We start from the raw sequence: 57,671 nt of genomic DNA on the forward strand, positions 1-57,671 counted from the left end.
ACATTTTCCAGATACCATATGAGGTTTACAGCTTCATCATACGGAGTTGGTTTTTTGTGTTTGAAAAAAGGTGTTTTCCCCAATTGTGCCATCAAACCGGTTATTGTCTGAAGATCATTTTCTTTAATAGCTGTGGCTAAATCGGTTATAATGCCTAAAACCGATCCCGGGTAAAATTGAGTAGGATGTGCTGTTAATACAATACGAACTTTAAATTCTTCCAAGTATTTTTTTAGGTCGTCTAATTTGTTATTAGAAATTGCAGATTCTTTTAAAGCTCTTAACGTCCCTATACCGTCCATATTATTTATCAGGGAAAAAGCGACGTCTTCAATAGCATCAAATAATACAATTTGTCTTTCTATATATTGAATAAATCGAAATAATAAATTAATTTGACTTTTTTTATCGCGTCTTGCCTGATATTTCTTAAAAAATGTATTGACGATTGTTGTCGGGTCATCACCATTTTGAAACCCTTTTTCACATGTTTCATGAAACAATGGCAATAAGGCTCCGGTTTTGGTAATGCTACTAAATGGTAATGTCATAAATATACTGTTGTACATTTTATATTTAGTTTCTACATTTTCTTGAAATCGTACTAATTTTGGTAATGTTGACATTAATTGTGTTTTATGTCTGAAAATTATAAAAAGGTTTTTATATTATTGAACTTATTCATTCATGATAAGAGTTACACAGAAGGTAAATCTCCATTATTCTTAGTAGGTAAATAGGATTTTCCCATCAAATAGATATCCACATTCCTTGCGGCTTCCCTTCCTTCGGAAATAGCCCAAACTATTAATGATTGCCCTCTTCGCATATCCCCTGCAGTAAAAATACAAGGAATATTTGTTTGATATTTTGTTGCCTGATAGTTAGTTCTATTATCCAAATGAACACCCAATTGATCACTTAAAGTAGTTTCCGGTCCGGTAAATCCTAATGCTAAAAGCGCTATTTCACATGGCCAAATCTTCTCTGAATTCGGAACCTCCACAAATTGAGATTTTTTATCGGGACCGGTTTCCCATGCTACATTAACTGTTTTTAATGCAATTATTTCTCCTTCATCATTACTAATGAATTCTTTTGTATTGATCAACCAATTTCTATCACAGCCTTCTTCGTGAGAGGTGCTTGTTTTTAATTGCAATGGCCAAAACGGCCAGGGAGTTTGTTGACTTCTCGATATGGGTGGTTTGGGCATAATTTCAAAGTTAGTAACTGATTTTGCTCCTTGCCTGTTGGAAGTTCCGACACAATCAGACCCCGTATCTCCACCGCCGATTACAATTACGTTTTTATCTTTTGTAGAGATGAATTCACCTTTTATGGATTTATTAGACAATAGCTTGGTTTGTTGGGTTAAAAAGTCCATAGCTTGGACAACTCCTTTGGAATTGATACCTTTAATAGGTAACGACCTTGGTTTTGTTGCACCTCCACATAAAACAATGGCATCAAAATAATTTAGGTTTTTAATATCATAATTTTCGCCTACATGAACATTGATTTTAAAAATAATGCCTTCTTCTTTTAAGATTTTTATCCTTCTATCTATAATTTCTTTTTCCAGTTTAAAATTAGGGATACCATATCGCAATAACCCTCCAATCTCATCATCTCTCTCAAAAACAGTAACAATATGTCCGGCTCTGTTTAGCTGTTGTGCAGCGGCTAATCCGGCAGGTCCCGAACCAATAACGGCTACTGTTTTACCGGTTCTGATTTTAGGAGGTTGGGCAACAATCCATTTATTTTTAAAAGCTGTTTCAACAATATTTTTTTCTATATTTTCTATAGATACCGGATCGTCAATGATTCCTAACACACATGCTTTTTCACATGGGGCGGGGCATAATCTACCTGTAAATTCCGGAAAATTATTGGTAGCATGTAATATTTCCGAGGCTTTTTTCCATTCGCCTTTATGAACCATATTATTGAAATCCGGAATTAAATTTCCTAACGGGCAGCCACTGTGGCAAAATGGAATCCCACAATCCATGCATCTGGATCCCTGATTTTTTAATGACTGTTCTTCCAATGGAATTGTAAATTCTTTATAATGTTGTATTCTTTCTTTTACGGCAATATTACTTTCATCTATTCTTTGAAACTCTTTAAAACCTCCTATTTTTCCCATGAGATAAAACTTATGCAGTTAATTTTTTTACCTTAACATTGTCTTCTGCCATTCTTTGTAAGGCTCTCTTATAATCTTTTGGGAATACTTTGATAAAGTTTTTCTTACGTGTTTCCCAATTTTCGATGATTTTCTTTGCTAAAAAACTACCGGTATATTCCAGATGTTTTTCAATATGGTTTTTTAAATCTTCAAAATCATCTGTAGATAGTGGATCCAAATCTACCATTTCGGGATTACATAATTCAGATTCGAAGCTCTTTTTTGGGTTGTATATATATGCAATTCCTCCACTCATTCCCGCAGCGAAATTTCTTCCTGTCTCACCCAGAACTATCACTTTTCCTCCTGTCATGTATTCGCACCCGTGATCTCCAACACCTTCTACTACAGCTGTAATCCCGGAATTACGAACAGCGAATCGTTCGCCGGCAATTCCATTAATATAAGCTTCACCGGCAACTGCTCCATAAAAACATACATTGCCGACAATGATGTTATCTTCTGCTTTGAAGGTAGCTTCATCCGGTTTTTTGATAATGATTTTTGCTCCTGACAACCCTTTTCCTAAATAATCATTGGTTTCTCCTACTACTTTCAGAGTAATTCCTTTAGTAGAAAATGCGCCGAAACTTTGACCGGCAGAACCTTTAAAATATAGATTCAATGTGTTTTCAGGGAGACCGTCTTCTCCGTACAGCTTTGAAATTTCATTACTGATAATTGCTCCCAAAGCTCTGTCTGTATTGTGGATTTGGTATTCTAAAGTCATTTTCTTTTTGTTGATAATAGCTGCCTTTGCATCGCTGAGGATCTTGAAATCCAACACATTTTCCAGGTTGTGATTTTGTATTTCCGAATTTGATAAAATGACATCGTCTTTTATTTCCGGTTGATGTAAAACGGATATAAGGTCAATCCCCTTAGCTTTATAATGTACTATGGCAGGATTTATATTGATCTTATGGGATTGAGCTACCATTTCTTTAACAGTTCTAAAGCCTAACTGCGCCATGATCTGTCTCAATTCTTCTGCAACGAAATACATAAAATTGATTACATGTTCTGGTGTTCCTTTAAAGTTCTTACGTAGTTCCGGGTCTTGTGTTGCAATTCCAACAGGGCAGGTATTCAAATGACAAGCTCTCATCATAATACAACCCGAAGCAACTAACGGTGCCGTAGCGAATCCAAATTCTTCAGCTCCTAATAAACATGCGATGGCAACATCTCTTCCTGTTTTTAACTGGCCGTCACACTCCAGTACAACTCTACTTCTCAGGTTATTTAAAACCAGGGTTTGTTGCGCTTCTGCCAGACCAAGTTCCCATGGCAAACCGGCATGCTTTAGAGAGGTGAGGGGAGAAGCTCCCGTACCTCCGTCAAAACCGTATATTAAGATGACATCGGCTTTCGCTTTTGCAACACCCGCAGCAATAGTACCTACTCCTACTTTGGAGACTAATTTTACATTGATCCTTGCTGCTCTATTGGCATTTTTCAGATCAAAGATTAATTGAGCCAGATCTTCAATAGAATAAATATCATGATGGGGGGGAGGGGAGATCAATCCTACATAGGGAGTGGAATTTCTGACTTGGGCAATCCATGGGAATACTTTTTCTCCCGGCAATTGTCCTCCTTCTCCGGGTTTGGCCCCTTGAGCCATTTTTATTTGAATTTCTTTGGCATTGGTCAGATAATTACTCGTAACTCCAAACCTGCCGGAGGCTACTTGTTTGATGGCACTATTTTTCCAATCACCATTTACTTCTTTTTTGAACCGGTTTTTATTTTCACCTCCTTCTCCGGAATTGCTTTTCCCGCCAATTTTATTCATCGCCAGAGCAAGGTTTTCATGCGCTTCCTCGCTAATGGAACCATAAGACATTGCGCCTGTTTTAAATCGTTTTACAATTGCTGTCCAAGGTTCAACTTCATCAATAGAGATGGGGTCTAAATTGTTAAATTCAAATAAACCTCTCAAGGTCATTAAATTTTTTGCTTGGTTATTGATATTTTCAGCATATTCGTAATAGATCTCACTGCTTTTGCTTCGGACGGCTTGTTGTAATTTGGCAACAGTAGCGGGATTAAACATGTGTTTTTCTCCATTTCTTCTCCATCGGTATTCTCCGCCAATATGTAAATCCAAAACAGATTTAAATTCTTCTTTTTTAAAGGCTTCATCAAACCTTTTTTGGATGTCCTTATCTAAAACCACCAACCCAATACCACCTATCCTGGAAGGGGTATTTGGAAAATATTTATCGATAAAAGCTTTCTTTAAACCAAGGGCTTCAAATATTTGAGAAGCTCTGTAAGAATGTAAAGTGGAGATACCAATTTTATTCATGATTTTTAAGATTCCTTTTCCAATCGCTTTATTAAAGTTTTGGATGGCTGTATCTTCGTCAATACCTTTGATCATTTTTTCTTTTACCTGGTGTGCAATCACCTCATTTACCAAATAAGGATTAACAGCACTTGCTCCGTAGCCAAATAGTGTAGCAAAATGATGTGGTTCTCTGGGCTCTGCCGATTCTAAAACAATACCGAATTTTGATCTCTTTTTTAATTTATTCAGGGAATGATTGACATAGGAACAAGCCTGTAAAACAGGTATTGGTGCATTTTCCTTATCAATATTTCTATCAGACAGAATGATAATATTTGCCCCTTCATTCACTGCTTTTTCACAACGAACAATCATGTTATCTAAAGCTTCTTCCAATCCGTTAACCCCTTTGGAAATAGGGTATAAAATAGGAATGGTTATCGATTTAAAATCAGAGTGCTCAATATTTTTGATTTTGTCCAAATCAGCGTTGGAAATTACAGGGTTTTGAATGCGGAGTTTTTTTGCTTGTTCTGGAACGATGTCAAAAATGTTTCGATCTCCTCCTATGGCTAGACTGATATCTGTAATAATTTCTTCTCTGATGCCATCTAGTGGAGGATTGGTAACCTGGGCAAATAGTTGTTTAAAGTAATTGAACAATAATTGCGGATGATCGGACAATACGGCTAAGGGTGTGTCAATGCCCATAGCACCAATAGCCTCTTTCCCTGATATGGCCATTGGATTGATAATGGTAGAAATATCTTCCATGGTATATCCAAAAACTCTGAGTCTCGTTGTATACCGGGTAGGTTCTATTGGGCGCATATTTCCGGTATAAGGCACTTTTGACAGGGGTAATGTATGTTCTGCAATCCATTTTTTATAGGGGTGCTTCGATACAATTTTTGTTTTAATTTCTTCGTTTTCTACAATTCTGCCTTCATTCATGTCTACTAAAAACATTTTTCCCGGTTCCAATCTGCCATGTTTTTCAACATTTTCTGAGGATACTTCAACAACACCAATTTCCGAAGACATAATCACAAATCCGTCTTTAGTAACAGTATATCTTGAGGGCCTGAGACCATTTCTGTCTAACAGAGCACCAATATAAATTTCCATCTGTAAAAGGAATGGAAGCCGGGCCGTCCCAAGGTTCCATAATGCACGAATTATACTCATAGAATGCTTTTTTATCTTCACTCATGGTTTGGTGCTTTTCCCAGGCTTCGGGAACCGTCATCATCATTACTTCAGGGAGTGACCTACCTGTCATTACTAATAATTCTACGACTAAATCCATAGAAGCAGAATCTGACATGTTATCACCGATGACGGGGAAAATCTTTTTGATATCTTCACCGAACAAATCACTTTTCATCAACTCTTCCCGGGCTTTCATCCTGTTTACATTTCCTCTCAGGGTATTGATTTCTCCATTATGACACATATATCGGAACGGTTGCGCCAAGCTCCAGGACGGAAATGTATTGGTTGAAAAACGCTGGTGTACCAAAGCTAATCTGGTTATTACATCTTTTTCTTTTAAATCTTTGTAATACCTGCCAATATCTTCGGGAATTAAAAGCCCTTTATAAATCAGTGTGGTGGTAGAAAAACTGGGGATGTAAAAATAATTGCTTTGAGAAAGTTTGGATTTTGAGATAATGTGCTCGGCAATTTTTCTCGCTGCAAAAATTTTTGCATTGAATTGTAAATCAGATAACGTTGTATTATTTTTATCTACAAAAACCTGTTTGATTTTAGGTTCTGATTTGGAAGCTATTTTTCCAATGCTTGAAGTATCTACAGGTACATCTCTCCACCCAATGATATGTAAGCCTTGATTTGTTATTTCTTTTTCTAAAACGGAAATACAATAATTGCCCTGATTAGAGCTCTTCCTTTAGATTAGCAAATAGAAATAATTACTTAAAATAAAAACATAATAGTTATGATGAAATTTCTTTTTTTGCTTCTTTTTTTCTTTGTTAATAACTCTTATTTTGTTGATAACCAAAAACACAAAAGAACGGAGTGAACTTTAGCGGCCAGCTAGCTTTTTAGAGCCATCCCCCGTATTAGTCTCCGTTCTTTTTAAAAGTTACTTAGAACCATATAGAATTTCAGTTTCTGCCCTTATTAAAGGTCTTAGTTTAAGTAACTATTATTAATATCTAATTACAAAATTATGAAAACAAATGAAATTATCGGAATCGATGTCAGTAAATTATTAATTGATGTTTGTATCTATTCTAAACAAATTGTTCAACAGTTTGAGAACAGTAAATCTGGATTTAAATTAATGCTAAAGTGGAGTTTTAAAAATTCGTCTTTCTCTAAAGAAGAAACCATGTTTGTATTTGAACATACAGGAATGTACTCTCATTTATTATCTGTGTCTTTAACTGAACAAAAATTATCTTTTTTCATAGCTTCTGGTTTAGAAATTAAAAGATCTATTGGTATTGCTCGTGGAAAGGATGACCAAATTGATGCCAAACGCATTGCTCTATATGGGTATCGATTAAAAGAAGAACTTAAACCCAGTAAGCTACCTAAAAGAAGTATATTACAACTAAAAAGTCTCTTATCTTTAAGGACAAAACTTAACAAACAAAGAGCTGGTTTTAAAGTTACTTTGAAAGAACAAAAAAGAATTTATAAAGCAAAAGAGTATAAAATAATCTTTGACGTTCAACAAAAAATGATTGCAGAACTAACCAAACAAATACACAAGATTAATACTCAAATGCAAGCTATTATTGACCAAAATATAATGTTAAAAGAAACCTATAAACTTGTTACTAGTGTTAAAGGTATAGGAATGCAAACTGCTATAATGATGATTGTGTTTACTGACAATTTTTCAAAATTTGAAAACTGGAGAAAGTTTGCCTCTTATTGTGGTGTTGCTCCTTTTCCTTACCAATCTGGAACTAGTATTAAAGGACGTACAAAAGTCTCTCATTTGGCTAATAAAAAATTGAAAGCAATTATTAATATGTGCGCTATTTCTGCTATACAACATAACCCAGAAATGAAATTATACTATCATAAAAGAATAAAACAAGGCAAAAGTAAAATGAGTACCGTTAACATTATTAGAAACAAATTAATAGCAAGAGTGTTTGCCGTTGTCAAACGACAAACACCCTATGTAGATACTTTTAAATTTGCTGCATAAATTAGTAAAAATAATATCTCAACTTTTACTTGTTTTTATCATAGAATACGGGAGGAATACCATTCCAACACCATATTCGTTCACTTCAGGAATGGTAAAGTTGCACACCCGTTTAAAAAACAGATGAGGGATATCAATTAAAATCCCGGCACCGTCACCGGTTCTTCCATCAGAGCTCACGGCTCCGCGATGCTCTAATTTCACTAATATTTCCAGTGCATTGTGAATAATTGTATTTGACTTTTTTCCATGTAAATTACAGATAAACCCTGCGCCACAGTTGTCTCTTTCAAATTCCGGTAAATATAAACCTTGTTGTTTCATGGTGTTTTAACAATATAGCAACAAAAATACAATTTTTGAAGAAATAATTTAATAAAATAACAATAATATTACAATAAATTCATTAAAAATCGATTATTGTTAAATAAAATTGAAATATCGTAATTTAATTAAAAAATATTGTCATATACTCAGTTTTGAATATATAAATTTAGATTATCCGTTATGATGCCTAATGGAGCTTAAAGTTGAAAAGTTCCAAGTTGATATTCAATAAATTGAAAAATTAAAAGATTAAAGGAGCTTCAAAATTTTCTTGTGATTCTTCCCGGCTACCTAAACGGATATTCAAAAATAAATTCACATAATTATAGAACTATGCGAATTTATTTTTAAGATAATGAACTCATTTAAAGAGACCTTTGCAAAATATGGAATATATCCCTATTTTGCAAAGGCCTCTTAAACTTAATGTTCGTTTAATCTAAAATCCGGATAGGTTTTCATACCGTGTTCATGATTGTCCAGGCCTTCGAGTTCTTCTATTTCACTCACTCGGATTCCTATGCTGATTTTTAAGAGATAAATGATAATAAAAGAAGTTATAATGCAAAAAAAAGCGTAGCTGCCTACTCCGATAAGTTGGCTTACAAATTGAGACCATCCTGCTTTTGATCCTAAAAACCCTACGGCTAAAGTTCCCCAAATTCCACAAACCAGATGAACGGCGATAGCCCCTACCGGATCATCTAATTTCAATCTGTCAATAAAAAATACGGCAAAGACAATGATAGTGCCCGCAACTGCACCAATAATGATGGCATCTGTTGGAGACATGAGGTCGGCTCCGGCAGTAATTCCTACCAATCCTCCTAAAATACCATTGAGGAACATGGCTAAATCAAAGTTCTTATGCAAAACCGTTGAAATAATGAATGAAACTATTCCGCCTGCAGCAGCGGCTAAACAAGTAGTTACAAGAGTAATAGAGGTCGCCCCGGGTTCTGCAGACAGGACAGAACCACCGTTGAATCCAAACCAGCCGAGCCATAAGATCAAAACACCTGCGGTTGCCAGAGAGATATTATGGCCTGGAATTGCCTGTGGCTTTCCATTTTTGATTTTTCCAATTCTTGCTCCTAATAGCCAAACAGCAATCAAAGCTGCCCACCCTCCAACTGAGTGTACTAGTGTAGAACCTGCAAAATCATAAAAAGGAGTGTCTAACGTTTGTAAAAAACCACCACCCCATTTCCAGGAACCTACAATAGGGTATACAAAACCAACATAAACAATGGTAAAAATCATAAAAGGAACCAATTTCATTCGTTCGGCAACCGCTCCGGATACAATAGTTGCTGCTGTTGCAGCAAACATACCCTGAAATAAAAAATCCGTCCAGTAAGTATAACCTTCATTATAAGTTAAATCCAAAGTTCCATTGGTAATAGGTGCGTCTAATCCAAATCCGGCAAAACCAAAAAATCCAAGAGCGTTTTCGGTAAATCCGGGATACATCAGATTAAACCCTACCAAGCAATATAACAATAGACCAACAGTGATGATAAAAATATTTTTAAATAAAATATTGATCGTGTTTTTTTGTCTTGTTAAACCAATTTCCAAAAATGCAAAACCCAAATGCATAAAGAAAACCAGTGCTGTACAGATCATCATCCATACATTATTTGTAGTAAGTAATTCCATGTGTTGTATTTATAATAATATTAGTTTAATGTATCTCCTCCTTTTTCTCCCGTTCTGATTCGGTAAGATTCTTTGATCTCTGACACGAAAATTTTTCCATCCCCTACTTCACCTGTGGAGCCGGCAGATAGAATGGCCTTGATGGCTACTTCTTCAAAAGAATCATTCACTACGATAGACAGATATCTGCGCTGGATATCACTGGTACTATAACTGACACCTCGATACACATGTCCTTCTTTTTCATTTCCCAAGCCGGTAACATCCCAATAAGAGAAGAAGTTTACACCCACCTCATGCAAAGCTTCTTTTACGGCTCGAAATTTTGATTTTCGAATAATTGCTTCTATTTTTTTCATTGTAATAAAATTTGATTGGTTTAAAATTTATAAACTGCCGCTACTAAAAATGAACTTAAATTACTTTTAGGAGATCCGTTACTATCCATAAAAAAATTGTCAGAACCTGAATCCAGGCGCAATTCGGGAATGATAGTTAGGTTATCTATTTTATAATTTGCAGTTAATGTTACCGCAAATACACTGGAATCGGCAATTCCTGTTCCTATAGCTCCAAAAACACCGGATTCTTTAAAATATTCTGTTCTTAACCCGATAGAGAGTTTTTCACTTGTCGTATATTGAGGGTATAAAGTTCCTCCGGTAAAACCAACTCCGTCATTATCAAAATAGGCAGCATTGATTCCTAAGAAAAACTTCTCAGTTATATTGAACCCTCCCGTATAATCTATTTCAAAGGCTCGGTTATCTGCAATCACATTTAAAAACTGATCGGCATATCCCAATTGTGCACCAATGGTGTAATTACCCGTAGGATTAAATTCGGTAGCATCTGTTGGGTTCATGACAGCCAGTAGAAGCGTTGTCTTTTCAGAAAGCGTAATATCGGCTTTTAACCCTGTATGGCTAAAAGGTCCATAAGAAAACAAATAGGATGTACTATAATTAAAATTCCCTGTCGGAGAGATTACTTCATATCCTAGAAAAGTATTAAAATTACCTAACGTTAATTTTACAGATTTACTAACATTCCAGTAAGCATATAATTGATTGACTATATTAGAACTTCCTCCCGGCCTCAAAGACGGCGAGTTAAAAACAGCATCTTCACCTCTTGGCCCAAAAACCAAATCAGCCACAAAGCCTACTTTTTCACCTTGGTAAGTTGCAATTACATTTGCCATGCCTAAAGCAAAACCCGAAAGGTTGGCAAAAGATGAGCGCGGAGCTACTGCATTTTGCCCGTTGGGTGCGTTGAAATTTGATCTAAAATAGGCATCTGCACTACCGCTTAATGAAAACTTTTTTTCTTCTTCCTTCTTCTCCTGAGAGAAAATACTAAAATTAACGAAAAATACTAAAATGATAACGGTACATTTGATTCTAAACATCATATTTATTTTAAAGGTTTAAAGGGTGCGAATTTTTGATAAAAATCTGTGAAAACCAAATGGTTACTGGGCTGAACGCTTTCGAAAACGTTTTCTAAACAAAGTAGTGTCTCAAAAAAACGGGGTTAAAAATCAGAAAAGTATAATTTGAATCTTTTAAAGATATTGAGAATAAGGATATCAAATTTTAGTTTGATAAAAATTATTGTATTCGTAAAAATAATGTTTTAATGAAAAAAATTATCAACATATTGTTTAAAATAATGAATTTTATTCAAAAAAATAATAAAAAAGTTATTTAAAATTCAATATAATAAAATTTAGTCTTTTTAAAAATTCTAAAAGGAGTAGTTTTGAACTTGAAGGTGAATTTGAAATCTTCATAGAGAAATTAGATAAATTGAAAGCGAACATATGAAATGGGCATATAGTTATTTGGTAGAAATTCAATTTTTGGGGTTTCGTTTTCATGGATGGCAAAAACAAACAAACTCGATGTCTTTGCATGAAATGATGGATAAAATGTTGGGTTTTGTCTTAGGAAAAGGAATATTTAAAAGCCTGGGAATGGGAAGAACAGATGCGAAAGTTTCTGCTAATAGGTACTATTTTCAGTTATTTTTGAACGAAACTATCAACGAAGAATTATTTTTAAAAGCATTCAATAAAAATGCTTCTCAAGATTTAAAGGCTGTTAAAATTTCAATAGTTTCTACAGATTTTAATATCATTCAATCTGCAAAAATAAAGGAATACCATTATTACTTTTCTTTTGGAACAAAGAACCATCCGTATTCCGCGCCTTTTTTAGTAGGCGTTTTGGATGATTTAGATATTGAAGCTACTTTTAGTGCTATCCGAAGACAAAGCACCTTTGGTTGGGATAGCTCCGGGCTCAGGGCTGCATGTCTACGATGTTGTTTTGAGAACGTAATTTTTGAACCTGGAGGGTAATAAACCCTTGTACTTTTAAAAATAAAAAAATAACATCCGGTAATTTTTTTTTATTTTTGAAAATAACCGAACCCTCAAATGACCTCAAGGTAGCGTTTAGCCATTAACCTAAAACTACCGTAAAACCACAAAACCTTTTTGAGAGTAGATACCAACAAATAGTGACCTCTATGGCAAAAAAACAAGAGACGGAAAGTGCTAAAAAACAGGAACATAAAGGTATTAGCCGTAAAGAATTAGAGCAACTTCCCAAGAAATATATCATTGCTTTTGCCGTACGTAGTGCTTTACGGGTGTTTCCTTTATTGGCAACCGAAGGGAATCTGGATTTTTGGAAAAAAGCAACAGATCAAAGAATTAAATACACCCAAGCGGTTTGGAAGGCTATTGAACATGCACAGAAAGTCTCTTTAAATAAAGAACAAGATTTGAGTTCCGCCGCCTATGCCGCCGCCGCCGCCGCCGCCGACACCGCCGCCGACACCGCCGCCGCCGCCGCCTATGCCGCCGCCTATGCCGCCGCCGCCGCCGACACCGCCGCCGACACCGCCGCCGCCTATGCCGCCGCCTATGCCGCCGCCAGCGATGTAGATCGTGTAGTATTCTATCATATGCAATGGGAAGACTATGACTCCCTAAAAAAAGGAATACATGCACTCGATACAATACGGTTTTTAAAGGAGTTTTACCAACAACCCTTGTGGAGCAAAGAAGTTTCTTTTTTTAAGGAATGGTTGCAACGGCTTCAAAAAGTATTCACTGGTGTAGACAACGAATTGATCGAAAAAGTGTACCATCCGTATCTCACTTTAATTAACAATATGGTGTCTCCAACCGATTATGCTGGAAGGAGAGAGGAACGTGCTACGCCTGTAAAAGATAGTTTTGAACGGGAAAAATGGGCGGGTATTTTGGCAAATCAGTTGCGCTATGCCAATAAAAATGCTTCTAATGATAAAAAAACAGCACAAACTGCCTATACTATGGGATTGTTTGGGCATTGGGGTACGGGCAAAACAGGCTTTGTCAAGTATCTTACAGATGCATTATATAAAGAGAATTCACCCAAAGAACAATTTTTTGTTGCTACGTTTAATGCGTGGACTTATCAGGATGCAGATAATTATCGTGCAGTAATGGCACAGGCTATTCTAGAAGGAATTAAAGAAGGAAAAAAAGGAGCAGCCAAATGGCGATTGATGTTTCATTTTCATAGAAAACTGGCCTGGAAACGGCATAAAGGAATGTTATATGCTTTAATAGCTCTACTCTTATGTTGGATAGGATATCAGGCGTATAATTATTTTACAGACAGAGAGGGTTTTAAGTTGATTTCTCAGGGAAATATATCAGTAGGGATATCTGGATTGTTAGTGCTTCTGTATGGTTTTTTAAACTCGGCTGTATCGTTTACACATTCGCCCATTATGGGAAAACTCTCTTCGTTGTTTTTCAGAATCAACTATCGAAAACAGATCGGAGAGATTGCAGTATTGAAAGAAGAACTGTCTTTGCTATGCAAAGTAGCACTGAAAGAAAAACACAAGTTGTTGGTTATTATAGATGATTTGGATCGTTGTCATACCGCTTGTATTAATGAAACTCTGGACACAGTACGTTTGTTGTATGATATCAAGAATGTGTATCAGTTGATAGCAGTAGACCAACGAATTGTTTTGGAGGCAGTACAGGAGCGTTATGAAAAATTGGGAAAGAGAAACATTGGCATTGCCCGTGATTTTTTGGCAAAAATTATAGAATTTCCAATTAGCCTTCGGGAAGTGCGTGAGGAAGAAATTAAGAATTTTGTTGCAGACAATTTATTTACAGAATTGAACGAGAAAGCTTCTGAAAACCCGGAGAAACCAAGCTCAGAAATAGCTTCAATACCGGTAAAAGGAGAAAAAAATCGACAGGAACAGCCAAATACAGAGGGAAATGAACCTACTTTGATACCTATTTCTAAGGGTGTACCAGAAAAAGAGGAACAAGAAAAAAAGTTTGTTTACAAAGAATGGAAACCTGTAGAGGAGGAACGCACTATTTTTACGGAATTGGCATTGGAATACGGTTTTAAGAATCCTCGTATGTTGAAACGTTTGTACAATGCGCATGCGTTTTTATGTGTATTGGAAGGAGTCACAAAACAATCTGAAGATACCTCGCGTATTCAACAATCTGAAGTTTTGGCAAGATTGCTTTTTCTCTTGGAGTACCAGGAAATACAGCAAGAAGAAACCGAAGATGTTGAAGAACGAGAGCAAAAGATTAAGGAATTGACTATAGAAGCTTTTGGCAAAGATCGTTATGCAGATTTGAGAGAAACGGTAAGCTGCTTTGTGTTGCCTTCGTAATTTTATTTACTAAGTGTTTTTGTGAGGTGTCTAACACCGAAGGAATCTATTCCAATAATGAGATTGCTTTACTGCGCTGGTAATGAGAGTGAGAATATCAACCTTTGAGTAGGTTTCTGGAAATAATAATTTTTTGAATTTCCGAAGTTCCTTCATAGATCTGTGTAATTTTTGCATCACGCATCAAGCGTTCTACATGATACTCTTTTACAAAGCCATTACCTCCGTGAATTTGAACTGCTTCTACGGTGTGTTCCATAGCTACTTTTGAAGCGTATAATTTTGCCATAGCACTGGAAAAATCATAATTATTTCCCTGATCTTTATCCCAGGCAGCTTTCATTACTAAATGGCGAGCTGCTTCAATTTCCGTATACATATCGGCTAATTTGAATGCAATTGCCTGATGGTTGCAGATTTCCGTTCCAAAAGCCTTGCGTTCTTTCGAATATTTTAAAGCCAGTTCATATGCGCCGGAGGCAATACCCAGTGCCTGAGATGCGATTCCAATACGGCCACCGGATAGTGTTTTCATGGCAAATTTAAAACCAAAACCATCTTCACCAATTCTATTGTCTTTAGGAACTTTTACATCATTAAATTGCAACGTATGAGTATCGCTTCCTCTGATTCCCAACTTATCTTCTTTTGGCCCGATAGCAAAACCCGGCATTCCTTTTTCAATAATAAAAGTATTGATACCCTGATGCCCTTTTTTACGATCTGTTTGCGCAATGACCAAATAAATATCAGAGCGTCCGCCATTAGTAATCCAGTTTTTGGTTCCGTTCAATAAGTAATGATCTCCCATATCTATAGCCATGGTTTTTTGAGATGTTGCATCACTACCGGCTTCCGGTTCACTTAAACAAAAGGCTCCGACAGATGCCCCCGTAGCTAATTTTGTCAAATATTTTTGCTTTTGTTCTTCCGAACCATATTTTTCGATGCCATGGCAAACTAATGAATTATTTACCGAAATAATAACAGAAGCAGATGCATCAATTTTGGAGAGTTCTTCCATAATGAGCACGTAAGAGAAGGTATCCATTCCACTTCCTCCGTATTTTGGATCTACCATAATCCCCAGAAAACCTAATGCTCCCATTTTTTTTACCAACTCGTCAGGAAAGTGTTGCTTTTCATCTCTTTCAATGACGCCCGGTAATAATTCGGTTCGGACAAATTCACGTGCTGCATTTCTAATCATTATGTGCTCTTCGGTAAGGCTAAAGTCCATATATTTATTACTACAATTATTAAATTCGTAAAAAAAGTTTTCAAAGTTACTTTTTTACTAGCATATTTTCAATATACATTTCATATTTTTATGGATATGAATAATACATATATATATGCCATTGGATTAATGTCCGGAACTTCTCTGGACGGTTTGGATATTATATATGTTCGGTTTGATGAAAAGAACCTGAGCAATTTCAAGATATTAGCTGCTAAGGCAGTACCGTATACTACTTATTGGAGAGAGCAATTAAAAAACGGGATGTATCTGCCTCCTGAGGAAATAGAAAAACTCAGCACTGAATATGGTGTTTATTTGGGAATTGAAACCCGGAAATTTATCGAGAAAAATAAAATGATGGCTCTTGATTTTATTGCTTCACACGGGCATACCATTTTTCATCAACCGGAAAGAAGCATCACACTACAAATAGGTGACGGGCAGACTATAGCTAACTATACAAATTGTAAAGTTGTCTGTGATTTTAGAACTCAGGATGTTTAATTAGGTGGTCAGGGAGCTCCTCTGGTTCCGATAGGAGACCAACTGTTGTTTTCTGAATTTGATGCTTGTATAAACCTGGGTGGATTTGCTAATATTTCCTTTGAGGATAAAGGAAAACGTATTGCTTTTGATATTTGCCCCGTAAATATTGTTTTGAACTATTATAGCAATCAGTTGGGTTTCTCTTATGATGACAGGGGAACTTTAGCTAAAAGCGGTGAGGTATGCGAAACACTTTTAACAGCATTAAATGAAATACCGTTTTATAAAATGAATCCTCCAAAATCATTAGGGTTAGAATGGGTGCATGCATTTATTTTTCCGATATTAAAGAAATATGAAAAACCGGTAGCTAGCTACTATTTTAAGAACTTTTTCCGAACATATCGTTCGGCAAATATCAACTATTATAGAACCGTTTGATTCTGTTTTATTTACCGGAGGAGGGGTTTATAATGATTTTTTAATCAATCGAATAAAAAATAAGATAAAAAATAAAATAATAATACCATCAAATGAAATGATAGCATATAAAGAAGCATTGATTTTTGCATTATTAGGACTTTTAAAGCTCCGTAACCAGGTGAATTGCTTGTCAAGTGTAACAGGAGCTGTAAAAAATCACTCTTCAGGTAGCATATTTCACCCAGGGCAAACGCATTAAACTTTTATGAATATATCAGTAAAACTAATTTTTCATTAAAGAATTGACATTTAATAATGGATTTTATTCGTAATTTTTTAAACTTACCTTTAATGATTATTCATTTTTTTGAAAATAATTACAGGTTAACTTGGATCAAAAAATCATAAAGTATTGATTAAAAACATGTTAACTTTAATGCGTTTACCCTGATATTTCACCCAAATAATTCTGATTAGCAAATATATTTTTTTACTTTGGCAATGTTTTTTAATACTGAACTCATTTAAACTTTTTGGATGTAAGCGAAAATTAGAAGTTTTTAGTTCTGTTGAAGGATTTTTTGAGTTGCATGGCAGCGCTACGGAAGGAAAAAAAGACAAAAGCAGAGCGGAAAACAGTAATTTTTTAGCAAATTGAAAAAGTTTAAATGAATTCACTTCAAACGAATCAATATTAAACGATGTTTTAATGAAGGAGTTACTTAAAAAGTATGAAGACAAACAACCTGAAATTGTTTTCAATTGGAAAGATTCGCAGACAGAAGCAGAAGGATGGGTGGTGATCAACTCTCTTCGCGGGGGAGCTGCAGGTGGTGGTACAAGGATGAGAAAAGGGTTGGATAAATATGAAGTTATTTCTTTAGCAAAGACCATGGAAATAAAATTTACTGTTTCGGGGCCGGCAATCGGAGGAGCTAAATCGGGAATCAATTTTGATCCGTCCGATCCGAGGAAAGGAGGAGTTTTAGAAAGATGGTATAAAGCAGTATCTCCTCTGCTAAAGAGTTATTACGGAACAGGTGGTGATTTAAACGTCGATGAAATTCATGAAGTAATACCAATTACTGAAAATAGTGGTGTTTGGCATCCGCAAGAAGGTGTTTTTAATGGACACTTTAAACCAACAGAAGCAGATAAGATTAATAGAATTGGTCAGTTAAGACACGGTGTTATAAAAGTAGTTGAAAGTAAAAAATATTCTCCGGACATTTCCGGAAAATATACGATTGCAGATATGATTACAGGTTATGGTGTTGCGGAGGCAGTAAGACATTATTATACTATTTACGGAGGTTCTGTAGTTGATAAGAGAGTTGTAATCCAAGGTTTTGGAAACGTGGGTTCTGCTGCGGCTTACTATTTAGCTCAAATGGGGGCAAAAATAGTTGGGATCATTGATCGTGAAGGAGGTATTATCAATGAAAAAGGATTTTCTTTTGAAGAAATTAGATCATTTTTTCTGGCTAAAGACAGAAATACTCTGGTAGTGGAAAATAGAGTTCCTTTTGAGGAAATTAATCGAAACATATGGAGTTTGCCTACTGAAATTTTTGCGCCTTGTGCAGCTTCCAGACTGATTACGCAAAAGCAGATTAATCAAATGATCGATTCCGGCCTCGAAGTGATTTCTTCCGGAGCAAATGTGCCTTTTGCAGATAAAGAAATTTTCTTTGGGCCCATTATGGAAAGTACAGATAAAAAAGTAAGTTTGATTCCGGATTTTATTTCCAATTGCGGGATGGCTAGGGTATTTGCATATTTTATGGAGCGAAGGATTGAAATGACAGACGAAGCAATTTTTGAAGACACATCAGATACAATTAAAAAGGCATTGCAAAACACGTTTGCCGGAAGTGCATCTAAAACGGGAATAAGCGAGATCGCTTTTGAACTCGCACTAAAACAACTTGTATAAATATAATTTTATGGAATCAGTAATTATTATTGTTTTTATTCTGGGGTATCTTGCTATTACACTGGAACACAGCTTAAAGGTAGATAAATTAATCCCTGCGCTGGCTATGATGGCAATTTGTTGGGCTATTGTTGCTTTGGGAATCGATTCTTTTTCCGGTTGGTTTGATTCTTCTAAGCATGCCTTAGTAGAAGGCTTTACTTCTATGCTTCATGATGATAAAATGCATTTAGCTGAAGAAACCTTGTTACATCATCTGGGGAAAACCGCAGAGATTTTGGTATTTTTACTAGGTGCTATGACTATTGTGGAAATCATTGATTATTTTGACGGTTTTTCTACTATCAAAACGTATATAAAAACAAATAGTAAGAAAAGGATTTTATGGATATTTTCAGCTTTGGCTTTTATACTTTCTGCTATTATAGATAACCTGACTGCTACCATTGTATTGATTTCAATCTTACAAAAAATAATAAAAACGAGAGAAGACAGGATATGGTTTGCCGGTTTAATTATTATTGCGGCAAATGCCGGAGGTGCTTTTTCTCCTATTGGAGATGTTACGACTACCATGCTATGGATAGGAGATAAAGTAAGTACCGTATATTTATTTATCTATCTGTTTATTCCTTCTTTATTATGTATGATAGTACCTACCTTTATTGCAAGCTTTTTACCTGCATTTAAAGGGCAAATAGCGTTAGATAAAGAAGAGGATAGAAAATTAGGGAAACACAGTGCATTAATGTTATATTTAGGTTTAGCTGCTATTGTTTTTGTACCTGTTTTTAAAACATTGACACACTTACCTCCTTATGTAGGGATGATGCTGTCTTTAGCAATTATAGCAACATTTGCCGAGATATTTAGCAGAACAAAAATTTCTTTAACAGATTTCGCAACAAAAGATGAATCTCAGGAATATGCATATCACGGTCCGATTCATAGTTCTTTGTCTAAAATTGAAATGCCAAGCATCCTCTTTTTTTTAGGAATTTTAATGGCTGTTGCCGCATTAGAATCTTTAGGGGTTTTGTTTGGTTTTGCAGATAATTTAAAAGAGAGTGTGCCATTCATAGGAACAGAATTAACCAGCGTTTCGGTCTCTGATTTGGTGGTGATGTTATTAGGAGTAGGATCGGCAATTATCGATAATGTACCGCTGGTTGCAGCAAGTTTGGGAATGTTTACGGAACCATTAGACGATCCTTTATGGCATTTCATTGCCTTTTCTGCCGGAACAGGAGGAAGTATGTTGATTATTGGTTCTGCTGCCGGAGTTGTAGCCATGGGAATGGAAAAAATAGACTTCTTTTGGTACTTAAAAAAAATCTCATGGCTCGCTTTGATTGGATTTTTGACCGGCTCTTTTTCATTCATGTTCATGAGGTTATTTATCTAAAAATTTAAGGGCCATATTTCGAGTGTTTTTTTAAACAATTTAAAAACAAAACAACCGTTAGAGTAAAAGAACTTTTAAAAATTAAGAATGTTGTTATATATCCAAAAGAAAGCAGAGGTTGTCGATACTTTATCCGAAGAGAAGGTACTATCTATTTATAAGCTCATTATAGAAAGCGGGACAGGAGGTTTGATCATTATTTCTATTCTTTTCTTTTTACTAACCATTGCATTATATATCTATTTTGAAAGGTTTTTTGCTATTAAATCAGCAGCAAGGGTTGATAAAAATTTTATGAATCAAATTAAAGATTATGTATCTAATGGAAAAATAGAATCGGCAGATACACTATGTAGGAGTGCTAATTCTCCCATAGCAAGATTAATAGGAAAAGGAATTTCCAGAATAGGGAAACCTCTGGAAGATATTAATACGGCTATTGAAAATGCGGGAAAACTGGAAATCTATCAATTAGAAAAAAATGTAAGTGTTTTAGCTACTATTGCGGGAGCTGCACCTATGATTGGATTTTTAGGAACCGTTATCGGTATGATAGTTGCTATTCATGAAATAGCAAATTCAGGAGGGCAAATAGATATAAAATTGTTGTCGGATGGTTTGTATACGGCAATGACTACTACTGTTGCAGGACTCATTGTAGGGATTATTGCTTATATTACATACAACCATATTGTTGTTAAAACAGATAAGGTGGTTTATCAAATGGAAGCAAAATCTACGGAATTTTTAGATTTATTAAACGAACCTGTTTGATATCGAAAGATTTAAAATTGAAAAATAGTATCATTATATCTTAAAAACTTTTAATCTTTTAATTTTGAATCCTTTAAATAATATAGATTATGAACTTAAGAGGAAGAAATAAAGTAAATGCCAATTTCAATATGTCTTCAATGACAGATATTGTTTTTCTATTGTTGATTTTTTTTATGTTAACGTCGACATTAGTTACGGTGAGTGCTATTGATGTTTTATTGCCGAAAGCCGGAGGTAAGACCGAAAATAAATCTTCTATTGCAGTTACAGTAACTAGCAAATCTAATTTCTATATTGACAAAACCAAAGTTTCCGAAAGGAATTTAGAACTTGAAATACTAAATAAGGTAGGGAGAGATAAAAGCAAAACCGTTGTAATTAGAGGAGACCAGAATGTACCTTATAAAAAGGTGATGAAAGTGATTGATATTGCGAATAAAAATAAATTAAAAATGATTTTGGCTGTAAAAGGAGGAAAATAATGCAAGTGTTAGAAACCAGACATAAGAGAAAATCTGCCGTTATCACCACCGTCATTATGTTGTTGTTAGTCGTAGCCATTTTTAATTTCGGCATGCGATATTTAGATCCGCCGGCAGAATATGGAATTGCAATAAACTATGGAACCTCAAATGTAGGAAAAGGTGAACCGGAAGTAATAAAAAAAGTAAAAGCCGAACCCAAACAAACAGAAGAGTCATTGCCTGAGGAAACAAAAGAAGTTACTAAAGAAGCGATAGAAGAGGAAGTCGTTACCCAGGAAGAAAAAGAAGCTCCGGTTATGGAAAAACCAAAAGAAAAGAAAAAAGAAATTCCAAAAGAAGAGGTAAAAGAGGAAAAGCCCAAAGAAACTCCGAAACCTAAAAAACCATCTAAGGCAACTCAGGATGCCTTAAATAATTTACTAAAAGGAGCTACTTCCGATGGCAAGCAAAAAGGAGAAGGAGGTAATGCGATTTCAGGTTTAAAAGGAAAGAAAACAGGAGACCCAAACACTTCTAAATATTATGGTAATACAGGTTCGGACGGCGATAGCAATTATAATTTGGCAGGAAGAAGAGCCACATCCAAGCCTATTCAAAAACCTGATTGTGAGGAGGAAGGAATTGTTGTGGTAAGTATAGAAGTAGATAAAAGCGGTCGTGTTATCAAGGCGATTCCCGGAGTAAAAGGAACTACAAATTCTGCAAATTGTTTATTAAAACCGGCTAAAGAAGCAGCTCTTAAGACAAAATGGAATGCAGACGGAAATGCGCCTGCAAAACAAAGAGGAACCATTATCTATAAGTTTTCGTTAACTAAATAATGGACTACCAACAAACCCTGAACTGGATGTTTGCACAATTACCCATGTATCAACGGCAGGGGGCGATAGCATTCAAAAAAGACCTCACAAATATCCTGGCATTTTCAAAAGAACTCAGCTTTCCGGAGAAAAAGTTTAAATCCATTCATGTGGGAGGTACGAACGGAAAAGGGTCTACTTCGCATATGATGGCAAGTGTGTTGCAAGAAGCAGGCTATAAAGTAGGATTGTATACTTCTCCACATTTAAAAGATTTTACAGAAAGAATCCGAATTAACGGAAAAGAAATTTCCAAAGATTTTGTAATTCGCTTTATTGACGGACATATGGCATTTTTAAGAAAACAGCAGTTGTCTTTTTTTGAAATGACCGTTGGAATGGCATTTGATTATTTTGTAAAAGAAAAAGTAGATATAGCTATTATAGAAGTAGGCTTAGGCGGGAGATTAGATTCCACTAATATAGTGAACCCCGAAATCTCAGTCATTACTAATATTGGGTATGATCATACTCAATTCTTAGGGGAGAGACTCCCTGAAATAGCATTTGAAAAAGCAGGAATTATAAAACAAAATATACCTGTAATTATCGGAGAAAAACAAGAAGATATAGCATCTGTTTTTTTAGAAAAAGCTTCATTGATAAACGCAAAAGTTATTTTTGCTTCGGATTTTGAATGTAACTATGCAACTGATTTGCTAGGAACTTACCAGAAGCATAATGTAAAAACAGCTGTGATAGCTTTAAAACAATTGAATGAGTTTACAATTTCCGAATCTCATTTTAGCAGAGGGCTGGCAAAGGTCTCCCGGAATACAAATTTAAAAGGAAGATGGCAACTATTGTTGAAAGAACCAAAGGTAGTTTGTGATATAGCCCATAATAAGGAAGGATTGTATTACGTAATGAAACAATTGTCAAAAGAAAATTATGATAAAATTCATATGGTTTTAGGAGTCGTCAATGATAAAAATTTAAATGAGATACTGCCTCTTTTTCCAAAACAAGCCGTATATTATTTTTGCAAACCTAGTGTTCCAAGAGGCTTGGATCAACATTTCCTGAAAAAAAAATCCAATACATATAATTTATTGGGAGACTGTTATCAATCTGTTACATTGGCATATGCTGCTGCCTTGAAAAATGCTCATGCGAAAGACTTAATCTATATTGGCGGAAGTACATTTGTTGTAGCAGAAGTCATCTAAAACAAAGTCTGTTTTTTCTTTGTTAGAATTAAAAACCGTTATATATTTGCATCCGTTTTAGGGCAATTAGCTCAGTTGGTTCAGAGCACTTGGTTTACACCCAAGGGGTCGGGGGTTCGAATCCCTCATTGCCCACTAAAAAAGCTTTACGATATCGTGAAGCTTTTTGTATTTTACTACTTAAGTCGATAAGATTTTTGTACTTTTGTGCCGTCTTAAAAAGATACCGGGTTTTTGTGAAGGCAAGTTTAACCAAGAAAAAAATTTTAGTTACGGGAGGAGCTGGTTTTATTGGATCTAATCTCTGCGAAGCTTTACTAAAACTAGAAAATAAAGTAGTTTGTTTAGATAATTTTTCAACCGGTAAAGAGAAAAACATTTCTCACCTGTTACCCGACAGTAATTTTACATTAGTAACCGGTGACATAAGAAATATGGAAGATTGTTCAACGGTAATAAAAGAAGTTGATTTTGTATTACATCAGGCAGCTTTAGGCTCAGTCCCCAGATCCATAAAAGATCCGGTTACTTCTAATGAGGTTAACATAGGAGGTTTTTTGAATATGTTGGTTGCCGCAAGAGAAGCAGGAGTAAAAAGATTTGTTTATGCAGCAAGTTCTTCTACTTACGGAGCTTCGGAAGAGCTGCCAAAAGTAGAGGACAAAATAGGGAAACCGTTATCACCTTACGCAATTACAAAATATGTAAATGAGTTATATGCCGATGTGTTTGCAAAAACATACGGAGTAGAAACTATTGGATTGCGCTACTTTAATGTTTTTGGTAGAAAACAAGATCCGGAAGGAACTTATGCAGCGGTGATCCCGAAATTTGTAAGTCAACTTATGTCCGGTAAATCACCTGTGATTAATGGAGATGGAACATACTCCAGAGATTTTACCTATATAGACAACGTAATTCAGGCTAATTTACTGTCCTTAACAGCAAACCAAGAAGCCATTAATACCGTGTATAATATTGCCTATGGAGAACGGAATACATTGAACGATTTGGTAAGTTATTTGAAAGAGTTTTTAACAGTATATGATTCCGAAATTAAAAATATTGAAATTATTTACGGGCCCAAAAGATCCGGAGATATTCCGCATTCTTTGGCATCTATACATAAAGCGAAAAGATTATTAAACTATCAACCGCAATTCTCTCTACGGAACGGGTTGAAAGAAGCAATAAAATGGTATTGGGAAAACTTATAAGATGAGCCATATAAAAATAGGAGTTATTGGGTTAGGATATGTAGGTTTGCCTTTGGCGAGGCTTTTTGCAACCAAGTACCCTGTACTGGGATTTGATATCAACAAAGAAAGAATTGATGAATTAAAGTCGGGAATAGACAGTACATTGGAAGTAGAAGATGAAGTCTTACAATCCGTTTTAGTAAGTGATTTTTCTGACCGAAATGGGTTATACTGCTCGGAAAATTTAAATGATTTAAAGAATTGTAATTACTATATTATAACTGTTCCCACGCCGGTAGATAAGAATAACAGACCTGTGTTAGAGCCTTTAATTAGTGCGAGCAAAACAGTTGGTAAAGTTTTAAAAAAAGGAGATATTGTAATTTATGAATCTACGGTATATCCGGGAGCTACGGAAGAAGATTGTGTTCCTATTCTTGAAAAAATATCGGGGTTAACATTTAATGAAGATTTCTTTGCAGGATATTCTCCGGAGAGAATTAATCCGGGGGACAAAGAGCATACTATAGAAAAAATAATAAAAGTTACTTCCGGATCGACTCCTGAAACAGGAAAAAAAGTAGATACTTTATACAGATCGGTAATTATAGTAGGGACTCATCTGGCACCCGCTATAAAAGTTGCGGAAGCAGCAAAGGTTATTGAGAATTCCCAAAGGGACATCAATATTGCTTTTGTAAATGAGTTGGCTAAAATATTCAATTTGATGTATATCAATACCCATGATGTGCTTAAAGCGGCAGAAACCAAATGGAATTTTTTATCCTTCAGACCGGGCTTGGTAGGAGGGCATTGTATAGGGGTAGACCCCTATTATTTAGCACAAAAAGCACAAGAGTATAACTATAATCCGGAAATAATTTTAGCAGGGAGAAGAATGAATGATAGTATGGGTAGTTATGTAGCTTCTGAAGTCATTAAATTGATGATAAAAAAAGACATCAAGATTAAAAATTCAAACATTTTGGTATTGGGAATTACATTTAAAGAGAATTGTCCGGATGTGAGAAATACCGGTGTTGTAAATGTAATTAGATCACTTAAAGAATATACTACTACTACTACCATCTTTGACCCCTGGGCAAATCCGGAAGAGGTGCAAGAAGAGTATGGGTTGATTTCAACAAATGAAATTCCCAATTCAACATTTGATGCAATCATAGTAGCCGTTGCGCATGATGCATTTAAAAGCTTAGATTTTCTTTCGCTAAAAAAAGAACATTGTATTGTTTATGATGTTAAAAACTGTTTGCCATCAAACGTAACAGATAAAGTACTGTAAGATGAAAAACTTTGCATTAATTGGTGCAGCAGGATATGTAGCACCCAGACATATGAAGGCTATAAAAGATACCAACAACCATTTGGTTGTGGCATTGGATAAATTTGATAGTGTAGGTATTTTGGATAGCCATTTTCCAAAAGCGGATTTTTTTGTGGAGTTTGAGCGGTTTGACAGGCATATAGAAAAGCTTAAAAGAAATCATATTTCATTAGATTATGTGAGTATTTGTTCGCCAAATTATTTACATGATGCTCATATACGGATGGCATTGAGAAGAGGAGCAGATGCTATTTGCGAAAAGCCTCTGGTTTTAAACCCCTGGAATGTTGATGCGTTATCAGATATTGAAAAAGAATCAGGAAAAAAAATAAATACCATTTTACAATTAAGATTGCATCCAAGCATTTTAAAACTTAAAGAAAAAATTATAATAGAAGCAAAGAAAGAAAAATATGATGTAGATTTAACATACATAACTACCAGAGGAAATTGGTATTTTTCTTCGTGGAAAGGAGATGAAAGTAAGTCGGGAGGAATCACAACCAATATAGGAGTTCATTTTTATGATATGCTTTCCTGGGTTTTTGGAAATGTACAGGAAAATATAGTACATTTGAAAAAACCGTCAAAGGCTGCCGGATTTTTAGAGTTTGAAAAAGCCAGAGTACGTTGGTTTCTATCTATAGAAGAGCAAGATTTACCCAAATATATTAAAGAAAAAAATCAAAGGACTTTTAGGAACATAACAATAAATAAAGAAAAAGTTGAATTTACCGACGGGTTTGCAGATTTACATACGGAAAGCTACAAGGAGATATTATCCGGAAAGGGTTTTGGTTTAACAGATGCAAAACCCTCTATTGAAATAATCAATAGTATAAGGAATGCTCCTATTACTGTAGTAAATAATTTAAAACACCCCCTTTTATTGTATAGATGAAAATAGCTGTTATAGGTACCGGTTATGTTGGTTTGGTTTCGGGAGCTTGTTTTTCTGAAATGGGGAATAGAGTGGTCTGTATGGATACGAATGAAGCTAAAATAAACAAATTGCAAAAAGGAGAGTTACCCATATATGAACCCGGTTTAGAAGCAATTATTAAAAAAAACCTAGAGCAAAAAACTATTTTTTTCACAACATCGATACAAGAAGCTATTGATAAGGCCGCTATTGTTTTTATAGCAGTGGGAACCCCTATGGGAGAAGATGGTGCTGCAGACTTACAGTATGTTTTGTCAGTGGCCAAAGCAATAGGAGAAAATATGAGTGAAGAATTGCTGATTGTTGATAAATCTACAGTTCCCGTTGGTACAGCAGACAAAGTAAAAGAAGTTATTCAAAAAGAATTAGATACAAGAAAAAAAGCAGTGAAATTTCATGTAGTTTCTAATCCTGAGTTTTTAAAAGAAGGAGATGCTATCAATGACTTTATGAAGCCGGATAGAGTAGTTATTGGAGCAGATAATAATGAAGCCTTTGATATGATGAAACAATTATATTCCCCATTTTTTAGGACACATGACCGATTTATAACTATGGATATACGCTCTGCGGAAATGACTAAATATGCTGCTAATGCAATGTTAGCAACAAAAATCTCATTTATAAATGAAATCGCGAACATTTGTGAAAAAGTAGGAGCAGATGCAAATCAAGTCAGAGTTGGTATTGGTTCTGATAGAAGGATTGGATATGGCTTTATTTATCCGGGTGTAGGTTATGGGGGGTCCTGTTTTCCAAAAGATGTAAAAGCATTGCGGAAAATTGCCGAAGATCATCATTATTCTGCTGAATTGATTGGAGCTGTTGAGAATGTTAATAATCGCCAAAAGTTTTCTATTGTTAATAAAATAGTTGAGCGATTTGGGGATAATTTAGAAGGAAAAACTTTTGGAATTTGGGGGCTGGCATTCAAACCAGGTACTGACGATATGAGAGAAGCGCCATCTCTTTATACAATTAAGGAACTGATTAAACGAGGCGCAAAAGTAAAAGCATATGACCCCAAAGCGAACTACGAGGCAAAAACTTTTTACTTAAAAGGGGTTGATGGAGTAGCATACTGTGATTCGAAATATGAAGCGGTAAAGCATACGGAAGCACTCATTCTATTGACAGAATGGAAAGAGTTTAGATCTCCTGATTTCCAGGAAATTAAACTGCAACTAAACCATCCGGTTATTTTTGACGGTAGGAACCAATACAATACATTCAAGTTGAAAGAAAAAGGATTTGAATATTATCAAATAGGAAAACATACAGAAAAATGAGGAAGAATTTAATCATTTTTGGTACAAGACCGGAAGCTATCAAAATGGCTCCGTTAGTAAAAGAGTTCCAAAAAGATACAGTTCATTTTGAAACTAGAGTCTGTGTGACAGCCCAACATAGGGAAATGCTGGATCAGGTATTGGATTTTTTTGAAATCACACCGGATTATGATCTGAATTTGATGAAACCAAATCAAAATTTGTATGACTTAACAGCTACTATAATTCAGAATTTAAAACCTATACTGGAAGCATACAAACCTAATTATGTATTTGTTCATGGTGATACCACTACAACTATGGCAGCATCTATAGCAGGGTTTTATAACGGAGCAAAAGTATGTCATGTGGAAGCGGGATTAAGAACAAACAATAAACTCTCCCCTTTCCCCGAAGAAATGAATAGACAAATTACGGGACGTTTATGTGATTATCATTTTGCACCTACCATAAAATCAAAAAAAAATCTGTTACGAGAAAATATAAGTCAGAAAACCATTATCGTCACAGGAAATACGGTTATAGATGCATTGCTTCATAGTATTCATAAAGTAAATGAAACACCCAGTAAACTCATTAGAGAATTAGATGCTACAATTAAAAATAAAGAGTTAATTTTGGTCACCGGGCATCGCCGGGAAAATCACGGAGAAGGATTTGAAAGAATTTGTAAGGCTTTAAAACGAATAGTTCAAGATAATATAAGTAGACTAATTATTTATCCAGTTCACTTAAATCCTAAAGTACAAGAACCCGTAAATAGAATTTTAAAAAGTGTACCTAATATATTATTAATAGACCCATTAGCCTATCAAGATTTTATTTGGCTAATGAACCGATCCAAATTAATTCTTACTGATAGTGGAGGGGTACAAGAAGAAGCACCTAGTTTAGGGAAGCCAGTACTTGTATTAAGAGATACTACAGAAAGACCTGAAGCTGTAGAAGCAGGAACTGTTGTTCTGGTAGGTACAAATGAAGATTTAATAGTTAGAGAAGCATTAGAGCTTTTATCTAACTCACAAAGGTTCGATAGTATGTCAAAATTGCATAATCCTTATGGAGATGGAAAAGCTTGTGCCAGAATTGTAAACTTTATAAAAGAGATATGACGACCCCCGAAGTAGTTACCATAGGATTAGGATATATTGGCTTACCAACATCTGCCTTGATAGCACAAGATAAAACCTATGTTCATGGAGTGGATATCAATCCTAAGGTTGTAGATACGATTAATAGAGGGAAAATTCATATTGTAGAACCGGATCTGGACAAAATAGTAGCTGAAGTAGTAAGAGAAGGATATTTTAAGGCATCTACAAAACCTGTAATGGCAGGTGTATATTTAATTGTTGTTCCAACACCGTTTAAAAATGATTATGAGCCGGATATATCCTTTGTTGAAGCTGCAACTAAAGCAATTATCCCCTTGTTGAAAGCGGAAGATTTATATATCATTGAATCTACCTCTCCGATCGGAACTACCGAAAAAATGCAGCAACTCATTTACCGCCGAAGGCCGGAATTGGAAGGCAGATTATCTATGGCATATTGTCCTGAAAGAGTTTTACCCGGTAATATCATATATGAATTAGTTCATAATGACAGGGTGATAGGAGGTATCAATGAGACTTCAGCACAAAAAGCAATTGAATTTTATTCTCAATATGTAAAGGGAAAGTTACATGCTACCAATGCTCGTACTGCAGAAATGTGCAAATTAGTAGAAAATTCGTCGAGGGATGTACAAATAGCATTTGCTAATGAATTATCGTTAATTTGTGATAAAGCAGGGATTGATGTTTGGGAATTAATTAATTTGGCAAATAAACATCCAAGAGTACAGATTTTACAGCCAAGCTCTGGAGTTGGAGGGCATTGTATAGCTGTAGATCCCTATTTTATAGTTTCCGATTATCCGGTTGAATCTAAAATTATACGAACGTCAAGACAGGTAAATAGTTACAAACCTCTTTGGTGTGTTGAAAAAATACAAAATGCCAAATTGCAATTTGAGTTGAATCACAGAAGAAAACCAAAAACAGCATTAATGGGATTAGCTTTTAAGCCTAATATTGATGATTTAAGAGAATCTCCGGCGGAACATATTGTTCATAAAATATTACAGAGCGCAGGTAACGAGGAACATTTTATTGTTGAACCCAATATCAAATCTCATTCGGTATTTGAATTAACCGATTACCATATAGCTGTTGAAAAAGCAGATATTATTGCTTTTTTAGTAGCTCATGATGAGTTTAAAAATGTAAAAATAAAAGACTCGCAAATAGTTTTGGATTTTTGTGGAGTTTAAAGACATAAAAGAATGAAAGTAAGAGCTATCATACAAGCCAGAATGTTAAGTAGTAGATTAAGAGGTAAATCTTTAATGTCAGTTTCTGAAAAACCTCTATTGTACAGAGTGGTAGAGAATGTGAAAAAGTTAAAATTTGTAGATGAAATTTTCATTGCCACATCTACATTGGAAGCCGATGAACCTATTGTGTCTGCAGCGCATTCGTTGAATGTTCAAGTTTGTCAGGGTAGTAGCCTGAATGTTCTTAACCGCTTTATAAAGGCAAGTGAAGGCCTGAATGATGAGGATATAATTGTCAGACTTACTGCCGATAACCCTATTATGATCTCCAGTATTGCGGAGGCTGTTTTCGAAAAATCAATTCATAAGGATTATACAGCCATTGATGGCTTGTCACATATTGTCCCGGAGTTTGTGAAAGTAGGAGCTTTGAAGAAAGTGTATGAAATTAGCCGGAATCCCGTTGATATTGAGCATGTAACACCTTTTTTCAGAAGAAAAGAAGGTAGCGAAATCTTTGATGTTGAGTTGCTGTCCGGTGAGTTTATGGGATTACGCCCTGATTTGGATAAATTTCTTACGATCGATACAAAAAAAGATTTGGTTCGATTAGAAAAAATACTAGGTGAATCTTCTATCGATTCTCTGGAAAACTTATACTGCTTTTTAGATGAAAATATCAAAAAAGGATTGGATTCTGAAATCCCGGTTGCCAATTTAAACGGCACACTGGTTGGTGAGAATTTCCCAACATTCGTCATAGCAGAGATAGGACAGAACCACAATGGTTCAATTGATCTGGCAAAGAAGTTAATCGACATGTCTCAAAGGTGCGGAGCAAGCGCAGTGAAGTTCCAAAAAAGAGATATTCCTTCCGAATTAACAAAAGCAGCATTTGACAGAATCTACGACAATCCAAATTCGTTTGGAAGAACTTACGGAGAACACAGAATGTTTTTGGAACTATCAGAGGAAGAACACAAAGAGCTTAAAGAATATTGTGATCTGATCGGAATGACTTATTTCTGTACACCTTGTGATGTTCTGTCTGTTGAATTGTTAGAGAGAATCGGCTGTCCGTTTTATAAAGTTGCTTCCAGAGATCTGACCAATATTCCATTATTAGAAAAGTTAGGAGCCATAGAAAAACCTGTCATTATTTCTACCGGGATGGCTTCATTAGATGATATAGATCAGGCTCTTGAAGCGCTGAATTTACCAAAAGATAAAGTACTGATAACGCAGTGTACCTCACAGTATCCGTGTGATGTCAGGAATGTAAACCTGAGAGTCATGGATACATTAAGAAGTAAATACAAAGTTAATATAGGCTTATCAGATCATACTTCAGGTGTTATTATTTCTGCGGCTGCTTCTTGTATGGGAGCCACCTTAATAGAAAAACATGTGACACTAGACAGAACAATGAAGGGAACAGACCAGCCGGGATCTCTTGAAGAAAGTGGTTTGAGTAAATTGATTGATTATATAAGAGGCATAGAGTTAGCAAAGGGTAGTGGTATTAAAAAGGTAAACCCTGCAACGCAACAGGCAAAAGAGAAATTAGCCAGAAGCCTTACGTCTCGTGTCGACATAAAAAAAGGAGAAATTGTGTCTGAAGACAAACTTTGTTTAAAATCTCCGGGAACAGGAATGAAATGGGTTGAACGCGATAAGATTCTCAATAAAAAAGCAGTTAAAGATATTCCCGCAGATGTAACGTTAGAATTGAGTGATTTTGAATAATATAAGGCTTTTTTTAACGGATATTGACGGAGTTTGGACCGATGGAGGAATGTACTATGATGAAAAAGGGAACGAATATAAAAAGTTCAATACTTCCGATAGTGCAGGAATCCTTTTCTGCAGATTGATAAGCATACATACGGGTATCATTACCGGAGAAAATAGCATGGCCGTAAAGAAAAGAGCAGAAAAATTAAAAATTGAACATTGCTTTCTGGGAATTAAAGATAAAGTTTCAATTGCTGAAAAATTATTGGAAGAGTTACGTTTAAACTGGAATGAGGTTGCCTATGTTGGAGATGATATCAACGATATTGAATTGTTAAAAAAAGTAGGTTTGAGTGCCAGTCCGGTAAGTGCTTCGGAATATGTAAAAGAATTGGTTGACTGGGTAATTCCTGTCAAAGGAGGTGATGGTGTTTTCAGACATTTTGTGGAGAAATACCTGAAAGAACAAAACCTGTTAGAAAAAGTCTTAGCTAAGTATTTGAAATCTAAAGAATTTAAGCAATGACATTTTTAATTATTGGCGGCGGTTCTATAGGTCAAAGACATTTAAAGAATTTAAAGTCTTTGGGATACGGTGATCTATATTGCTTTAAACGTAATTTTTCTTCGGATTTTGAAAACAAGTTTCACTGTACTGTAATTACTACCCTTGAAGAGGTTGAAGAGTTAAAACCGGAAATGATGGTTATTTGCAATCCAACATCCATGCATATAGAATGGGTTAAAATAGCGAACGATCTAAAAGCACATGTTTTTGTTGAAAAACCTTTGACACATTCCCAAGATCAATTGGAGTTCATTCAAAAGGAATGGCAAAACAACTCTGTATTCTTTATCGGGTTTATGCTTCGTTATCATCCCCTGGTGAAAAAAATAAAGGAGTTAATTGATTCGGAAAAGCTAGGTAGAATCTATTCGTCAAGATTGGAATTTGGAAGCTGGCTACCTTATTGGCACTCCTGGGAAGATTATAAAATATCGTATGCTTCCAACAAAGATATGGGAGGAGGAGTTATCAACACCATTACACATGAACTTGACTTAGCTCAGTATTTTTTCGGAAACCCCCAAAATGTTAAATCAGTTAAGTTTAATACAAACATCCTGGATATTGATGTCGAAGAAATTGCAGAAAGTATTTTTATTTATGAAGACAAATTAGTTTCCCTGCATGTAGATTTCTTGCAAAAAGATTATGACAGATCAGTTAAGATTCTGGGCGAGAAAGGAAAAATAATTTGGGATTGGCACACCCATATTGTGCACGTTCAATTGCATAAAGATACAGACGAAAAATACGAGTTACACGATTTTGATGTAAATCAATTGTATATTGATGAAATAAACGATTTTATCAACTTAATAAAAACAAATACACTCAATCATTCATTAGATTTCGATCATGCGGTTTCCAATACTGAGTTGATGTTGGCAATTCATAACGACTAGAATATGATAAGTATAATAATTAATTCTAGCTATAAAAAAATATAAAATGGACAAAAATAAAAACTATAACATTTTAGCTGATGAAATATACATAGGTGAAGGTGTTAGAATCCAAGACGGTATTACTATAAGTGGAAGCTATGATTATGCCTCACAAACAACCATACCCGCTAAAAAAGTCGTGATAGGCGATGGTGCCTATCTTGGTCATGATATTGAGATCGTTTGTCCTTCTATTGAAATAGGAGATTATACGATGATTAGAGAAAATACTGTTATTTCAGGAAATAAAGAAGCAAAAATTGGAAGCTGTTGTTGGATTGGACCCAACTGTATTCTGAATACTCATGGAGGGCTTTATCTTGGGAATGGCGTTGGAGTAGGAGCACGTAGTCAACTTTGGACACATATGCGTTTTGGCGACACATTACAAGGATGTAAATGGGAATCAGAATCCCCACTAATAGTAGATGATGATGTTTGGTTTGTTGGCCACTGTCTAGTATCACCCATTCATGCTAAAGCAAAAAGTATGGCAATGTTAGGTTCTGTAGTAACTCGTGATATGGAAGAAAATCATATCTACGCTGGTGTTCCGGCACGTGATATAACAGAAAAGCTTGGTAATCAGTATGAAGATGTCTCAATTGAGGAGAAATACAAGATAATGCAACAAAAGTTAAAAGAGTTTTATAAAATTAACCCTAATTATCCAAGATCTATAGTAATAGTAAAAGATTCAGTAGATAGTAAAGAAAACAATAAAACAGTATTTAATGTTTCTGACAGAACATATACTAAGAGGTTGACTAATGAAGAAATAGAATTTATGAAATTTTTACTTGTTACAATTAAGTTTTATCCAAATTGAAAAGAATGAGAAATAAAATTGAAAAGTATTTTGATCGCTTATGGCCTATTAACCGGAGTCTCACGGGAAAAGGGAATAGAAAATCTCTGCAAATACTTTCGGAGATTATACCTTTGGAAATTAAAGAAATACCTTCAGGGTCAAAATGCTTTGATTGGACAGTTCCTCCTGAATGGAATGTTAAAGAAGCATGGATAAAAGATGAAAAAGGAAATGAAATTATAAACTTTAAGGAAAATAATTTACATCTGCTGGGGTATTCCGAACCCTTTGAAAGTTTGCTTACTTACAATGAACTGAAAGAGCATTTGTATACTATACCGCATCAGCCTGATTTAATTCCCTATATGACATCATACTACAATAGAAGGTGGGGGTTTTGTTTATCGCATAATGAATTTGAGAAATTAGATAAATCTGTAAAATATCAAATAAAAATTGATTCAAAATTTGATAAAAATGGATTTATGACAATCTCAGATTTGATTTTAAGAGGAAAAACAGACGAAGAAGTTTTATTTACAACCTATATTTGTCACCCTTCTTTAGCAAATAATGAGTTATCAGGTCCTTTAGTTACAGCATTTATATACAACCAATTAAAAGATAAAGATTTATACTATACTTACAGGTTTGTTTTTGTGCCGGAAACTATTGGAAGTATTTATTACCTTTCTATGAATGGCGATTATCTTAAAGAAAAATTAGTAGCCGGATTTGTAGTGACGTGTATTGGAGATGACGGTAATTTCACTTACAAAAAAAGCAGGAGAGGAAATGCTTTATCAGATAGAGCAGTAAAAACTGTATTAAGTCAGACTGAAGAAGATTATACTATATTAAATTACACTCCCATAGGATCGGAAGAAAGGCAGTACTGTTCACCGGGGTTAAATCTTCCTGTAGGATCTCTTATGCGTACCATGTATGGTGTTTATCCTGAGTACCATACTTCTGCTGACAACAAAGGGTTTATTAGTTTTGATGCAATGGAAAAGTCTGTAATGAAATATTTAGAAATAGTTCATTTGATAGAGAACAACAAAAAATATATAAATCTGTTCCCATATTGTGAACCACGACTTGGAAAAAGAGGTTTGTACCCCACTATAGGTTCTCAAAAGGAAAAAGAATTAGAAGTAAAAGCTATGATGTGGATATTAAATTTGGCTGATGGAAAACATGACTTGATCGATATTATTGAGTCAAGTAAAATAGATTATCAAGTAATGATAAAAATTGCTAAAAATTTATTAATAAATAGAATCATTAAATAAAGTAAAGAGTCAATATGAAAAAAATCCAGAAATTATTCTCTCTTCAAGGGAAAAATGTAGTAGTTGCAGGTGGTGCAGGGCAGATTGGTTTTGCTATGGTACAGATTCTGGCAGATGCAGGAGCTATGATTTACATTGCGGATATTGACAGTGAAATGGCAACAGAGAAGATAGAAAAAGATACAAGCTTAAAAGACAAAGTAAAAGTCGTAAAGCTCGATGTTTCTAACTCTGATTCAATTGCAGGGTTTGATAAAGATTTAGGAGGGATTCCTGTTCACGGTTTGGTCAATTGTTTTCACTTTAAAGGAAATACGAGGAAGCTGGATACAACATCCAATTTCTTCTCAGGCTTTGAACACTACCCCGAGGAAGCCTGGAATTTGGTACACGACGTAAATTTGAAAGGAAGTTTTTTACTGAGTCAGAAATTATTACCTAAGATGAAAAACAACAATGCTTCCATAGTAAATATTTCCTCTACCTATGGCATTGTGAGTGCAAACAAGAGTATTTACGGAACTTCCGGAATCAACTCGCCGGTAGCCTATGCTACCTCTAAAGCAGCATTGATCAATTTAACCAGATATATGGCAACTCATTTGGCTGACGAAGGCATTCGGGTAAATTGCCTAAGTCCGGGAGGTGTTTTTAACAATCAAGCAGAAGATTTCTTAAAGAATTACTGTGATAAAACCCCATTAAAAAGAATGGCAAAAGCAGAAGATTACCAGGGAGCAATAGTGTATCTGATAAGTAGTGCATCTTCATACATGACAGGTGCTAATTTAGTAGTTGACGGTGGGTGGACTGCCTGGTAAATTTCTTTCTAATACCTTTAACTAGCTAAATACAAATATTCATAATGAAATTAAAAATAAAAGATGCGATAAAAATTTTCTTATTTCCTCCTACTATAAGGATATTATATTTTTTAGGATTTTCTTATCAGAGATTAGGAAAGGTTTCTTTTTTTGCGAAAAGTAATCTAATCGCACAGGCAAAAAAGCTAGGAAAATTTGATGAAGGTATTGCAGAGAAGAAGCAAGAAGTTTATGTGTTACTTATGTTATCCGGAAGTACTTTTCATTTGTATATAGAGACGTTACTTGCATTGGGCTTGAAGAAAAAAGGACATAAAATTACCTTCTTGATGGATGATAATACATTACCAATTCATGAACTCAAACGAATTGGTAATGAAAAGAATTGGGATTATGAGGCCGAAAGGGATTTTATTTTTGCGTCGAAGTTCTTAAAGACGGTTGGACTTGATTTTATATCCATTTCAGAATTTATCAAGGGAACACCTGAATTAGAATATGATAAGAAATACGATACTATTTTAGAGGCAACCTTATTGAAACAGTATAAATTAGGAGTCATAGAAAAAACTCTGCCATTGCTGGAAGAAAAAACAGATTTGATCAAAAAAGCAATTTCTATTACACATTACATAGGAGAAAAATTGGTAGAATTAAAACCGGATTTGGTTATAATGAGTCATGGAATTTATAGTACTTGGGGGCCTCCATTTCAAGTGCTTTTGCATCATCAAATTCCCACCTTGGTTCACGGAAGAGGTAAAAAAAGACACTCACAAGTTTTCAATTGGAATAAAACAGGTGATTCTTGGGATGTTACTGATGAATGGGATAAAGTAAAAAACAAAGATTTAACGTCAAGACAACTAGATCTAATTTATCAGTATCTAGATTCCCGTATTTCTCACAAGAATGACGTTTTTGTGTACAATTTTGGAAAAACGACTTCAGAAAATGAAACTATAGAGTACCTTGGGTTAGATGCTAAGAAACCCATTTATACCTTATTTACCAATGTCTTATGGGATGCTACGAGTGCACAAAGAGAAATTGCCTTTAACAATCCTACTGAGTGGGTGATAGAAACTATTGAATGGTTTAACAAACATCCTGAAAAACAATTAATAGTCAAAATACATCCGGCAGAAGTGGTTATTGGTACAAACATGCCATTCTATAATATTATTATGGATAGAGTGACTCCAAAGAGCAATATTCGAATCATAAAACCAAAAGAAAAAGTAAATAGTTGGAGTATCTATAATATCTCCAAGCTAGGAATTGTACATACCACAACAGCCGGGATGGAAATGCCTCTGGTGTGTAAACCTTGCATTGTTGTTTCCAAAACACATTATAGAAATAAAGGATTTACATTAGACATCAATTCCAAGCAAGAATATTTTGATTTGCTTGAAAATTTTGACCCGGAAAGTATTGATTACGAAATGAATAAAAAAGAAGCGATGAAATATGCATACCTAGTATTTATAAGGTACCAAGTTTCATTTCATTACTTTTTTGAAGAAGTATCTACAGAAATTAATGGATTCAAATACAATAATTTTGAAGAGTATTTAGATGATAATAATTTCTTTAAGATTATTGATTGTATTGAAAATCGAAAAGCTATTTTTGAAAATTAAAAATGAGAAAGAGATTAAAGTTCATTCTGCAAAAAGAAATATAAGATTTAGATGAATATGGCTGATGACATAAAAAAACTACTCCGTAATCTTTTTTTTATAAGCAGGGAAGAACGACTATACGCGATTTTAAAAATAAAGAAGCAATTAGAAACAAGATTTTTAAATGAAGATTTTAAAATCAAATCAAACGAATTAAAATTAAAAATCAAATACTTTATCTATACAAGAGACTTTTCTATTATTTTAAATAACAACATGGAGAACCTGATAAGAAAAATTGAAGATGTCTTAAAAAAAAGGTTCGCAAAATTTTTATTACCAGGAAAAAGTTTTAAAATCAAAAGTATTCACAGCCATGGAGAAGACAAAAAGCCATTCTTTTTTTCAAAATTAGAAGAATATCATAGGCTGCTAGAAAAAGTAAATTGTATTTTAATTGTTCAAGGCAGTTATTCTGATGGTACATTTGTAAGCTATTCTGATATTGATTTGGCAATCATAGGACCACTTTCAAAAGAAGTTCCCAAAATCAAAAAACAAATAGATAAAGAACTAATAAAGATAGATCCACTACAACATCATGGAGTATTTTTCATTAATTCTAATAGCTTTATTAATTATTGGCAGATGGACCTTCCCATAGAAACAATAGAGAAATCTCTCACATTTTCCGATCTTGATAAAAAGATAAATATCCCTCACTTTTTTAATGAAAAATTTAGCTCTCGTAAATGGCTTTTAGGTTTTGTGAATACATACAATGATTTTCCGATTACATTAGAAACAGATGTGTTTTTTGCAAAATATTTCCTTTCGCAATTGATGTTAGTACCGGTTTTGGTAATGGCTAAAAAAGGCAGATATATTCACAAAAGAGATTCTTTTCTATTAGCCAAAGAGTATTATACGAAAGAAGCTTGGAAATGTATTGATGCGGCAACCTTGTTTAGAGAAAAATGGGATCAAAGAAATATAGATAGTAATTACGTTCTAAGGAAAGATATTAAAGCAACAAAAATAAAACAGGAATACAACAAATTCAACGAGGTTGTTCAAATTAATGAAGAAATACTCATTGATACAGATAAATCATACAAACTTTTTATCCAAGAAACAAAAGTGATTATAAATAGTTGATATATGAAATTTGATAATCTTTATGGAGAAGTTAACGCTGTACCATTATCTATTTATGATGACTTAATCTCAACTTATATGGATCAAGTCAAAAAAATAGAAGGAGTTCTTTCAATTATTCAAATAGGAAGTTTTACAGCTCCGGGGCTTAGTGATATTGATATTATTGTAATTGTTGACGACATTAACCCTCCAAATTGGGATGATATCAGTATCAGAAAAATTCTTAAGCAAAAAAAAGGATATGAAGTCATTGCTCATGATGTTTTTGTTTACTCAAAAATACTTGCTAAATATATTGAAGGGCTTTTTTATATTGATAGAAAAAAAATTCTTTACGGAGACGATATTGGAGGCCATATGACTGATGATAAAATAAACGATTTAAAGTTGATTTTATCTTATGAATATACTATCCACAGGTTAGAATCATTATCAGCCATGCTATCAATGAGAAAAAATCATGTAAGAGCTGTATCGTTGTTTATCAGTACATTGAGACATACCTATAAATTATTAAGCGATTTTAATATTATTCCTTTTCAGGAATCTAAAAGAAAAATAGCTGAAATTGAAACTCTAAGAAAGCAAGCAATCGCAGTAAAGCTTAAAACAATAGAAAGTGAATTGAATAAATGGATTATACCAAGTTTTGAAGTAATTTATAGTAGTATTTTGTTGTTAGAAGAAAAATTATCCTATAAAAAAAGAAATCATGATAAGTGGATTTTGAACTCAGGAAAAATGATTTTTAATATTGATAATGTAAAAAAAGTAATCAATTTTTACAAAGCAAATTATACTCTGAATAAATTTTTAAGAGGGAAAATATTAGTAATTCCAATGCCTTCGTCAGTTCGTGAACACATTGTTGATTACAGATTAGAGAATTATTCTAATAAGAATAATAACTTTGACGAAATGGATTTGAAAACCCTAAGACATCATCTGGCAAAAAAGCACGAAGCCTTCATTAAGGTCAATAACTATCCAATTTCCAAGAGTTATATCATTATTGACGATGAGAAAAACAAAATTCAAGACCTGATAAAACACTTTTTATGTAAAATCATTTTATTTTTTAAAAGTAATAAATAACAATATTTGGAAGCTTTACTCAAATTATTTTCATTAAAACTAATTGCTTCTCTTTTTGGTGTTTTGTATTCAATTCTTCAGGTAAGGTATTTTGGAGCCTCCAGAATAGTTGAAGTTTTTTTTGCTGCTCAAAGCCTGGTATATTTAGTTACATCTCTGGCTCAGGGCGGACAATTATCAGAAGTTTTTTTACCGGAGTACCATAGGCTAAACCTTATTAGTAAAGGGCTTGGATTTAAAGCTCTGAATATTGTGATTAATAGGATGTTCTTTTTAGCAACAATATTATCTATTCCTATTTTTTTTCTGGCTCCAATATTCATTGATGTACTGGTTCCCGGATTTAGTGAAGGCGATAAGAAAATGGCAGTTCTCATTTTTAGAATTCTACTGCCTTGCTTATATTTTCAATTGTTTAATTTATTTTTTGCAACTGTTTTAAATGCAGAAGAAAAATTTGAAAAAGCTGAAGTATTAGGGTTTACCAATGTAATAATAAATTTGATATGCATTATTACTTTATATCAGTATATCGGAATCTGGGCACTGGTAACTTCTTTGTTGTTAGGTAAATTTTTAGAGTTTGTTTTTTACATCTCTCAACTCTACAAGATTAAATACAGATATCATTTTATTCTAAGAAGTGAAGAGTTTGATCATGCTGATTTTTTCAAAACCATTCGCAGTACTTTTTTATATGTTGGTGCAACACAAATCTATTCCATTGTCCTTACTGCCAGTATTTCATTCCTGCCTGAAGGAGTTTATGCGATTTTTCGATATGTTCAAAATTTAGCTAATAGAATAAAAGGTTTATTTATTCAACCGTTCATAACAATATTTTTTACCAAGTACTCACAGCTATTACAAGATTCGAAATCTTTACTTAATGAATTTATAAAAAATATTCAAGGCATTTTAAAAGTTAATACTATAGTTATTGTCGTAGTTATATTACTAGGTATAAGCGTTTTAAATTTTCTTTGGGGAAGTAACAAATTTGATGCAAGTGATGTAAGTTCAGCTCAGGTATTTTTAGTTTTTAATTCAATCGGTATATTGTTTAGTGGAGTTGGAAGTCTTTATCGTAAGATGGCGATATCTCATGGCAAAGGAAAAGTATTATACCGGTATTGGTCTGTAAGTCAACTTCTCTCGGCTCTACTTAGCTTTTTCTTGATTAAATACTTTGATATAAATGGTCTGTTATTTATCATTCCTCTAAATATCTTTTTGATCAGCATAGTAAGTTATACCGTATACATTAGAACTAAAAACTCCTTTAAATTTTATTTTTTGAATAAAGAAAATATAGAATCTTTGATACTCATTGCCTTAGCAGCAGCAATAAACTTTATATTAGGTAAATTCTCAACTTCTTTTAACAATTCTTACCAACTGATCTTTTTGATGTTTGTAACTTTGGTGCTATGTTTAAAGCCTCTTTATTCATTGTATAGATTATTTAATTCAAAGAATACCTTATGAATAGATCAAAAACAATTTTATTTCCGTTGATGAGAGATATAAAAACGATACCTCCAACAATTTCAATAATTAATTATTTAGCTTCAAGAGGATATAAAATTGTCTTATTCACTTATCATACGGAAGTAAAATTTGAATTTTCTAATATTCACTTAATACAACTTAAAAAGAAACCTTATCCAATTGGTTTACTTAAGAGAATTGCGGCTAAGATTTATTTTCACTTAAAATTTTATCGGTTTTTATTTAAGCATAAACACGCTGTTAATATTATATGGTTGGGGGCACCGGATGTTATCGGAATATATGGTTTTAAAGGGGCAATAAAAGTAGTCTATCAATTTCATGAATTGGAACAGCATAGATTTAATTCTTGTAGGAAAGCAGATTACCTGGTTGTTCCTGAAGAAAATAGAGGTTGGATTACTTACTTCTTAGCCAAGTTAAAAACAAAACCATTATTGTTACCAAATATTCCAAATTACGGAGGCTTTAATATCTCAGAAGATAAAGAAATAACTGCATTGAAAAATATGGGAAAAATAACGGTTCTTTACTCCGGCTTAATAGATAATAAAAAAAGAAGTTTAAAAGAATTAGTAAAAGCATTTGACTTTTTGCCGGCAAAATACGTGCTAGTAATTATTCCCTCATTTGTTAAAGTTCGTAATGATTTAGAAGATTTAAAAAAATATGTAAAGAGTTTGAACTTAAGTGGCAGAGTTGTGTTTTTAAATTCCAGAATGCCGCCAAACCACCTGAATACCATTGCTGCAGCGGATATAGGGATTGGTTTTTATAGTGCAACTTCTCTTAATAACGTTTATGCAGCTCCAAACAGATTGTATGAATTTGTTAATTTTGGTACCCTACTGATATTGCCGGATTTTCCTGCATTTAAAGCTCTATCCGGAGTATTTCCCTATGCTGTAAATGTAACGGATATATCCAATCCTAGAGAAATATCAGTAATTATTGAAGATATAATGCTAAATATAAATAAGCAAAAAAATCACTATCTTCATTTAAAAAGATTGAAGGGAACTATGAATATTTTGCAAGAAATGTAGAAGAAAAAATATTTTTATCTTGAACAAATAAAAAAACAATTGAATATCAGGTTCAAGACAGAAAAGCGGAGAGTCAAAATGGAGCCTGTATGGTTTATTTAATTTAGTAGATTAAAATGACAAAAAAAATACTTTTAACAGGCTATATAGGGAGAGAAAACTTCGGAGATGATTTATTATTAAAAATAGCTCTGGACAACATTAAAAAGATAAAAAATAATGAAGTTTATTGTATAGTTCCTGAAACTGTAGACGCACTTTATCTATTACAGTATTACCCGAAAATTAAAATAATAAGATATAAAAAAACAATACCTGTTTTTTTCTACAAAAGTTTTGATAAAGTATACTTTATTGGCGGCGGTGTTTTCTTTGATTACGGAAAGGAAATAAATACTAAGAATTATTTCAAGAGAAAGATTTCTAATTATTTAAGATATAATATTCCAAAATTATTAGGTACTAAATATGCCGGAATAGGTATTGGTATAGGACCTTTTATAAATAAAAGATCACAATCCATATACCAAAGTATGTTAAAAAATTTTGATTTTTTAGGAGTAAGAGATCAAAAATCTTATGAGTATGGAAAATTGTTTGATTTAAAAAAAGTTTATTTAGCTAATGATTTGAGCCTATTGCTAAGGAATGAACTTACTGCTCTTAAGCGATCTAAAACAGCATGTAGTGTCATTATATGTCCAAGGTCGTATAAGCATTACAAACCCTATGAAAAACATCTGGAAGTTCTGATGAAATTCTCTGAACACTTATTAGAAAAACAATATCAGGTAAACTGGTGCTTTTTTCAATCTGAAGAAGAGAAAATAATGGAGAAACTCGAATCTAAAGGTATACTTTCTACTGTTTGGAATCCGTATAAAATGACAATTATGGATTTTGTATCCCTATTTAAGAATGCCAGTATAGTTTTTACCAGTAGAATGCATATGGTTTATGTGGCAGGACTTTTGGGAATAAATACTGTCTCTATCAGAGTTGACCCAAAGTTGGAATATGCTGCAAGACTTTTTAATAGAAAACCGAAGATACTAGATCCTTTAACAAATTTGGAAGAGTATATAGGATGTTTAGGCTCTAAATTTGAGTTTGACGATGAGAAATTCGAGAGAGAATATAATTCGGTTATTTCGGTAAGTGAAAAGATGAAAGATTGGTTGGCAAAATGAAGATACTCCTCAAGCTTTTTTCATTAAAACTAATTGCTTCTCTTCTTGGAGTTTCAAATACGAAGCATATAGTTCATACCATTGAAAATATTGAGCATGCTCACGACTTTATCAGTTGGTAAAAATGAAAACACTCTTAAAGCTTTTTTCTTTTAAGCTCTTAACTTCATTACTAGGTCTTTTATACTCGATTCTATTAGTTAGATATTTTGGAGCTTCCAGGAATATAGAAATCTATTTTGCAGCACAGGGTTTGGTTTATATGGTTACTTCTTTATCGCAAGGAGGGCAGTTGGCAGAAGTTTTTCTACCCGAATATCACAAATTAAATACTATCCGAAAAGGATTAGGTTTTGAGGCACTATCTGTCATCCTAAATAGGATATTCTTATTAGGAACTGTTATTATAGCCATTATTTTCATATTTGCTTCATTCTTTATTCAATTATTAGTACCAGGGTTTTCAGAGGAAGATAAAGAACTTTCAACCCTTATTTTTAGAATCCTCTTGCCTTATTTGTACCTTCAACTATTTAATTCTTTTTTTATGATAGTATTAAATGCTGAGAAAAAGTTTGGAAGAGTAGAATTTTTAAGTGTGGTAAATTATATAATTAACATTCTAACAATATTAGTGTTTTATAAATCTCTGGGAATTTGGGCATTGGTACTTTCCTTACTATTAGGTAAGGTAATCGAATTCTTTTTTTACGTATATCAACTATATAGAATAGAGTTTAGACACTCATTTAAGCTAACAATAAAAGATTTTGATCATAAATCGTTTTTTAAGACAATGAAGAGTACGTTGTCATATGTAGGAGCTACTCAAATTCTTTCCATTACTTTTACATCTACTATCTCTTTTTTACCAGAAGGAACTCTGGCCATTTTCAAATATTTGCAGAACCTGAGTAATAAAATAAAGAACTTGTTCATACAACCTTTCTTAACTATTTTCTTCACACGTTATTCTTTATTGATGCAAAATTCCAAATCTGTTTCGTATGAATTCAAGAAGAACATGATCAGTATACTAAATGTGAATATCATAGTTATTATTGGAAGTATTTTGTTAGGATATTATGGGATTGACTTTATATGGGGTGGTGAAAAATTTAACGAAGATAATGTAGCACTAGCATATATTTTTTTACAATTTAATATAGTTGCGGTTTTGATAGGAAGTATCGGGGGGATTTATAGAAAAATGGCGATTTCTAATCACCTTGGAAAAAAACCTATATTCTTATTGGGTCATATCGCAACTGTTGTCAGCAGTGTTTTGCTATGTATTGGTAGCCCAATTTAAAATTCAAGGATTACTATTTATTAAACCATTAAATACATTTTTAATGGCTTTAGCAAGTTATTTTGTTTATAAAAAGGTAGAAAACCCTATCAGGTACTCATTTCTAAGCGGTAATAATTTACTGTTGTTGCTCATGATAGTTGTGGCCTGGCTGCTACATGTCTTTATAGAACAATTATCATTCGAAAGTATTACATATAAAATAGCATTGTTACTTGTATTTGTCAATGTATTATCTGTCAGATCAGTGTATTTGATTTATAAGACATTTAAATAAGTAAAATGTTAGTAATAATCGAATTACAGAAACAGGACATGGTTAAATAATAAAAAATTTGAATCTATTATATTTAGGTTATTTTTGGGGTGTAAAATCAACTAAAAATAACGAATGCTTATGGGTAAACTCAAAATAATTTCTTCCTTTAATGCGTGGGTTGTAGCTCTTTTCTTCTATTTTGTCAATAGAGTTTTATCCCATATTCCTTTTCATGTAATTAGAAATATATTTTACTACCGATTACTGGGAAAATGTGGAAAAAACAATACGTTTTTGATGGGACTGGAGCTACGTAAACCTTCAAACATTTCTATGGGAAGCAATAATATAGTCAATAGAAATGTGATGCTGGATGGAAGAGGAGGTAAGTTAACCATTGGCAGCAATGTAGATATTGCTCAGGAAACCAACATTTGGACTCTTGAACACGATGTTCATGACGATTATCACAAAGACTTGGGCGCGGATGTAATTATTGAAGATTATGTATGGATTGCATCCCGTGTTACCATTTTGCCAGGAGTTACTATAGGAAAAGGAGCAGTAGTTGCATCAAACTCAGTAGTTACAAAAAATGTAGAGCCCATGAATATTATTGGAGGTATTCCTGCTAAGAAAATTGGAATGAGAAAAAGCGGCTTAAAATACTTTTTAAACCACAGACCTTTGTTTCAATAGTATTAAGGCATGATATTTTTAAAATAAAAGATGAATAAATCGAAACGTATTCGTATTTTTTGTTTACCCGTAGCTGGTATCGAAAACCCTTATCAACACCTAATGATAGAAGGACTAAATTCTTTCCAAAAATTAGATGTTTCTTTAGGAATAAATAATCGATTCTTAGGTATATTTTTAACAGTTGCTAAATATAAACCTGATTATATCCATTTTGACTGGATAAATTCTTATTACTACAGAAGAACATTTTTTCTTACACTTCTAGGTATTCCAATTTTCCTTATCCAAATAATTATAGCTAAGTATTTATACAAGGTAGCATTGGTCTGGACTTTACATAATATAAGACCACATGATTCAAAACACATAATAATTCATAAATTATGCAGACGTTTTTTTGCAAAACATGTAAAATGGATAAGAGTTTTTTCTAAAGATTCGATAAAAAGAGCAGAAAAAGAATTGAATGTAAAGGATAAATTTTTTGTATGCCCTGAAGGATCTTATGTGTCTTATTATAAAAATAATTCGGGTAAAAAAGAAAGTAGAAAGAAATTACAAATAGATGAAGGTGCTTTTTTATACCTGTATTTAGGGTATATAAAGCCTTATAAGGGCATCGAGGATTTAATAAAAGTGTTTGAAGAGTTAAAAACATCTTCTAAAAAATTGATCATAGCAGGAAACCCCATTAATAAAGAGTACTTTCATGAAATTTATAAGGATGATGATGATATTATTTTTATAAATAGATTTATTAATAATGATGAGTTACAATATTTCTATAATGCGTCGGATATTATTGTTTTACCTTTTAAGAAAATTGAAAATTCTGGGTCTACCATTCTGGCAATGGGTTTTAAAAAGCCGATCTTAGCACCTAATATTGGGGTTTTGAAAGATCGGTTAAAACATCAAAAAGAATTGCTTTATAAAAACAATATTAAAGAATCATTTGAAGCATTAAAAAAATATAATGATAGAGATTTAAAAGAAATAGGAATGGAAAACTTTAATTCCTTGAAAAAATATAAATGGGAAGATTTTGCGAAATATTTTTATGATAAATAATATAAGCGTATCATTTCATTGATTTTTATACTATCAACTATATTTGAGACCAGTCAAGATGAGTTCTATTGAAAAATGGATTATTTACATTTCATCTATAATAACAATGTAAAATATTTACTTTAGTTTTGCTGTAATGAAAAAACAGTCGTAATCTGCTTTATACTATTTTTGAATAAAAAGTTGTAAAAGAATCGCAAATAAATTAAAATGCAAAAATTAATTTCTATTCTTATACCTGCTTATAATGAAGAAGAAGTCATTCATCTATTTTATAAAGAGGTTTGTAAAGTAATCAATCAAATAGATAAAGCTAAATATGTTTTCGAATTTCTGTTTGTAAATGACGGCAGTACAGACAATACACTTAAGATATTGAATGAGCTAAGGAGTAAAGACTATAGAGTTTGCTATGTAGATCTCTCCAGAAATTTTGGAAAAGAAATAGCTTTAATTGCTGGTTTTGAGAATGTTAATTCCAAAAGCTAGGCTGTTATTATTATGGATGCAGACCTTCAAGACCCCCCTGGTTTAATTAGTCAAATGATTATTGAATGGGAAAATGGATATCAGGATGTTTATGCAAAAAGATCCAGTAGGAAAGGAGAAACTTTTTTAAAGAAAAAAACAGCCTATATATTTTACAGAATCATTTCTTTTTTCTCAGACTTTCCTGTTCAAAAGGATACAGGTGATTTTAGATTATTAGACAGAAAAGCATTTGAAGCAATTAAATCATTTAAAGAATCCCAACGATACACAAAAGGATTATTTTCATGGATAGGTTTTAGAAAAAAAGAAATATTATTTGAAAGAGATAAAAGAAAAGCCGGAACTACCAAATGGAATTATTTTAGTTTAATCAATTTAGCCATTGAAGGTATTACGTCCTCTACTACAAAACCACTGCGATTAGCTATAATAACGGGTTTTATTATTTCTTTATTATCATTTGTATTATTATTTAAGGTAGTCATAAAGAAAATTTTATTTGGAGAGTCGATACAAGGATACTCTTCTTTAATAGCAGTTGTACTATTTCTTGGAGGTTTACAATTGTTAAGTTTAGGATTAATCGGAGAGTATTTGGGAAGAGTTTTTCGTGAAACAAAAAACAGGCCGCTATATTTTTTAAATAAGAAGGAAGTAAATGAAGATTAAGCAAATATATTTTCAAATTTCACTAATCATTATTGCTCTCTTGGTATCTTTTTTTTTAGGGAAAAATAGCAGGATGAGTGATAATTGGATGGGACCATTTCTTTCCGGAGCAAATAATTTAGAATTTGCAGGTAGTTTTGAAATTGATTTAAATGAAGTGAAACATTTTAAATCACTTGATATAGATCAGCAAGATAGTTACAAATTTAAAGGAGAAAATAATTTAGTACATTATAACCATAACCCCATAGGGTATGTATATTTGATTAAAATTGCCACTATAGTATTTCCTTTTTTGGGAGATCAACTAGCTGTTATTTTATTACAATGTATGGTTTATGTTCTTATAAATTTGTTATTTCTTAATTTAAATACTTTTAATAAAAGGCAGAGGTGGTTATTTTTTATTTTATTTTCAATAAATCCAATTGTTTTAAAATTTATTCCATTTAACTTCTATTATTTCTGGCAAATAATACCCACTGCATTATTCGGATATGTACTATTAGCAAGCAAGCCCAGAAGAGCATTTGTTATCCCATTAATAATCTTATTACCTTTTATACTGTTAACCAGACCAACTGTTATAGTAAGTTTACTATTCGTTTTTTACGTATTATATAAGCAATTTAATTATAGTTTTTCTTTAAGATGTTTACTTTTTACTTTCCTAGTAAGTTATATGTTATACCAACCTACAAAGAAAAATGTATGGCATACGGTTTATGCTGGTCTTGGAGCTTATCAAAATGAATATGGAATTAAGTTAAGTGATAAAGCTCCATATAACCTTTATGAAAGGATAACAGGAGAAAAATTAGTAGCATCAGTTGGAGGGAATTATTATGAAGAAGAAGTTATTGACAAATATACTGTAATAACGAAAGAAGAAGTTATAAAAATTTTCAAAGAAAATCCTTATATATTTATAAAGAATGCATTTATAAATACGCTGCAAGGTTTCTCTTTTGGTTATTTTAATAGGAACATAGATTATATAAATTATTTTATTTCATTCATTGGGTTTATCTTTTTAGTATTCCTTTACTATAACAAACTGTATACTTGGATAATATTTATACTTTTTACTGTAGGTACATTTACTATATATTATCCACCGATTCCTGCTTATATGTTTGGTAATTACTTACCGATTGTTTTAAGCTTAACTTTAATTAAAAGAATTAAAAAAAACAATTTAATAAATAGCTATAGAAAAAGTTTTTCAAACAAAAAAATTAAAGGTAAGTATTAACTAAAAATATAGTTATAGAGTATATACTAAGTAAATGCGGTCTATTTATAAAAATATTATCTTTCAAAATTTAGTTATAAATGTATTTCTGGTGATATTCTCTTATGGGCTTGCTTCGTTAACAGGTTTGGCTAGTAATGCTGTTTTTCAACCTCTAAAAGTAGCATTCTTAGTATACTCAATGATTAAGTTGTATGGAAAATATAATTACGATAGTGTTTTGAAAAAAACATATATTTTTAGTGCATTGATCATTTTTTCATGTTTTTTTAGCGTAAACCCGGTAGCATCATTAAAAAGAGCAACTACATTGATTTTCCCTCTAATTTATATAGGGGTATCTTTAAAAGTATTATTTAATAAATATCCCTACAAAACAATACTCGATGCCATTATAGTATCCATAAGGTGGATTTATCTAATACCATCCTTATCATTCTTTTTATTTGGAGGAAATTTAGATGAAGAAGATATATATGGAGAAACAATTGGTGCATTTGTATCAAATCATTATGGGTGGGCATCATTTATTTACATAATGTCTCATTTTTATCTGTTGCAAAACAGAAGAGCAAAAATAGTTTCTGTATGGACATTATTTTTAATAGCCAATCTAGGATTATTGATTATTTCAGGAAGTAGGAGTAGCTTACTTAGTTTATTCATAGGTGTACTTATATGGTTGCTTTTTAAAAGAGGTAATTTTATGTTCAAGGCAATGGCAATATTTATACTGTTAATTTTATCAACAACAATTTCAAATCCAGATTCGGCATTATCCAAAAGAATTAATAAAACCAAATATCAAATAGAAAGTACAAAAGGGGTAAAAGGAGATGATTACTTGTTAAACTCAGCCGAAAATGTAGATGCAAGAATAGCATCTAGAAGTATAGGAGTAATTATATTTGAACGTAATCCTCAACTATACTTTACCGGGCAAGGAATTTTTCAATTTAAAGAGGCTATACAAAAATATATGCCAAGTATTAGTGTTGAATATTTTAAAAGCGGAATTCACAATTCCTATTTGGAAATTTATTTTGGTTGTGGAGTATTGGTATTTATTTATTTTATTTGGTATTTTACAATTAAACCTTTAAGTATTTACTATAAACACCTGAAAGATAGTTTGCATATGTATTTGGGAGTAGTTATAATAATACCTTTTTTTGAATCAAATATTACCGGAGGGCAATTTTTGTTTTTTCCTTGGTTTATATTAGTTTTTTTTATGCTATATGTGGGAAAACTTTACTATAAGAAAACTATAAAGAAATATGGAAAATGAAACATTCACGACTAATTTTTAGACATACAGCGGAATGATTATCAATTTCACAAATTACTGTTTTTTTAGTAAGCTGTAAAATTATAAACATATGAAAAAAATTCTATTTTCAACTACAAGTTTTGACCACATAGATAATGGACCAGCATTATTTGCAAATTTAGCTTACAAAAATTTTCATAATAATAAAGAATTTGATGTAAGAATTTTGACTGAAGATGTATGTGATCATAAACTTGATGATAGAATATACAAGGTCAAATTAAAAAAGAATAGGTTTAATGAATCTTTTTATCAGTTTATACGGATTTTTTACTATCACAGGGAAGCAAAAATTATTAGCAAGATATTCAATTATGATATACTGGTGTATAATAATGCGTTTACTGGTTTTTTAAGTGCTCTTTTTTTCAAGAAGAAAGTTGTTGTTATGATTAATGATGACAATAATATGACCCATAAGTACAAAAAAAACAATTACAAATTATATGTAAAGTTTCAAATATTAAGGTGGTTGGAGAAAGTAACTGCTAAAAAATCATTTAAAGTTATAGTAAACTCCAATTTTTTAAGAGATGCTCTTGTAAAGGAGTATAAGATACCAAAGAATAAAATATTTAAATTATATAAGGGCATTCCCCTTTCAGATTATACTTACAGAGAAAGATTAGAAATGAAAAAACCTGTAGAGGTACTTTTTGTGAAAGCAGATTTCATTAGAGGAGGATTATTAGAGGTTATAGAGGCAATTTCTCTTATTAAAGAGATAGAATTTAGACTAATAATTATAGGACCTCAATTAAAGTTTAAACCTTTTATTTTGGATTCTTTAAAAGAAAAAAAAATAGACAATTACGTCTTTTTAGGTCCTCAATCGCCAAAAACTGTAAAACAATATTTGAACTCAACTGATATATTTTGTGTACCCTCAAAAAAGGAAGCTTTAGGAGTTGCTAATATGGAAGCACTAGCTTCAGGGCTTCCAGTAATTTCAACTAATATTGGGGGAATACCAGAGGTGTTAAATAATGGAAAATGTGGTTGGATAATTCGACCAAATGACCCGTTGGTGTTATCAGAAGCAATAAAAGAATGTATATTCAATAATGAATTAAGAATAAAGAAAAGTATTGAAGGGCATAAGTTTATCCAAAAATTTGATTCCAGACACCTTATTAATAACTTTAGTAAATTATTAGATAAATGCCTTTAAAAAGAAAGCAAAGGATTCTCTATATGTCAACCAATGACGGCTCTGATATGCGTATTAATAAAGAAATAAGAACATTGTCAAAAGTAGTCGATGTCTATTTTCTGGGAGTGGGTAATTATTCCGAGCATAACTATGCCAGAGATAATTGCAGAGAATTCATACTGATAGAACACAAAAGAAATTCGGTAAAGGCTATCGTTTTACATGTTTTAAAATTTTTGAAACTTCAAAGGAAGCATAAGTTTCACTCTATACACATTATCAATGAGCAATTGATGATCTTTTTTTACCTCTTTTTATTTCAAAAAAATGCGGTCTTGGATCTGTTTGATTCTATCTTTTTAAAGCTTAGCAAACCCAACGAAAAATACAGATTTCTTAAAAAGTTGATCTATGCACCCGCTAATACGGTTCTTGTTACTGATGAAAACAGGAGAACCCTGATGCCAGAGTTCATAAAAAAGAAACTAATTGTACTGGAAAACTACCCTTATGTTTTTAGAGAAAGCAAGAAAAAGAAAACACCGTACATAAAAATCCTTTACAATGGCTCATTAAGTACTTCCAGGGGAACGGGAATCCTCAAAGATTTGGTCAACAGTAGCCAAGAAGTTAAAGTGATTATGGCCGGTTGGCTTAACGATCAGGATACGATAGATTTTTCCAAACACCCATCTGTAGATAATAGGGGAACCATAACACAATCGGAGGCAACAAGAGTTGCCGCTGAAGAAGCAGATTATATTATGTGTTGTTACGAACCCAACAATCAAAATAATATCAATGCCAGTCCTAATAAAATTTTTGATGCAATTCAAACAAATACACCAATTATTATAAATAGTGAAGTGAAAATATCTAAGTTTGTGGCGGATAAAAAAATAGGCATTGTAATAGATTCATTTTATCAATATGACAGTGAAAAAATGATTAAAATGTTAAAAGAAAAAAAAGGAACATTTGCCTTTGATAAAGATAGTAAAAAGAAATATTCATGGGAGAATATAGAGTCAAAGTTATTAGCCGCTCACAAATTAATCTGAGAGAATGAAACAAATTATACAAGACCTTAAAAAAGGAGACACCATTTTAGAAGAAGTGCCAGTGCCCAGAATTAAAGCGGGGTCTGTGCTTATAAAAACTACTCGAAGTTTAGTTTCTTTAGGAACCGAGAGAATGCTGGTTGATTTTGGAAAAGCAAATCTTATTCAAAAAGCCAAACAACAACCGGACAAGGTAAAAATGGTACTGGATAAAATTAAAACCGACGGTTTACGACCTACATTAGAAGCCGTTTTCAACAAATTAGGACAACCACTTCCCTTAGGATATTGCAATGTAGGTAAGGTTGTCGCAGTAGGAAAAGGAGTACAGGAATTTTCTGTAGGAGATAGAGTTGCTTCCAATGGAAACCATGCAGAGTTTGTTTCAGTTGCTAAAAATTTAGTTGCTAAAATTCCAGACAATGTAACCGATGAAGAAGCTACATTTACCGTAATCGGATCCATTGGGTTGCAGGGAATCCGATTGTTAGATCCAACTTTCGGAGAAACTGTTGTAGTGGTTGGTTTAGGATTGATCGGATTGGTTACTGCCGAGCTTTTAGTTGCCAACGGATGCAATGTGATCGGTTTCGATTTTGACAACGAAAAAATAAGAATTGCCAAAGAAAAAGGAATTACGGCTATTAATCCATCAGAAGGAACAGACCAGGTAAAATTTGTAGAATCTATTACCAATGGAGTTGGAGCAGATGGAGTTATCATCACAGCATCCAATAAAAGCAATGAGATTATTTCTCAATCAGCTAGAATGTGCCGTAAAAGAGGTCGCGTTGTTTTGGTTGGAGTGATTGGTTTAGATATTAGTAGAACTGATTTCTATGAAAAAGAAATTACTTTTCAAGTTTCTTGCTCATACGGTCCAGGACGATATGATGAAAATTACGAACAAAAAGGACAAGATTATCCTATTGGATTTGTACGTTGGACAGAAAAGAGAAATTTCGAAGCCATTTTAAATACCATATCCAAAGGATCTCTTAATGTAAAACCTTTAATCACAGATCGAATACCATTGCGAGAATATCAGAAGATACATGGCGATATGAGCAATTCTAAATCTATTGCAGCTATTTTAGAATATGCATCAGATACAGAGATAATTTCTTCAATTCAAGTCAGTGAAAAATCCTTTGAAGAAAAAAAAGGCGTTATTGGAATTATTGGAGCAGGCAACTTTACAAGCTCAACAGTAATGCCTAATCTCAAAAAAATAAACGCAAATGTAAAATATATAGCAAGCTCAGGCGGATTGTCATCAACAATTATGGCTAAGAAATACGGTATTGCAAAATCAACAACCAATTATCAGGAAATGCTAGAAGATGAAGATGTTGATCTGGTTTTCATCACTACTCAGCACAATACCCATGCAAGAATGGTTGTAGAAGCCATCAATGCAGGCAAAAGTGTTTTTGTAGAAAAACCACTGACATTAACAGAAGAAGAATTATTTGAAATCATTGCGGGTTATGAAAAAAACAACGTAACCATTTCTGTCGGCTTTAACCGTAGGTTTGCTCCGCTTGCAATCAAAATGAAGAAAGCATTGGGAAATGATACCACACCGGTAAATATCATCGCAACGATGAATGCAGGGTTCATTCCCAAAGACGTTTGGGTGCACGATATGGAACTCGGGGGCGGAAGAATTATTGGTGAAGCTTGTCATTATATCGATTTATGTTCATACTTAGCTGGATCAAATGTTACTGCTGTTTGTATGAATGCCATGGGAACCAACCCAAAAGAAGACACAGACAATGCCAGTATTTTACTGAAGTATGAAAACGGCTCTACCGCGGTAATCAATTATTTTGCAAACGGTAGCAAGTCTTACTCCAAAGAAAGAGTTGAGGTGTATTCTCAGGAAAGAACATTGGTCATGGACAATTGGAGAAAACTAAAATTCTATGGATTCAAAGGAGCTAACAATTTTTCAGGTAAACAAGACAAAGGACATTTTAATCAATTTCAATCGCTGATTGATCAGCATAAAAAAGGAGGACATGCGATCATTCCATTTCAATCCATCGTAAACACAACTAAAGCATCCTTTGCAGCTATTACCTCATTGAAAGAAGGAAAATGGATTGAGTTATAATTTTTAATTTTGATTAGAATAAAACTATGATAAAAAAAATAAAAAAAGGTTATAACTTAATCTCAAACATGGGATTAAGTTATCTTTTTTTTAAAATATTTTATGTTTTTAAGAGTAAAACAGGGTTTCTAAAAATTACTTTTCCAACTCACCCAAAGTTTCAAAAATACATAAGTCTGGAGGAATGGAAACAGAATATGCCTCCTTTCTTTTTTTATGGTAAAAAAATCAATGGATTAAAAAAGGATGAAAACCCCGTTCTATTAGATAATTATCTCAGTATTAAAAAAGGAGCTCTCACTTTTTTTAATAAGCTGAAGTTGGACCTCGGTGAGGAATATGACTGGTTAACAAATCCGTCTACAGGTTACAAGTATGATATTGGTAAACATTGGTCTGAAATAGAAGACTTATCAAAAGAGGCTGGTGATATAAAATATGTATGGGAAAAAGCCAGATTTTCTTACTTATATGATATTATAAGATACAACTACCATTATGAAGAGGATCAATCTGAATTTGTTTTTAATCAAATAGAAAATTTTATTGATAACAATCCAATAAATAAAGGACCTAATTACAAATGTAGTCAAGAAATTAGTCTAAGAACTCTTAACTGGGTTTTTGCATTATACTATTACAAAGATTCTCGGTTTTTAACAGAAACACTTTTTGCTAAAATAATGTATGTTGTTTATTGGCAGATACATCATGTTTACCAGAATATTCATTTTTCTAGAATTGCTGTAAGAAACAATCATGCAACTATGGAAACAATGATGCTGTATTTATCAGGTAAGTTGTTTCCCTTTTTTCCAAACGTAAAAAAATGGAGTAGAAAAGGGAAAAAGTGGTTTGAACAAGAAATAGCATATCAAGTTTATGAAGACGGCACATATCTACAGTTTTCGATGAATTACCATCGAGTGTTAGTTCAACAACTAACGTGGGGAATTCGATTATCGGAACTCAATGGCGATTTGCTTTCAAAAATTGTATACGATAGGGCAAAAAGGTCATTAAATTTCTTAGATACCTGTATGGATCCGGTAAGTGGTAAGCTTCCAAACTATGGTTCAAATGATGGTGCATTGTTTTTTAAGCTAACAGATTCTGATTATCGAAATTATAAAAGCCAGTTAGACGATTTAAGAGCAGTCTTATACAACTATGCTTATTTTGATTACGAAAGTGTATTCTGGTATGGGCTCAATCCTCAAAAGATTGAATATGAACAACCGAAGCCCGTTAGCACCTTTGAAAAAGGAGGGTATTATATCATTCAGGAAGAAGGTATAAAAACATTTATGAGGTGTGGTACTTATAAAGACAGACCTTCACAATCAGATAATTTGCATTTGGATCTATGGATAAATGGTGAAAATTTATTGAGAGACTCAGGAACTTATAAATATAATACACATCAAGATTTATTGAACTATTTTGGCGGGTGTAGTGCACATAATACGGTAGGAATAGAAGATTACGATCAAATGCTAAGAGGCAGCAGGTTTATTTGGTACTATTGGGTTAAGAAAGCAAAAGCAAGTTTGAAAAGAGAAAGTGGTTATTTTATGTTTGAAGGAAAAATAAATGCCTTTAGACATGTAGGTAGTAATATTGAACATATTAGGAAGATAAAAAAAGAACAAGGACAAAATAAATGGGAAATTACTGATATTGTTAAAAATAAAAAAGATAATGTAATCTATCAATATTGGCACTTACATCCTGATTATATTGATGCAATTAAAATCATAACAAAAGATGAAGAAGGGATTGAAATACAACCATTAATAGAAGAAAGATGGTATTCTAGCTATTATGGTATAAAAGAGGCATCAATTAGAATTACATTTGCTACTCAAACAAATATTTTCAATACAGAGATTAAGATAGATACTTAATGAGAATACTACTAATTCATCAATACTTTTTGGAAATAGGAGAAGGAGGTGGATCCAGGTTTAATCAAATGACACAAACTTGGGCTGATCTTGGTCATGAAATTGAAGTATTGGCAGGAATGGTTCATTATTCAACTGGGGAAAAAACTGAGAAATACAAAGGAAAGTGGGTACATAAAGATACACAATTTTATCGCAATGTAAATGTCATAAGATCTCATGTGTCGGAGAGTTACAACATAAGTTTTTTAGTGAG

At 33.2% G+C, this 57,671-nt stretch carries 45 protein-coding genes, 1 tRNA gene and 3 pseudogenes (2 of these 49 only partly in view); 41 read left to right on the plus strand and 8 right to left on the minus strand.

From position 1 onward, the window contains the following. The 3 genes and pseudogenes from GKR88_06665 to gltB all read right to left on the minus strand — a co-directional run. Positions 1-626, minus strand: partial view of a phosphoenolpyruvate carboxylase gene (locus tag GKR88_06665; protein ID QMU64005.1) — the beginning only. 1,957 nt of this gene lie to the left of the window's left edge; the window shows 626 of its 2,583 coding nt (coding positions 1-626); its start codon is at positions 624-626; the stop codon falls past the left edge of the window. 71 nt (positions 627-697) lie between these two features. Further along, positions 698-2,155 (minus strand): glutamate synthase small subunit, encoded by a 1,458-nt coding sequence (gene gltD / locus GKR88_06670; protein QMU64006.1) that lies wholly within the window; start codon positions 2,153-2,155, stop codon positions 698-700. A gap of 10 nt (positions 2,156-2,165) precedes the next feature. Beyond that, positions 2,166-6,375 (minus strand): annotated as a pseudogene (gene gltB / locus GKR88_06675) (glutamate synthase large subunit). Between the two features lie 315 nt (positions 6,376-6,690). Between gltB and GKR88_06680 the strand changes: the two are divergent. Continuing rightward, positions 6,691-7,686 (plus strand): transposase, encoded by a 996-nt coding sequence (locus GKR88_06680; GenBank protein QMU64007.1) that lies wholly within the window; start codon positions 6,691-6,693, stop codon positions 7,684-7,686. A gap of 18 nt (positions 7,687-7,704) precedes the next feature. Here the strand turns inward: GKR88_06680 and GKR88_06685 are convergent, their stop codons facing one another. The 4 genes from GKR88_06685 to GKR88_06700 form a co-directional block, all read right to left on the minus strand. Beyond that, the gene (locus GKR88_06685; protein QMU64008.1) at positions 7,705-8,010 is read right to left on the minus strand and encodes a hypothetical protein; all 306 of its coding nucleotides are present in this window, start codon (positions 8,008-8,010) and stop codon (positions 7,705-7,707) included. Positions 8,011-8,436: 426 nt separating this feature from the next. Beyond that, a complete protein-coding gene (gene amt / locus GKR88_06690) occupies positions 8,437-9,675 on the minus strand; it encodes an ammonium transporter (GenBank protein QMU64009.1) in 1,239 nt (412 codons plus the stop codon). 20 nt (positions 9,676-9,695) lie between these two features. Further along, positions 9,696-10,034, minus strand: coding sequence for a transcriptional regulator (locus GKR88_06695; GenBank protein QMU64010.1), 339 nt, complete (start codon positions 10,032-10,034; stop codon positions 9,696-9,698). A 20-nt stretch (positions 10,035-10,054) separates the two neighbouring features. After that, positions 10,055-11,086: an outer membrane beta-barrel protein gene (locus tag GKR88_06700; GenBank protein ID QMU66658.1), complete on the minus strand. Its 1,032-nt coding sequence runs from the start codon at positions 11,084-11,086 to the stop codon at positions 10,055-10,057. A 414-nt stretch (positions 11,087-11,500) separates the two neighbouring features. On the opposite strand from GKR88_06700, the gene GKR88_06705 reads away from it, so the two are divergent. Beyond that, entirely contained in the window at positions 11,501-12,040 is a 540-nt protein-coding gene (locus GKR88_06705; protein ID QMU64011.1) for a hypothetical protein, read from the plus strand. Positions 12,041-12,210: 170 nt separating this feature from the next. Continuing rightward, on the plus strand, positions 12,211-14,394 hold the full coding sequence (locus tag GKR88_06710; GenBank protein QMU64012.1) for a hypothetical protein: 2,184 nt from the start codon (positions 12,211-12,213) through the stop codon (positions 14,392-14,394). 97 nt (positions 14,395-14,491) lie between these two features. Here the strand turns inward: GKR88_06710 and GKR88_06715 are convergent, their stop codons facing one another. Then, positions 14,492-15,634 carry an acyl-CoA dehydrogenase gene (locus tag GKR88_06715; GenBank protein ID QMU64013.1) on the minus strand — a complete coding sequence of 381 codons (1,143 nt, stop codon included), beginning with the start codon at positions 15,632-15,634 and terminating at the stop codon, positions 14,492-14,494. A gap of 96 nt (positions 15,635-15,730) precedes the next feature. Here GKR88_06715 and GKR88_06720 point away from each other — a divergent pair. The 38 genes and pseudogenes from GKR88_06720 to GKR88_06905 all read left to right on the plus strand — a co-directional run. Further along, positions 15,731-16,805: pseudogene (locus GKR88_06720) on the plus strand (anhydro-N-acetylmuramic acid kinase). 450 nt (positions 16,806-17,255) lie between these two features. Beyond that, the gene (locus GKR88_06725) at positions 17,256-18,482 is read left to right on the plus strand and encodes an amino acid dehydrogenase (protein QMU64014.1); all 1,227 of its coding nucleotides are present in this window, start codon (positions 17,256-17,258) and stop codon (positions 18,480-18,482) included. Between the two features lie 10 nt (positions 18,483-18,492). After that, positions 18,493-19,887: a sodium:proton antiporter gene (locus GKR88_06730; protein ID QMU64015.1), complete on the plus strand. Its 1,395-nt coding sequence runs from the start codon at positions 18,493-18,495 to the stop codon at positions 19,885-19,887. Positions 19,888-19,974: 87 nt separating this feature from the next. Beyond that, positions 19,975-20,661 (plus strand): MotA/TolQ/ExbB proton channel family protein, encoded by a 687-nt coding sequence (locus GKR88_06735; protein ID QMU64016.1) that lies wholly within the window; start codon positions 19,975-19,977, stop codon positions 20,659-20,661. An 89-nt stretch (positions 20,662-20,750) separates the two neighbouring features. After that, positions 20,751-21,146 (plus strand): biopolymer transporter ExbD, encoded by a 396-nt coding sequence (locus tag GKR88_06740; GenBank protein ID QMU64017.1) that lies wholly within the window; start codon positions 20,751-20,753, stop codon positions 21,144-21,146. After that, positions 21,146-21,970 (plus strand): energy transducer TonB, encoded by an 825-nt coding sequence (locus tag GKR88_06745; GenBank protein ID QMU64018.1) that lies wholly within the window; start codon positions 21,146-21,148, stop codon positions 21,968-21,970. Before GKR88_06740 ends, GKR88_06745 begins: the two co-directional genes overlap by 1 nt. Further along, positions 21,970-23,178 carry a bifunctional folylpolyglutamate synthase/dihydrofolate synthase gene (locus GKR88_06750; GenBank protein ID QMU64019.1) on the plus strand — a complete coding sequence of 403 codons (1,209 nt, stop codon included), beginning with the start codon at positions 21,970-21,972 and terminating at the stop codon, positions 23,176-23,178. Before GKR88_06745 ends, GKR88_06750 begins: the two co-directional genes overlap by 1 nt. A 60-nt stretch (positions 23,179-23,238) precedes the next feature. Then, positions 23,239-23,313, plus strand: a tRNA-Val gene (locus GKR88_06755). Between the two features lie 101 nt (positions 23,314-23,414). After that, positions 23,415-24,395, plus strand: a complete 981-nt coding sequence (locus tag GKR88_06760) for an SDR family NAD(P)-dependent oxidoreductase (GenBank protein QMU64020.1) — start codon at positions 23,415-23,417, stop codon at positions 24,393-24,395. A 1-nt stretch (position 24,396) separates the two neighbouring features. Continuing rightward, positions 24,397-25,680, plus strand: coding sequence for a nucleotide sugar dehydrogenase (locus tag GKR88_06765; protein ID QMU64021.1), 1,284 nt, complete (start codon positions 24,397-24,399; stop codon positions 25,678-25,680). 1 nt (position 25,681) lies between these two features. Further along, entirely contained in the window at positions 25,682-26,623 is a 942-nt protein-coding gene (locus GKR88_06770; GenBank protein QMU64022.1) for an oxidoreductase, read from the plus strand. After that, entirely contained in the window at positions 26,620-27,954 is a 1,335-nt protein-coding gene (locus GKR88_06775) for a nucleotide sugar dehydrogenase (GenBank protein QMU64023.1), read from the plus strand. Before GKR88_06770 ends, GKR88_06775 begins: the two co-directional genes overlap by 4 nt. Next, on the plus strand, positions 27,951-29,066 hold the full coding sequence (locus tag GKR88_06780) for a UDP-N-acetylglucosamine 2-epimerase (non-hydrolyzing) (GenBank protein ID QMU64024.1): 1,116 nt from the start codon (positions 27,951-27,953) through the stop codon (positions 29,064-29,066). The genes GKR88_06775 and GKR88_06780 overlap by 4 nt, the downstream gene beginning before the upstream one ends. Further along, complete coding sequence (gene wecC / locus GKR88_06785) at positions 29,063-30,268, plus strand: UDP-N-acetyl-D-mannosamine dehydrogenase (GenBank protein ID QMU64025.1); 1,206 nt, start codon at positions 29,063-29,065, stop codon at positions 30,266-30,268. Before GKR88_06780 ends, wecC begins: the two co-directional genes overlap by 4 nt. A gap of 12 nt (positions 30,269-30,280) precedes the next feature. Then, a complete protein-coding gene (locus GKR88_06790; GenBank protein QMU64026.1) occupies positions 30,281-32,017 on the plus strand; it encodes a hypothetical protein in 1,737 nt (578 codons plus the stop codon). Next, positions 32,010-32,531, plus strand: a complete 522-nt coding sequence (locus GKR88_06795) for an HAD hydrolase family protein (GenBank protein QMU64027.1) — start codon at positions 32,010-32,012, stop codon at positions 32,529-32,531. The genes GKR88_06790 and GKR88_06795 overlap by 8 nt, the downstream gene beginning before the upstream one ends. Further along, positions 32,528-33,475 carry a hypothetical protein gene (locus GKR88_06800; protein QMU64028.1) on the plus strand — a complete coding sequence of 316 codons (948 nt, stop codon included), beginning with the start codon at positions 32,528-32,530 and terminating at the stop codon, positions 33,473-33,475. The genes GKR88_06795 and GKR88_06800 overlap by 4 nt, the downstream gene beginning before the upstream one ends. Before the next feature lie 46 nt (positions 33,476-33,521). Beyond that, entirely contained in the window at positions 33,522-34,346 is an 825-nt protein-coding gene (locus tag GKR88_06805; protein QMU64029.1) for a hypothetical protein, read from the plus strand. Positions 34,347-34,351: 5 nt separating this feature from the next. Continuing rightward, positions 34,352-35,623 carry a DUF4910 domain-containing protein gene (locus tag GKR88_06810; protein ID QMU64030.1) on the plus strand — a complete coding sequence of 424 codons (1,272 nt, stop codon included), beginning with the start codon at positions 34,352-34,354 and terminating at the stop codon, positions 35,621-35,623. Between the two features lie 14 nt (positions 35,624-35,637). Further along, on the plus strand, positions 35,638-36,444 hold the full coding sequence (locus tag GKR88_06815; GenBank protein QMU64031.1) for an SDR family oxidoreductase: 807 nt from the start codon (positions 35,638-35,640) through the stop codon (positions 36,442-36,444). 44 nt (positions 36,445-36,488) lie between these two features. Next, entirely contained in the window at positions 36,489-38,093 is a 1,605-nt protein-coding gene (locus tag GKR88_06820; GenBank protein QMU64032.1) for a hypothetical protein, read from the plus strand. Positions 38,094-38,144: 51 nt separating this feature from the next. Beyond that, complete coding sequence (locus GKR88_06825; GenBank protein QMU64033.1) at positions 38,145-39,233, plus strand: hypothetical protein; 1,089 nt, start codon at positions 38,145-38,147, stop codon at positions 39,231-39,233. 3 nt (positions 39,234-39,236) lie between these two features. After that, positions 39,237-40,331, plus strand: a complete 1,095-nt coding sequence (locus GKR88_06830) for a hypothetical protein (protein ID QMU64034.1) — start codon at positions 39,237-39,239, stop codon at positions 40,329-40,331. A 6-nt stretch (positions 40,332-40,337) separates the two neighbouring features. Then, entirely contained in the window at positions 40,338-41,819 is a 1,482-nt protein-coding gene (locus GKR88_06835; GenBank protein ID QMU64035.1) for a hypothetical protein, read from the plus strand. A gap of 29 nt (positions 41,820-41,848) precedes the next feature. Beyond that, a complete protein-coding gene (locus tag GKR88_06840) occupies positions 41,849-42,889 on the plus strand; it encodes a hypothetical protein (protein QMU64036.1) in 1,041 nt (346 codons plus the stop codon). Positions 42,890-43,005: 116 nt separating this feature from the next. Beyond that, positions 43,006-44,079, plus strand: a complete 1,074-nt coding sequence (locus GKR88_06845; GenBank protein QMU64037.1) for a hypothetical protein — start codon at positions 43,006-43,008, stop codon at positions 44,077-44,079. A gap of 124 nt (positions 44,080-44,203) precedes the next feature. Next, positions 44,204-45,391: a hypothetical protein gene (locus GKR88_06850; protein QMU64038.1), complete on the plus strand. Its 1,188-nt coding sequence runs from the start codon at positions 44,204-44,206 to the stop codon at positions 45,389-45,391. Positions 45,392-45,434: 43 nt separating this feature from the next. Next, entirely contained in the window at positions 45,435-45,668 is a 234-nt protein-coding gene (locus GKR88_06855) for a hypothetical protein (protein QMU64039.1), read from the plus strand. A 120-nt stretch (positions 45,669-45,788) separates the two neighbouring features. Further along, positions 45,789-46,349: an acyltransferase gene (locus tag GKR88_06860; protein ID QMU64040.1), complete on the plus strand. Its 561-nt coding sequence runs from the start codon at positions 45,789-45,791 to the stop codon at positions 46,347-46,349. A gap of 30 nt (positions 46,350-46,379) precedes the next feature. After that, complete coding sequence (locus GKR88_06865) at positions 46,380-47,423, plus strand: glycosyltransferase (protein ID QMU64041.1); 1,044 nt, start codon at positions 46,380-46,382, stop codon at positions 47,421-47,423. Positions 47,424-47,633: 210 nt separating this feature from the next. After that, positions 47,634-48,584: pseudogene (locus tag GKR88_06870) on the plus strand (glycosyltransferase). Between the two features lie 73 nt (positions 48,585-48,657). Further along, complete coding sequence (locus GKR88_06875; GenBank protein QMU64042.1) at positions 48,658-49,839, plus strand: hypothetical protein; 1,182 nt, start codon at positions 48,658-48,660, stop codon at positions 49,837-49,839. Positions 49,840-49,873: 34 nt separating this feature from the next. Then, the gene (locus GKR88_06880) at positions 49,874-51,130 is read left to right on the plus strand and encodes a hypothetical protein (protein ID QMU64043.1); all 1,257 of its coding nucleotides are present in this window, start codon (positions 49,874-49,876) and stop codon (positions 51,128-51,130) included. Positions 51,131-51,221: 91 nt separating this feature from the next. Then, positions 51,222-52,343, plus strand: a complete 1,122-nt coding sequence (locus GKR88_06885; GenBank protein ID QMU64044.1) for a glycosyltransferase — start codon at positions 51,222-51,224, stop codon at positions 52,341-52,343. Positions 52,344-52,366: 23 nt separating this feature from the next. Beyond that, positions 52,367-53,386: a hypothetical protein gene (locus GKR88_06890; GenBank protein QMU64045.1), complete on the plus strand. Its 1,020-nt coding sequence runs from the start codon at positions 52,367-52,369 to the stop codon at positions 53,384-53,386. A gap of 4 nt (positions 53,387-53,390) precedes the next feature. Beyond that, on the plus strand, positions 53,391-55,508 hold the full coding sequence (locus GKR88_06895; protein ID QMU64046.1) for a zinc-binding dehydrogenase: 2,118 nt from the start codon (positions 53,391-53,393) through the stop codon (positions 55,506-55,508). Positions 55,509-55,576: 68 nt separating this feature from the next. After that, a complete protein-coding gene (locus tag GKR88_06900) occupies positions 55,577-57,415 on the plus strand; it encodes a heparinase (GenBank protein QMU66659.1) in 1,839 nt (612 codons plus the stop codon). Beyond that, positions 57,415-57,671, plus strand: partial view of a glycosyltransferase gene (locus GKR88_06905; GenBank protein QMU64047.1) — the start only. Its footprint extends 988 nt past the window's final position; only the first 257 of its 1,245 coding nucleotides appear in the window; the start codon lies at positions 57,415-57,417; the stop codon falls past the right edge of the window. The genes GKR88_06900 and GKR88_06905 overlap by 1 nt, the downstream gene beginning before the upstream one ends.

Source organism: Flavobacteriaceae bacterium (genome assembly GCA_014075215.1).
Taxonomy (GTDB): domain Bacteria; phylum Bacteroidota; class Bacteroidia; order Flavobacteriales; family Flavobacteriaceae; genus Polaribacter.

What these genes read in the sequence shown, in the direction of transcription:
- GKR88_06900 (QMU66659.1), top strand. Translation starts at nt 55,577, where the DNA reads ATGGGATTAAGTTATCTTTTTTTTAAAATATTTTATGTTTTTAAGAGT.
- GKR88_06895 (QMU64046.1), top strand. Translation starts at nt 53,391, where the DNA reads ATGAAACAAATTATACAAGACCTTAAAAAAGGAGACACCATTTTAGAA.
- GKR88_06735 (QMU64016.1), top strand. Translation starts at nt 19,975, where the DNA reads ATGTTGTTATATATCCAAAAGAAAGCAGAGGTTGTCGATACTTTATCC.
- gltD (QMU64006.1), bottom strand. Translation starts at nt 2,155, where the DNA reads ATGGGAAAAATAGGAGGTTTTAAAGAGTTTCAAAGAATAGATGAAAGT.
- amt (QMU64009.1), bottom strand. Translation starts at nt 9,675, where the DNA reads ATGGAATTACTTACTACAAATAATGTATGGATGATGATCTGTACAGCA.
- GKR88_06775 (QMU64023.1), top strand. Translation starts at nt 26,620, where the DNA reads ATGAAAATAGCTGTTATAGGTACCGGTTATGTTGGTTTGGTTTCGGGA.
- GKR88_06685 (QMU64008.1), bottom strand. Translation starts at nt 8,010, where the DNA reads ATGAAACAACAAGGTTTATATTTACCGGAATTTGAAAGAGACAACTGT.
- GKR88_06765 (QMU64021.1), top strand. Translation starts at nt 24,397, where the DNA reads ATGAGCCATATAAAAATAGGAGTTATTGGGTTAGGATATGTAGGTTTG.
- GKR88_06730 (QMU64015.1), top strand. Translation starts at nt 18,493, where the DNA reads ATGGAATCAGTAATTATTATTGTTTTTATTCTGGGGTATCTTGCTATT.
- GKR88_06840 (QMU64036.1), top strand. Translation starts at nt 41,849, where the DNA reads ATGAGAGATATAAAAACGATACCTCCAACAATTTCAATAATTAATTAT.
- GKR88_06885 (QMU64044.1), top strand. Translation starts at nt 51,222, where the DNA reads ATGAAAAAAATTCTATTTTCAACTACAAGTTTTGACCACATAGATAAT.
- GKR88_06680 (QMU64007.1), top strand. Translation starts at nt 6,691, where the DNA reads ATGAAAACAAATGAAATTATCGGAATCGATGTCAGTAAATTATTAATT.
- GKR88_06710 (QMU64012.1), top strand. Translation starts at nt 12,211, where the DNA reads ATGGCAAAAAAACAAGAGACGGAAAGTGCTAAAAAACAGGAACATAAA.
- GKR88_06845 (QMU64037.1), top strand. Translation starts at nt 43,006, where the DNA reads ATGACAAAAAAAATACTTTTAACAGGCTATATAGGGAGAGAAAACTTC.
- wecC (QMU64025.1), top strand. Translation starts at nt 29,063, where the DNA reads ATGACGACCCCCGAAGTAGTTACCATAGGATTAGGATATATTGGCTTA.
- GKR88_06805 (QMU64029.1), top strand. Translation starts at nt 33,522, where the DNA reads ATGGACAAAAATAAAAACTATAACATTTTAGCTGATGAAATATACATA.
- GKR88_06855 (QMU64039.1), top strand. Translation starts at nt 45,435, where the DNA reads ATGGCTTTAGCAAGTTATTTTGTTTATAAAAAGGTAGAAAACCCTATC.
- GKR88_06780 (QMU64024.1), top strand. Translation starts at nt 27,951, where the DNA reads ATGAGGAAGAATTTAATCATTTTTGGTACAAGACCGGAAGCTATCAAA.
- GKR88_06700 (QMU66658.1), bottom strand. Translation starts at nt 11,086, where the DNA reads ATGTTTAGAATCAAATGTACCGTTATCATTTTAGTATTTTTCGTTAAT.
- GKR88_06875 (QMU64042.1), top strand. Translation starts at nt 48,658, where the DNA reads ATGAGTGATAATTGGATGGGACCATTTCTTTCCGGAGCAAATAATTTA.
- GKR88_06830 (QMU64034.1), top strand. Translation starts at nt 39,237, where the DNA reads ATGAAATTTGATAATCTTTATGGAGAAGTTAACGCTGTACCATTATCT.
- GKR88_06865 (QMU64041.1), top strand. Translation starts at nt 46,380, where the DNA reads ATGAATAAATCGAAACGTATTCGTATTTTTTGTTTACCCGTAGCTGGT.
- GKR88_06820 (QMU64032.1), top strand. Translation starts at nt 36,489, where the DNA reads ATGAAATTAAAAATAAAAGATGCGATAAAAATTTTCTTATTTCCTCCT.
- GKR88_06890 (QMU64045.1), top strand. Translation starts at nt 52,367, where the DNA reads ATGTCAACCAATGACGGCTCTGATATGCGTATTAATAAAGAAATAAGA.
- GKR88_06825 (QMU64033.1), top strand. Translation starts at nt 38,145, where the DNA reads ATGAATATGGCTGATGACATAAAAAAACTACTCCGTAATCTTTTTTTT.
- GKR88_06740 (QMU64017.1), top strand. Translation starts at nt 20,751, where the DNA reads ATGAACTTAAGAGGAAGAAATAAAGTAAATGCCAATTTCAATATGTCT.
- GKR88_06695 (QMU64010.1), bottom strand. Translation starts at nt 10,034, where the DNA reads ATGAAAAAAATAGAAGCAATTATTCGAAAATCAAAATTTCGAGCCGTA.
- GKR88_06880 (QMU64043.1), top strand. Translation starts at nt 49,874, where the DNA reads ATGCGGTCTATTTATAAAAATATTATCTTTCAAAATTTAGTTATAAAT.
- GKR88_06715 (QMU64013.1), bottom strand. Translation starts at nt 15,634, where the DNA reads ATGGACTTTAGCCTTACCGAAGAGCACATAATGATTAGAAATGCAGCA.
- GKR88_06770 (QMU64022.1), top strand. Translation starts at nt 25,682, where the DNA reads ATGAAAAACTTTGCATTAATTGGTGCAGCAGGATATGTAGCACCCAGA.
- GKR88_06790 (QMU64026.1), top strand. Translation starts at nt 30,281, where the DNA reads ATGAAAGTAAGAGCTATCATACAAGCCAGAATGTTAAGTAGTAGATTA.
- GKR88_06860 (QMU64040.1), top strand. Translation starts at nt 45,789, where the DNA reads ATGGGTAAACTCAAAATAATTTCTTCCTTTAATGCGTGGGTTGTAGCT.
- GKR88_06850 (QMU64038.1), top strand. Translation starts at nt 44,204, where the DNA reads ATGAAAACACTCTTAAAGCTTTTTTCTTTTAAGCTCTTAACTTCATTA.
- GKR88_06725 (QMU64014.1), top strand. Translation starts at nt 17,256, where the DNA reads ATGAAGGAGTTACTTAAAAAGTATGAAGACAAACAACCTGAAATTGTT.
- GKR88_06750 (QMU64019.1), top strand. Translation starts at nt 21,970, where the DNA reads ATGGACTACCAACAAACCCTGAACTGGATGTTTGCACAATTACCCATG.
- GKR88_06815 (QMU64031.1), top strand. Translation starts at nt 35,638, where the DNA reads ATGAAAAAAATCCAGAAATTATTCTCTCTTCAAGGGAAAAATGTAGTA.
- GKR88_06810 (QMU64030.1), top strand. Translation starts at nt 34,352, where the DNA reads ATGAGAAATAAAATTGAAAAGTATTTTGATCGCTTATGGCCTATTAAC.
- GKR88_06745 (QMU64018.1), top strand. Translation starts at nt 21,146, where the DNA reads ATGCAAGTGTTAGAAACCAGACATAAGAGAAAATCTGCCGTTATCACC.
- GKR88_06800 (QMU64028.1), top strand. Translation starts at nt 32,528, where the DNA reads ATGACATTTTTAATTATTGGCGGCGGTTCTATAGGTCAAAGACATTTA.
- GKR88_06705 (QMU64011.1), top strand. Translation starts at nt 11,501, where the DNA reads ATGAAATGGGCATATAGTTATTTGGTAGAAATTCAATTTTTGGGGTTT.